We start from the raw sequence: 56,940 nt of genomic DNA, 5'->3' as shown, positions 1-56,940 counted from the left end.
CGCGGGTGCCGACCGCGCAGCGCACTTCGTGCTGTGCCAACCTGCGCTGCTGGCTGTGCCCGGTCGACGCGAAATTCACGGTCAACAACGGACTGATGCATGTCTTTGAGCATCCGGACGTTTCGGTCTGCCTCGGTGCCGAAGTGCGGCGGCTCGATCATGTCGGCGGAACGGTCCGTTCGGTCACTTTCGTTCATGGCGGCAAGGAATACCAGGTCAGCGGCGACCTCTTCCTTCTCGGCGCCAATGCCATCCAGAGCGCGGCCATCATGCTGCGATCCGGTCTGGGCGACGAATTCGTCGGGCGCGGCCTGCACGAATCCTACGGCTGGAATTTCGAGGTCTATCTCGACGGTGTCGACAATTTCGACGGCAGCACCATCACAACGGGGCTGAATTTCGGCCTCTATGACGGTCCGCACCGATCGGAGCATGCGGCCGCACTCGTCTATTTCGAGAACCGCTGGCAGCACGGAATGCGTGCCGAAGAGGGGCGGCTGCGCCAGACACTGCCGCTTGTCGTGGTCACCGAAAACCTGCTCGATCACGAAAACTTCGTCACGCTCGATGAGGATGACAATGCCTTCGTAAGCTTCAAGGCGCCATCGGACTACGCGGTCAAAGGCATGGCCCGGGCGCTGGAGAAATTGCCTGGGCTGCTCGCCCCGCTGCCGGTCGAAAGGCTCTTCGACCGCGGCATCCGGCCGACCGAATCGCATGTCCAGGGCACGCTGAGAATGGGCACCGGACCTGCCGATTCGGTGATCGACAGCGGCATGGTCCATCACCGGCTCAGAAACCTGGTTGTCGTCGGCACCAGCACCTATCCAAGCTGCTCCTGCGCCAACCCGAGCCTGACCGCGGCAGCGCTGTCCTTGCGGGCGGCGAACCGCATGGCGTGAGAGGAGGGTATCCGATGACCAAAATCTCGCGACGCTCGGCTCTGGCCATCGTGGCGGGCGGGGTGATGTCGACGGGCATCGCCTATGCCGCGGTCTCCTCGTTTTCAGACGAGGACCTGGTTCGCGTCACGCTTGAAAAATATCTCGGCAAACTGAACATGCGCATCGAGCATCTGCAGCAGTTCGTGCTGGCGTTCCGCGACAGGAATCCGTGGATATTTCCGAGCGAGAAGCTGAGCGACGCGGTCACTCTGGTGGAGGAGCTCAAATTGGGCGCCGCACGCCGCCTGCTGCCCCAGCAGAAGCGGGAAGATCTGGTGCGTTTCGACCGTTGGGTCATCGCCGAATTCCATATGCTGACGGACTACGCATGGCGCAGTTCGCCTAACGACCCGATCCGGTTTACCGGCTGGCAATCCTGTACCAATCCCTTCGCCAATCTGGAGCCGCCGAAGCTTGCCTGACGTCGAAACCAGGCAGCGGATTTCGCCTGTTGCCTCTGAACGAAGAATACGAGAATGCGACAAGGAGCCGGTCCCATGAAAGTTCTTTTTGCCAGCGGCAATGGCTACCCGCCGGAGTTCGGCGGCGGCGTCCAGTCCAGCACCCATCATCTGGCTGAGCAGCTGATCGAGCATGGCCATGAGGCGTCGGTGCTCGCCGCCCTGTTCGGCGACGGCATGTTCGGCCTCAAGGCACGCGCCAAGATGAAGCTGCTGCGGCAACCAGCGGTCGTCGACAGCCACCCCGGCTATCCCGTGATCCGCGCGTGGTTTCCCTGGGAGGCGGCGGCCTTTGCCGTCGACAGGCAGAAGCCGGATGTGGCCGTGGTCCAGTGTCACAAGTCGGTTCCGATCGGCAAGGCGCTGCAGGCCGAGGGCGTGCCGCTGGTCGTCTATCTCCGCAATGTCGAGTTCCATGAACTGGGTGGCGATCTGCGGGAATTGCGTTCGGCGCTCTACATCGCCAATTCGGAATTCACCGCGCGCACCTACAGGAAAGAGTTCGGCATCGAGGCGGCGGTGATCCCGCCCACCATCAATCCGGCGCATTACAGCACCCCGACGACGGGCCAGTTTGTCACTTTGATCAACCCCTACGAGGAAAAAGGCTTCGAGCTTGCGGTGCGTGTTGCCGGCGCGTGCCCCGAAATCCCGTTCCTGCTCGTCGAAAGCTGGAAGCTGGAGGACGATCATCGGGCACGCATCGAGGAGACGATCACGCCGCTCGGCAATGTCACGCTCGAGAGCCGCACCAGCGACATGAAGACGGTCTATGGCCGCACCAGGATCCTGCTTGCCCCCAGCAAATGGGAAGAGGCCTGGGGCCGCGTCGCGTCGGAGGCCCATTGCAGTGGAATCCCGGTCGTCGGCTCGCGGCGTGGCGGTCTGCCCGAGGCGATCGGCCCCGGCGGCGTGGTGCTGGATTACGATGCTCCGCTTGCCGACTGGGTCGCGGCCGTCAGGCGGCTGTGGAACGACAACCAGGAATATGACCGGCTCTCGGGTCTCGCGCGCGGCTTCGCGGCGCGGCCCGAACTGGATCCGGATCGCCAGTTCGCCACCTTCTTTTCGATACTCGACAGGGCGGTACAGCAGCGCGCGCGGCAAGCGGCGTAAGGATGCTGGCAGTCCGGGTCAGGCCGGGCGCTTGACCCGGTTCTTCAGCGTCTCGTAGCCGCGCGCGCCAAGCAGCGCGCGGGCGATGGTCTTGGCGGCCGCCTTGCGCCCTTCCTGCGACTTGATCTGCCTCAGCCTTGCCGGCAGGTTGCGGGCCGCCTGGCCAAGTGCCGGCAGCGACAGCGCGTCGGGAAAGCTGACCATATGCGTTTCGACGCACAGCACCGGCTTGCCGGACAGTTCGGTGATCTTCAGCGCCTGCTCGTGCTCGCTCTCGATGAACAGGACGGCATTGGATTTGCGGTAGAAATCGGCCTTGAAACTGCCATGCGCGCCAAGCCGCTGCCGTTCCGCCTTGCTCGGCAGATCGAGCATGATCAACTGGTCGTATTTGATCTCGTGCCTGGCGAGCCAAGCCTCGGTGAGCGCGCGGTATTTCTCCAGCCGGCTGGTGACCAGCCAGCCGATCTTGTGGGTCGGCGCATGCAGAGGCCGCGCCTCGCTGAGGAACTTCTCGTAGACCGGTCCATCGTCGTTTTCGGCCTCGGTCGGATCCAGGCACAGCACGCCGTCTATGTCGACGCAGCACTGCGCCAGGAATTTGTGATGCATGAAGTTCCACTGGAACATGCGTGGATGCGGCACGACCTCGAAGACGAAGTCGGTCTCCTGGTGTTCAGGCTGCAGGCCGAACACCGCGGCAAAGGCGAAGTCCGCCTCGATACCGGCCGCCGCGATGCGGGCGCGCGCGTCGCGCATGGCATTGCCACCGGCGACGCTGTCGTCGATCACCAGCACCTTGCGCATTTCGGAGGCCTTGCGATCGAGCGCGGCGCGACGCTTGGTGACGCCCGAGGTGTAGATCCGTCCGGTCAGGAAGCTATCCAGGTCGGTCATCGGAATGTTGGCCGTCAGGCTCACCAGCGTCGCCGCCAGTATGCCGCTTCGGGGAACGCCGACGACAAGGTCGATGTCGCGGGGCAGCCGGTGAAGGTTCCTGACGATCGCGTCGTTCATGTCGGATATTGATCGATAGTGCATGAATCAGACCTGGAACTGGAGTGGATGTCCGTAGCTGTCGAAGGCGTCCAAATTATTGCGCCTCGCGAGGCGTCGCCGCGGGCGGTCTTGCGGGCAGCATTTTTAGCGCCTCGCGCAGGGCTTCGCGGCCGGAAGCGAATGCCAGCGCGATGACGATGGTGATGAGGTAGGCGAGGACGGCGCCGCTGGCCAAGGCAACGACATGCTGCTGCGGCAACAGCGGCTTGATGAACCAGATGCCGGCCAGTGCGAGATGGGCGCCAAGCACGAAAGGCGTTGCGGCGCGCAGCACATGGTGGGCCTGCAGCGGACCGCTCTTGCCGATATAGAGCCACAGGAAAGGCGTCCGCAGATACTCGCTGATCGCATAGGCGATCGCCACGCCCAGCGCGCCATAAGGCAGGCCGAGCATGAAGGCGAGTACCGAGGTCACGGTCGTTACGATGCCCCAGCGCATGAAGTCGCCGGAGCGGCCCTGGCTGACGAAAAGCCATCCCGCCGGGTTGTTGAGCGGCTGCAGCAGCCCGGCAAAGCCAAGTGCCAGGAAGATCGAGGCGCTTTCGCGCCATTGCTCGCCGAGCACGAACGGGATCAGCACGTCCGACATCGCGGTGGCGAAGGCGACACCGGGAAGCGCCACCAGCAGGATCAGCGGCATGACGCGCAGATAGGCGCTACGGTAGCGGTCCGGCTCGTCCTTCAGCCTGGAGAGCGCCGGCACCATCACCTTCGACAATGGATTGGTGATCTGGCTCAGCGGAAACAGCAGCAGCTTGTAGGCGCGGTCATAGAGGCCGAGCTGGGCCTCGCCCCAGTATTTTCCGATCAGCACATTGTCGAGATTTCGGGCAAAGAAATTGGCGAAATTGAAGCCTGTGATCCCGGCGCCGAAATTGATCAGCTCGCTGATTCCGGCGACCTTGCGCGGCAGGCTCGGACGCCAGCGCGAACTTGCCCAGTAGCAGAGCGTCGGCAGCACCGCGCCGGTCAGCGTGCCGGCAAACAGCGCCCAGTAGGAGCGGTCGATGAAGGTCCAGGCGATCGACACGGCGAGACCGGCCACAGCGCTGGCGACATCGATGATCGCGAGACGGCCGAACTGCATGCGGCGCGTCAAAAGCGCCAGATGCTGGGCGCCAAGCCCATAGGCCATGATCTGCAGCCCGAACGCGGCCACGAGGCCGGCCACGCGCGGCTCGCCGTAGAAGGCGGCGACCAGCGGAGCGGCGCCCGCGAGCACGCAGGCCAGGATCGCGCTGACGGCGACATTGATCCAGAAGAGGTAGTTTACCTCCTCATGCCTGATGCCGTTTTTCTGGATCGTTGCCTGGGTCAGGCCGAAATCCTGGAACAGCGCGATGAAGGCCAGCACTGGCGCGCACATCGCCACGACGCCGAAATCCTGCGGCGACAAGAGCCGCGACAGCACGATGACCGATAGGATCTGTGTCGCGACCCGCACAGACTGCGCCATGGCCGTGACAACGGCGCCGCGCCCGACCGATTTGCGGAGCGAGCCTTCTGGCGGATCGAATGCATTGGCTTCCAAATTCAGGATTCCTGATCTTTGCGCGGATTTCCGACCCTGAAAATCCACAACCGCCGCCAAGGACAAACTAGGGCATTAATTTTGCAGTGCAACAGAAAACGTGGATCGTCGCAGCAAAAATGTTGCGATGCAGCAAGAGCTGTACTAGCATTCCCGTGGGTGGGCCAACAGCGGTCGAGTTTTCATGCTGCATGTCTTGTACCTTGTGCACGACGTTTCCGACCCGGCCGTGCGCCGGCGGATCACGATGCTCAGGGCAGGCGGTGCCCGGGTCACGCTGGCCGGTTTCCGTCGCACTGCGAACCCGATCGCGGATATCGAGGGATTGCGGCCGATCGACCTTGGCGCGACGCGTGACGGCCGGTTCGGCCAGCGCCTCGCTGCGGTCGCCAAGGCGGCGGTTTCGATCGGCTCGAGGCTTGGCGGCATGCCGAGGCCCGATCTTATCATCGCGCGCAATCTGGAAATGCTGGCGCTGGCGCGGCGTGCGAAGTCGGCATTCGGTGCGCCGGTTCCGATCGTCTACGAATGCCTCGACATTCATCGCTTGGTGCTTCGCAACGATCTTCTCGGCAAGGCGCTGCGCGCCACCGAACGTTTTCTGGCCAGGGACGTGAAGCTGCTGGTGACCAGCTCGCCCGCCTTCATCGCCAATTACTTCAAGCCGTTCGGCCAGGTCGCGGCACCGATCGAGCTGGTCGAGAACAAATATTTCGAGGCCGCGGCGATTTTGCCCGGCGACTCCGAGCCGGCGCACGGCCCGGCCGGCCCGCCATGGCGTATCGGCTGGTTCGGCGCCCTGCGCTGCCGCCGCTCGCTCGAACTCCTTGCCGATTTCTCCCGCCGGATGAATGGGCGCTTCGAAATCGTGCTGCGCGGCCGTCCGGCGCTGTCCGAGTTTCCGGATTTCCATGGCTTTGTCGAATCCGAGCCGTGGCTGTCGTTTCGCGGGCCCTATCGCAATCCAGAAGACATGGCGGCGATCTACAGGGAAGTCCATTTTTCCTGGGCGATCGATTTCTTCGAAGCAGGGCAGAACTCCGAATGGCTGCTGCCCAACCGGCTCTATGAGGGTTGCCGCTTCGGCGCGGTGCCGATCTCGATGGGCAACACCGAAACCGGGCGTTTCCTCAACCAGCAGGATATCGGCGTCCTGCTCTCCCAGGCCACGCCCGAGGGTCTCGAGGCCGCGCTCGGCAAGATGGAGGAGTACCGCTTCGGCAAACTGAAGGCGCGTGTCCTTGCCCGCAACCCGAGGACGTGGAGTTATGATCGCAGTGATTGTCGGGCGCTCGTCGAGCGGTTGCGCAGCCTGACCACCGTGCCCGGTTCCTTCGCAGCAGAAGCGTTGGCATAGGATGGCCAGAGATGGACGTGGGTTGATGACGCAAACTGGAAAGCCATCATCCAGCCTGATCGTTGTTCCGTGCCTGAACGAAGCCGCCCACATCGGTGCGCTGCTCGATCAATTGCGCCCTTCGGCCGCAAGGCTTGGCGCCAGGATCATCGTCGCCGACGGCGGCAGCACCGATGGCACGCTGGCCATCGTCGAGGATGTCATTGCGAAGGATTCGCGCGTTATCCTGCTTCACAACAAGCGGCGCATACAGAGCGCGGCGATCAACCTCGCCGTCGGCACATTCGGCGAAGGCACGGACTATCTCATCCGCATCGACGCGCATGGCGGCTATCCCGACGATTATTGCGACCGCCTGGTCGAGGAAGCGCAGGCCACCGGTGCCGATTCGGTCGTTGTTTCGATGCTGACCAGTGGCAGCGGCGCCGTGCAGAAAGCGGCCGCCGCGGCACAGAACTCCAGGCTCGGCACCGGCGGCTCCAAGCACCGGCACCTTTCCGCGGGAGAGTGGATCGATCACGGCCATCACGCGTTGATGCGGATATCGGCGTTCGGGGCCGTGGGCGGTTATGACGAGACGTTCAGCCACAACGAGGACGCCGAGCTCGACTATCGGCTGCGACAGGCCGGCTACAAGATCTGGATGAGCGGCAAAACGCAGATGGTCTACTATCCACGCGCCTCGTTGAGCGGGCTTTATTTCCAGTATCTCGGCTATGGCCGCGGTCGCGCCAAGAATGTGCTGAAGCACCGGGTGATCCCGAAGGTCCGGCAGATGGTGCCGCTGCTGGTGTTTCCGGTCGTCCTGCTGGCGGCGTTCTCTTTCGTGCACTGGCTGGCGGCGGTGCCGCTTCTGCTGTGGGCGTCGGTGTGCCTGGGTTATGGCTTGTGGACGGCCATTCGCCAGCGCAATGCCGATATCGCGCTTGCCGGCGTCTCGGCAATGGTCATGCATCTTGGCTGGTCCGTCGGCTTCTGGCTGCAGCTTCTCGGCCTCGGCGCGCGGCGCGGGGTGGCGTGATGGCGGTGCCTGTCAACAACCGCAGCATCGACATCGGTGTCTGCACGTTCCGGCGACCGGAGCTGGCCGAAACGCTGCGCTCGCTGGCTGCCATGGACATGCCTTCAGGATTCGATGTCAGCGTTATCATCGCCGACAACGACGACACGCCAAGCGCCCGTGACCTGGTTACGGCGCTGTCGCGGGAACTGACGCTGCCGATCCACTATCGCCATGCCCCGGCGCGCAACATTTCGATCGCCCGCAACGCTTGCCTCGACGCCAGCACGGCGGATTTCGTTGCTTTCATCGACGACGACGAGACGGCTTCGTCGCGCTGGCTCGCCGAGCTGGTCGCGACGGCCGAATCGAGCGGTGCGGCCGCCGTGCTCGGTCCGGTGCGGGCGCGCTATCGCCCGGATGCGCCGGACTGGATGCGGCGCGGCGACTTCCATTCAACCTTGCCCGTCTGGGTGCGCGGCGAGATCCACACCGGCTACACCTGCAATGTGCTGCTGCGGGCCGGCGCCGACAGCCTGCGTGGCCGCCGCTTCAGCCTGGCGCGTGGTCAGACCGGCGGCGAGGATACCGAGTTCTTTGACCAGATGCACAAGGCCGGCGGCCGGATCGCCTTTTCGCCCGAGGCCTGGGTGGATGAGGTGGTGCCGCGCGCCAGGGCCGCGTTCGACTGGCTCGGCCGCCGTCGCTTCCGCGTCGGCCAGACGCATGGCCACCTTCTGGGAGGTAAAGCCAGCGGCATCGGCCTGGTCAAGCAGGTCGGCCTGGCGTCGGCAAAGGCCATATATTGCTTCGCCTCGGCTATCCCGGTTGTCGTCAGCCCGGTTCGCAGGAACCGCAGCGTGCTGCGCGGCATCATGCATGTCGGCGTCGTCAGCGGCCTCGTCGGCATCCGTGAAATCCGCCTCTACGGCCAGCCTTCGCCAAAGGAAGGAGGCAAGCGTGCAGCCTGACGTCTCCTTTGTCATCGCCGCCTACAACGCCGAGGCAACCCTCGACCGGGCGATCGCCAGCGCCATTGCCCAGAAAAACGTCAGCGTCGAGATCATCGTCGTCGACGACAAGTCGCGCGACGCGACGCTCGATGTGGCAAGGGCCTATCCGCGGGATATCGTTCGTGTCGTCGCCCTGGCCAGCAATCGCGGTCCCGGCGGCGCCAGGAATGCCGGCCTCGACCTCGCCCGTGGCAGATGGATCGCGGTTCTCGATTCCGACGATGCGGTCTTTCCGGACCGTATCGCCACCATGATCGCCCGCGCCGAAAGGGCGGATGCCCAGATCGCCGTCGACAACCTCCAGGTCATTCGCGAGGACGGTGTCGTTGAAGACGCTATGTTTCCGACGCGCTATCTGGAGAGTTTGAGTGAAATCTCGCTGGCCAGCTACATCGCCGGCAACATCGTTTTCGAATCGAAGTTCAATCTCGGTTATCTCAAGCCGATCTTCCAGCGCCGGTTCCTGGATGAAAACGGACTTCGCTATGATGAAGAACTGATCATCGGCGAAGACTACATCCTGCTTGCCGACGCCTTGGCCAACGGTGGCAAATGCGTGGTCGAGCCGACGATCGGCTATGCCTACCATATCCGCAGCGGCTCCATCTCGCGCGTGCTCGAGCTTCATCACGTCGAGGCGATGCGCAAGGCCGATGCCGTGTTCGCACAGACCCATTCCATGGATCCAGCCGCGCTGGCCGCGTTCGCCCGGCGCGGCCGCAGCCTGCGCAAGGCCGCATCGTTCCTGTCAATGGTTCAGCACATCAAGGCGCGGTCCCCGCTCAAGGCGATCCGGACGGCGCTCAGCGACCCGGCGGCGGTCAGGCATATGGGCATGCCGATCGCCGTGCGGTTGCGAAGAGTAGCGGCACAGTTTGCCGTGGGGGCGGGGAGGTGAAGATGCAGGCACATGGAGGGATTTTTCGTGGCCTGTGAATGGACTGAAGTCGATCTCCTCAGAAGGAATTTGCAATGAAGAAAATCAGGAAGGCCGTGATACCGGTGGCGGGGCTTGGAACACGGTTCCTGCCGGCGACCAAGTCGATGCCGAAGGAAATGCTTCCCGTCGTCGATCGGCCCGTCGTGCAATATGCGGTGGACGAGGCCTTCGAGGCCGGCATCGAGCACATCGTGTTCGTGACCGGTCGCAACAAGGCGGTCATCGAGGACTATTTCGACCTGCATCCGGAACTGATCGGAACCCTGGAGCAGACCGGGAAGAAGACCCAGTTGGAGGCACTCGAAAGCATGCTGCCGGTGGCCGGCGCCACCAGCTTCATTCGCCAGCAGTCGCCGCAAGGCCTCGGCCACGCCGTCTGGTGCGCGCGCGAGGTTATCGGCAACGAGCCCTTCGCCCTGCTTTTGCCGGACATGGTTTCGTTCGGCGGGCCCGGATGCCTGGCCGAGATCACCGACCTCTATGCCCAAACCGGCGGCAATGTGATCGCCGTCGAGCGCTGCGATCCGACCGAGACCAACAAATACGGAATCGTCGGCCGTGGCGCCGATGTCGGCGGTGGTTTCGAGGTGACGGCGATGGTCGAAAAGCCGGCGCCAGCCAACGCGCCGTCGAACTTCTACATCAACGGCCGCTACATCCTGCAGCCCGAGATCTTCGCGTTGCTGGGCAATCAGCAGCGTGGCGCCGGCAACGAGATCCAGCTCACGGACGCCATGGTCCGCCTGTCGCAGGACCAGCCGTTCTTCGCCCAGCCTTTCAAGGGCCGAATGTTCGACTGCGGTTCCAAGGAAGGGTTCATCCAGGCCAACATCGCCTTCGCTTTGGCGCGCGACGATATGAAGGGCCCGGTTTTCGAGATGCTTCAGGAGTTCGTCCGGTCGCATGAACGCCAGGAAGAAGCCGCATAATGCCCATCTTTCGGGAGTATTTTCAGATGGCTGATGGCGCGAGGCGATAGCCCGCGCTGTCTGGCATGAAGCTTGCGTTGCTTTACGCATGCTCCCGATCTTCGCGGCGCCTGCAAGCCAAAGCATGATCCCGGAAAGTGGGTACCGGTTTTCGGAAAAGATCATGCTCAAACAAACAGATAGAGCCCCATCCCGACCATCGGGATGGGACAGGCTCTGGAATTGGACCGAAGATGAATTATGCCAACTTTCCTCTCGACAAGAGGATGCCATTGCCGAATTCAGACGCAGGAGACGGCGAAGACTTCATCGATATCGAGCGGCTGCTTGGCATGGCCGCACGGCAGGCCAAGGTGGTTGCCGTGTGCGCCATCATCGGTCTTTTCCTGGGCCTGCTCTATCTGCAGACCACGCCGCCCAAATATGTATCGATCAGCAGCGTGCTGATCGACGAGGGATTGAACAAGATCGTCGATGACATCTCGGCGACGTCGACGAGCATGCAGACCGACTCGGCCATTCTGAGCCAGATCGAAATTCTGACGTCGTCGCGGCTCGCCGCCGTGGTCGTCGACAAGCTGAAGCTCGACCAGAACGATGCCTTCATGAACCCTCCCGTGTCGGCGCTGGCGAAGGGCATCGGCTTTGTCAGGAGCATAGTCCAGTATGTGCATCCCAGCTCTCCCGTCGGGGCCATGGGCGACATTACCAAGGTCGACGCGGCCACGCGTGAGGCGATGATCGCCACGGCCCGCCGCGACTATGCGATTCTCAAATTGCAGAGCGAGGTTCGGGCGGAGCGTGTCGGGCGGAGTTTCGTGATCGCCCTCGGCTACCAGGCGACCGACCCGGGACTGGCAAACGCGGTCACCAAGGCCTATGCCGATGCCTATCTCGCCGATCAGCTCGATGCCAGCTTCGACGCTACCGAGCGGGCGGCTGTCTGGCTGCAGGGCCGGTTGACGGAATTGCGCGAGAGTTCCCAGGCGGCCTCGCTGGCGGTCGAAAAATTCAGGGCCGACCACGGACTGGCCGCCAACAGCGATGGCCAGCTGATGAGCGACAAGCAGCTCTCGGACCTGAACGCCCAGCTCATCGTGGCGCAGGCCGATACCGCACGCGCCAGTGCCCGCTACCAGCAATACAAGGCGATTATCGATAGCGGTTCGGAGAATGCCTTCAAGGATGCCGCCATATCGAGCGACCAGCCGAGCAGCTCGGTCATCGCGGCGCTCAAGACCCGCTATCTCGCTGTCTCCAAGCGGCTGCAGGACGTCGAGGCGAATTTCGGCCCCCAGCATCCGCAGGCGCAGGCACTCACCAAGGAGAAGGCCGACATCTCGACGCAGATTTTCGGCGAGCTCAAGCAGCTGACCGAAAGCTATCGCAACGAGTATGAAGTGGCGCTGGCGCGCGAGACCGCGCTCAGGGCCAATGTCGCGGCGGCGCAAGGCAAAAGCTCCATCGACAACCAGTCGCAAGTCCAATTGCGTGACCTGGACCAGAAGGCGACGGCGCTCACCACGCTCTACCAGACATTCCTCGGCCGTTACGAGGAAGCCGCGCAGCAGCAATCCTTCCCGGTCGGCAAGATCCGCATCATCTCGGACGCCTCGATGCCGCTCGCCGCGTCAAGCCCGCGTACGATCGTCGTGCTGGGACTTTCGCTGGTGCTCGGCATGCTGATGGGCGCCGGCTTCGGCGGCCTGAATGAGTTCAACGAACGCTTCTTCAGGACCGGCGATGATGTGCGCGACCGGGTCGGTCTGAAATTCCTCGGCTATCTGCCGACGATCGGCGGCAAGCTCGGCAAGGAAGACCAGCCGGGCGAAACCCAGCTGGATGCCAAGACCGCCAAGTCGCTGTCGGCCGCCGAAAGGCGGGCGCGCATGCGGGTCAGCATCGATTCGCCCGCGTCGATGTTCTCCGAAACCTTGCGCAGCGCCAAGATCGCCTTCGACGTCGTGATGGAAGGGCAAGGCAGCCGCGTCATCGGCGTCATCTCGGTCCTTCCCGGCGAGGGCAAGTCGACGGTCGCGGCAAATCTCGCCGGATTGCTTGCCGCCAACGGCGCCAGGACGCTGCTGATCGACGGCGATCTGCGCAACCCCGGCCTCAGCCGCGGTCTTGGCATGGAGGCCGAGCAAGGCTTGATGGAAGCGGTGGTGAGCGGCCAGACCTGGCAGTCCGTCGGCAAGATCGACCGGCAGACGAAGCTGGCGATTGTCCCCGCCGTATTGCGCGGTCACTTCTCCCACACGAGCGAGCTTCTCTCCTCGGCCGGGATGCGGCGCTTCATCGAGAACGCCAAGGAGACGTTCGAATACATCGTCGTCGATCTGCCGCCGCTCGGACCGGTGGTCGACGCCAAGGCCTTCGCGCCGCTGGTCGACGGTTTCGTGCTTGTCACCGAGTGGGGTCGTACGCCGCGCGCGATGGTTCAGTCGCTGCTCAACGCGGAGCCCTATATCGCCAACAAGATCATCGGGGCGGTGTTGAACAAGGTCGATCTGAAGAAACTGGCCAAATACGGAACGTTCGGAGGTTCGGAGAAGTTCTTCGATAGATATTCGACCTACTATCTGGAAAAATCCGAAGTGCGCAGCAAGGCGGCCGTCTAGTGCATGCCGCTCAAAAGCGGCCCCCGGTTTGGGACAGCGACATGCATGGCAACAAAGACTTGAAGCGCGCCGCATGAAATCCGCTGCGATGCGGCGCGCGTTGATCAGGAGAAGATCAGCCTGCCCTGCTTGTCGGCGATCCTGACGGCCGTCAGACGTCCGCTCTGGAAGGCGGCGGTGTCGATGCCGAGCCGTCGCCCCTCGAGTTTCGGGATGTCCACCGGCGTATGTCCGTGCACCACCCAGCGGTCGAGCAGGTGCGTTGCCTCGAAGAAATCCGAACGAATGTGAAGCAGGTCCTGGTCGGCTTGTGCCGCGAGGTCGACGCCCGGTCTGATGCCGGCGTGGACGAACACGAACTTCCTGGAACGGACCATGATCGGCAGCCCGCGCAGGAAGCTGACATGTTCGGCGGGAATGACCTCCCTTATGCGCTGGTCGATCCGCGCGTTGCCCTCGTAGAGCCTGGCAAGGCGCGCCGGGTCGATGCCGTAGGAAAACAGGGTTTGCAGGCCGCCGGTCGCCAGCCAGGATTCACGGGACAGGTGTCCGTCGAGATAGTTCAGCATCGCGACTTCGTGGTTGCCCGCAAGGCAGATGCGCTGGAACCCCTTCGGCGGCGGCGCCAGAAGGTGACCGAGCACCCGCGCCTACTGTAGCCCCCGGTCGATATAGTCGCCCAGCATGATGATGATCTTGCGGCCCTGGAAACGTAGCGAATCGAGCAGGATCTTCTGCTCCAGCGAGCGGAGTTCCTTGTAGCAGCCATGCACGTCGCCGACCGCGTAGACGACGGTGTCCTGCATATCGATGTCGAGGCGCGCTCGCTGCGCGATACGGGGTTTTCGCTGGAACAAGGTCACGGGAGGAGCGTCTCGATGTCGAAGGTGCGCGGTCATGCGCAGGGCATGAATGCCTGTATCATGCCTGAAGCGAAAAACTCCGCAATGGCGGCAAATGCGGTCCCGCCGAACCGCTTGAGCGGCCGCGTCGGCGCGCGGCCCGACCTGCCAGCCGATGGCTATCAGGCTGCCTTGAGACGATAGCGAAAAACGATGTGGTCGAGCAGCTGCCGGATGCGCGGCTCGGCCTCTGTCGCCACCAGCCAGCTTGCCGCGATCATCGTCGCGCCGATCGCGGCCATCGACAAGAGATGCGGCAGCCCGGCGCGGACCAGGACGCCGAGCATGGCGGCGCCGACGACGTCATGCAGCAGGTAGAGCGGATAGGTCATCAGGCCGATGCGGCGCCAGCCGCTCCAGGACAGATCGAGCCGCAGCGACCACGCCATCAGCGCGATCGCGGCGAGGAAGATGAGGATTGGTGGCGCCAAGGGCATCTGCTGCCCGACCTTCAGCATATGAACGTCGACCGAACTGGCGATCTGCAGGACGCCGCCGCCCAGGAACAGGGCACAGAAGGCAAGGCGAGCGGCCGTCACCGCCTTGAACCGCATCAGCCACAGCATGACGCCGGTTGCGAAGAAAACCCCGTGATGCACCAAAAGCAGGTCGAGCGAGCGTGTCTCGGCGAGGCCGAACCAGTCCAGCGGATAATAGAGGCACCAGAAAAGCGTGCTGATCAGCCCGATCGCGATGGCCACCACTTCCATCAGATGGAAGCGGCCAAGCAGCAGCAGGATCCAGACGACAGCATAGAAGGCGATCTCGATACCGAGCGTCCAGTAGACGCTGTCGACCCATGGGCCGTAGGGGACAAACAGGCCAGTGCGAACCAGCCTGGTGACCGCATCGGTCGGCCAGCTCAGGCCGACGATCAACAGCACCATTGCGGTGATCGGCGCACAGATCCAGACCGCCGGCGCCAGCCGCTTCACCCTTGCTTCGAAAAAGCGCAGGGGCGTCGACTTCTCGGCGCTGAAGGCGATGACGAAGCCGCTGATGACGAAGAATATCTGGACGCCCACCCAGCCGGATTCGACCCACGCGCCTATTTCCGGATGCGCGGCAATGCCGCCCGTGGCCCGCGCCGAAACGCCGTCCGGGAAGGCCCACACCCAGAAGCCATAGTGGTAGACCATGACCAGTACGGCGGCGAGAAACCGCAGGATGTCGACGCCGCCAAATGTGATCTTCTGCTGAGCCATGCGAACCTTGTCGATGGCCCCCCGCCATGAACCCTAGGGCGCATTGCTGCATTGCACAATAGAAGTATTGCTTACCGATGCCGGCCACGCCTTCCGCGAGGCGGCGCATGCACGCAGGTCCGCCGCCAACCGCGCCGGCTGTTCAAAGCCCGATGCCGCGCTCCTTCAGGGCGGCGGTGATCTCGTCGAGAATGACAGGGTCGTCGATGGTCGCCGGCATCGCCCATTCCTCCTTGTCGGCGATCTTCTGCATCGTGCCGCGCAGGATTTTGCCGGAACGCGTCTTCGGCAGGCGCTTGATCGTCACCACCGTCTTGAAGGCGGCGACCGGGCCGATCCGCTCGCGCACCAGCCTCACCACCTCGCTTTCGATGGCGCCGGTATCGCGCGCGACGCCGGCATTGAGCACGACGAAGCCGAGGGGGATTTGGCCTTTCATCTGGTCGGCGATGCCGATGACGGCGCATTCGGCGACGTCCGGATGCGCCGACAGCACCTCCTCCATGGCGCCGGTCGACAGCCGGTGGCCGGCCACATTGATGATGTCGTCGGTGCGGGCCATGACGAACAGATAGCCGTCCTCGTCCATCATGCCGGCGTCGGCCGTCTTGTAGAAGCCGGGGAACTCGTCGAGATAGGCTTGGTGAAAACGCTCATCCGCATTCCACAACGTTGGCAGGCAGCCGGCCGGCAGCGGCAGCTTGACCACCACATTGCCCAGCGTGCCGCGCGGCACTTCGTGACCGGCATCGTCGAGCACGCGGATGTCGTAGCCCGGCATCGGCACGCCGGGCGAGCCGTATTTCACCGGCAGCAGGCCGAGGCCGGCCGGATTGATGGTCATCGGCGAACCGGTCTCGGTCTGCCACCAATGGTCGATCACCGGCACGTTCAGCTTCTGCTCCGCCCATTTGATGGTTTCGGGGTCGGCGCGCTCGCCGGCGAGGAACAGCGTACGGAACGTCGAAAGGTCATATCTGGGAATGAATTCGCCCTTCGGGTCCTGCCCCTTGATGGCCCGAAACGCCGTCGGCGCGGTGAACAACGCGACGACGCCGTGTTCGGCGATCACCCGCCAGTAGGTGCCGGCATCGGGGGTGCCGATCGGCTTGCCTTCGAACAGGATGCTGGTGCAGCCATGCAGCAGCGGCCCGTAGACGATGTAGGAATGGCCAACCACCCAGCCGACGTCGGAGGCCGCCCAGAACACCTCGCCCGGCTTGACGCCGAACTCGTTTTCCATCGTCCACTTCAGCGCGACCATGTGGCCGGCATTGTCGCGCACGATGCCCTTGGGCTGGCCGGTCGTGCCCGATGTGTAGATGATGTAGAGCGGATCGGTGGCCAGCACCGGCACGCAGTCGACATTGGCGCCGGCGGCGCGCTCGCGGGCGACAGCGTCGGCATAGTCGATGTCGAAATGGTCCTTCAACTCGCAGCGCAGCTGGTCGCGCTGCAGGATCAGGCAGGCGTCCGGCTTGTGCCTGGAGATATCGATCGCCTTGTCGAGCAGCGGCTTGTAGGCCACCACACGGCCCGGCTCCAGGCCGCACGAGGCCGAAATGATCAGCTTCGGCTTGGCGTCGTCGATGCGGGTGGCAAGCTCATGCGAGGCAAAGCCGCCGAAGACGACCGAATGCACGGCGCCGATGCGGGCGCAGGCAAGCATGGCGAAGGCCGCCTCCGGCACCATCGGCATGTAGATGATGACGCGGTCGCCCTTGCCGATGCCGCGGTTCTTCAGCACCGAGGTCAGCGCGACCACCTCGCGCTTCAACTCGGCATAGGTGAACTTCCTGACCGTTCCGGCGATGGCGCTGTCATGGATCAGCGCGATCTGGTCGGCGCGCCCGCCCGCGACGTGGCGGTCGACGGCGTTGAAGCAGGTGTTGCAGGTCGCACCGGTAAACCAGCGTCCATAGACGCCTGCCGTGGCGTCGAACACCTTGTCATAGGGCGAGTACCAGTCGATGGCGACAGCCGCATCCGCCCAGAACTTCTCCGGATCGCGTTTCCAGCCGTCATAGACCTCGTGATAGCGTGAAGCCATCCGTACCCTCCCCAGGAACGATTTGCCGTCCTTGTGAATAGCCTATGCTGTTTTTTCCGGCGATGTCTCCTGCATTTTCGTCTGAGCCGGTCTCGTCTTCACCTCGGATGCGTGGTGTCGTGAACCGTGGCCGTGACGGGGAGGACGAGAACGAACGCGCCATCCGTGGTCGGCCAGGCGCCGAAGGCCGCGCCGACCAGTCCTTGAAACGCACCCAACAGGACGCTGCCCAGCAGCGTCCTGTTGGGTGCGTGAAGGTCGATTGGACGTGAAGCGGCTCATCGTTTCACGGAAACGCGAACCGCCCGATCTCCTTGATCCGACGCAATTCGAGACGGAAAACGGTTTCACGCTTTCCCGGGATTGCTCTACAGCGGCAGAGCCATAAGCATCAGGCCAACACCGCCGGCGATCAAAATCGCTGCCGCCAGGGCTTTTCGATGACGTTCGAAGCTCGTCGGAGCCCGCTCCCAATTGTAACGCATACTCTATCTCCCCAAGACCCGCGGCTTCCTTACCTTACTTAGGGGAAGAAAAGCAACGGCCCTGCCCGGACTGCTCGCGGGTAAGCCACTGCTGCCGCGACTATTTCTGGGACGATTCCCATCGAGATCCGGCAGCGGCGCGATATCGATCCGCGGCAGCGGGCATCAAGCTGGGCGATGCCAGGGAAGGTGGAACTGGCCAGCCAATGGACAGCGCCCCACCACCGCGCTATCTGATTTCGGGGTTTTGCATGGCTTGGTGGGTTCGTGATGGAAATTGCCTCTGGAACTGTTCTGCGGCTGGCGGACGACGCCTCGGTTCAGCATGCCGGCGATGGTGCCGTCGTGCTCTTGGCGCGCAGCGGCCAGCTCTATACGTGCAACGGCACCACCGAGGCCTTCCTCGACAAGGTCGATGGCGCGCGCAGTCTCGACCAGATCGTCGACCTGCTTTGCGAGGAGTTCGAGGTCGACAAGGGCACGCTTGATCAGGACATGGCGGCGCTGGCCACGGATCTGGTCTCGGAAGGTATCCTCGCCGCCCCAGGCGCTTGATGGCTAAGGACACCCGCGTGATGGCTAAAGGTGCCGCATGATGGCTGACGGTCCCCTCCTGCGCGCCCTGTTTCGCTGCCATCTCTGGGCGAGCGCGCGGCTGCTGCCGGTCCTGGTTGGCAACCGCAGCTTCGAGGACGTGCTCAAATGGGCGCCGCTCGCCTCGTCGACGCCCTACCGCGGCTTGCCGTCCGCCTACGTCGTCGCCAGCGTCAACCGCACCGTGCGCCATCCCTGGCTGATGCGCGACCGCAGATGCCTGAGGGAGGGTCTGCTTGGCCATCGGTTCCTGCGCCTCGCCGGCTTCGATCCGGACCTGCGCTTCGGGGTTGACCCGAAATCGATGCAGGCGCAGCGCATGTCGGCGCATTGCTGGGTCTGTCTCGACGGCAGGCCGGTGGTCAGCGACAGCCTTCCCGGCATGGTCGAGATCTATCGCCACCATGCCGATGCCACAAAGGTGCGTCCCGCTTGACCAGACCTTCAGCCTGCTATGGCCTCAACGGCCAGATCCTCGGCATATCAGCCGAGGGTCCCGAACTATGGCGGGACTTCGACCGGATGCTGGCCAGCCTGCGGATCGCAGGTCCGATCGAGCCGGATTTTCGCCTTGATATCATCGAGACCGAGGCCCTGGACGAGGCGCCGGATGGCTCCCCCGTCTTCGACGGCGAAATCCCGGAGGATGGCTACTGCCGGATGATCGAGGACGGTGGCACCGTCCATCTCGTCTTTCCCGAACGCCAGACCGTGGCGATCAATGGTGAGGAAGGTTGGGCCCAAATCCGCATCCGCCCCAATGCGAAAGCCGCCTGGACGCCATCGATGCTGGTGCTCGACGCCGCGCTCGACGCCGGCGGCCAGCATATGCTGCACACCGCGGGCCTGACACTGCCGGAACACGACGACGTCGTGCTGATCCACGCCCCGAGCGGCACCGGCAAGACCACGACGTCGCTGGCGCTGGCAACGCATGGCTTCGGCCTGTGCTCCGACGATGCCATGATCCTGGACGCGGCAGCCACAAGGCCCGTTGCCTGGGGACTGCCGCGCCACGTCAAGATCCACCAGAAAACCGCGCGGATGATCCCGCAGGTGTCGCCATGCCTCGGTCCGTCATGGGACCGCAACGGCGAACAGGCCGTCTCGCTCGAGCGGTTGAGCGAGATTGTACGAATCGAAAGCCCAGCCGCCAGACCGGTGGCGGCACTTCTCCACCTCGCGCGGTCCGTCGACAGCCAGACCCGGCTTGTGCCCATGGCCCGGACCGACGCGATGGTGGCGCTGGCGATGGACAATGTCCGCACGGGCATGACCGGCCTGCTACCGCTGCAGAAACGCCGGCTGGCAACGATCGCCGGGCTGGTCTCTTCGGTGCCGACCTTCAGGCTGGAAGTTGGCGCGCGTCCGGCCGACGCCGCGGCGCTGATCAGCGATACCCTGAGGGCACGGGACTGATCAGGCCCGTCAGGCGGCGTACGGTCTGGCCTTGGCCAGCCGCTGGATCCATCGGAAGGCATCGCGGCGCAGCCGCGAGCCGATCTTCTCCCTGGAATTGACGCCGAGCAGCGTGTTCGTGGTGATCAGCCGTCTGGCCAGTCGTATCGACAGGTCGGGCTTGATCCGGCCCGCGAGTTCAAGCGCGCGCTGTTCGTCGAACAACTGGCCGGTCACATTGAGCACAATCGCCAGTTCAAGCTCGATGCCGGTCATACGGGCAGCGTCGAGCAGGCGGGCTTCCGAATCCGGCGACCGCAGCGCCCGCACGCCTTGCAGCACGTCGACGCAAAGCTGCAGCCGGTGGAATTTGTGCCCTCCGGCGGCGTGCACGATGGCGATCGTCAAAAGCGCGGCCGGTGTGTCTGATGCGTCGCCGTCGATGACGCGCAGTTCCTTGAACCCCAGTGACAGGCGCCGCCGCATGCCAGTATCATGCACCAGGTCGCCATGCAGTTCGATCAGCAGGCTCGAATTCTCCTTTTCGAGCCATTTGAATTCCTGCAGCGAATAAGATTCGGCCTCGTTGCTGCCAAGCTCGAAGCCGCAGGATGCGATCACCTGGTTTGCCAGCGACAGGTTGGCGGGTTCGACGAGGATGTCGATATCGGTGAATGGCCTGTCGGAAATGTTGCGGTAGAGCTTGCGCGCGAAGACCGGTCCCTTGACGATCCGCGCTGGAATGTTTTCCGCGGCGAGGCCCTTCATGATGCGGTCGCCATGGTATTGCAGCAGCATCGACTGGCCGGTGGTGATCGTCGCCTTCTGGCGCAGGTCGTCAAGCTTGTCCCGCAAGCCGGGGTCCGGTGGCAGATGCGCGTCTCCACGCTCCTGGAGCTTGCGCAGCATGATCGGCAGGACGCCATGGAATTCGGCGTTGTCGAGCAGCGCCGTCAGCGTCCTTGCCGACAAATCTTCCCCGACTGTCGCGGCCTCCGGATCGGCGTAGCGCAGCATCAGCTTTTCTTCGGCAGAGGTGAGAGATGGCAGCATCAACCGGACAATGTTACGGATAAGGGGATTGTCGAGGATGGTTGCAGAAAAGCACGGCGGAAGCCAGCGCCCTGGTCATTTGCTTTACGCAATTCCGGACGGAAAACCGCTGCACGCTTTTCCTGGAATTGCTCTACATGCCCCAGCGCAGTGCCGACGTGTGGACGGGCGCATCCCACCAGCCGGTCGTCTCGTCATCGAGCATGGTCAGCGTGATCGAGCAGCCGGCCATGTCGAGTGAAGTGACATAGGTGCCGACCAGCGAGCGGGTTATCGTCACGCCGTGCTTCTCGAAAATCCGGCGGGCGCTGTTGTACATCAGGTAGAGTTCCATCTGCGGCGTGCCGCCGAAGCCGTTGACGAACAGCAGCGCCGGGCCCTTCGCCCTGGCGCCCAGATCGCCCAGGATCGCGGCACAAATCTCCTGCGCGATCACGTCGGCGCTTTTCAACGTGTCGCGCCGCCTTCCGGGCTCGCCGTGGATGCCGACGCCGAATTCCATTTCGCCGTCGCCGATGTCGAAGGTTGGCTTGCCGGCGGCCGGCACCGTGCAACTGGTCAGCGCCACGCCCATCGAGCGGGTCACGCCGTTGACGCGATCGCCCAACGCCTTCAGCCGTGGCAAGGCCATGCCATGCTCGGCGGCGGCGCCGACGATCTTCTCGACCACCAGCGTGCCGGCGACGCCGCGCCGGCCGGTCGTATAGGACGAGTTCTCGACGGCGACATCGTCATTGGTGACCACCTGCAGGACGCCTTCCGACATTTCGGCCGCCATGTCGAAATTCATCACGTCGCCTTCGTAGTTCTTGACGATGAACAGGCAGCCGGCGCCGGTATCGACGGCCTCCGCCGCCGCCATCATCTGGTCCGGCGTCGGCGAGGTGAACACCTGGCCGGGGCAGGCGGCGTCCAGCATGCCGTGGCCGACAAAGCCGCCATGCAACGGCTCGTGGCCGGAGCCGCCACCGGAGATCAGCGCCACCTTGCCCGGCCGCAAGGTCTTGCGGCGGACGAATTTGTGCCCGTCGCCGAGCACGAGGATGTCGGCGTGGGCGGCAACGAAACCGTCGAGGCTCTCGGTCAGCACCGTGTCCACCGAATTGATAAACTTCTTCACGGCCGTCTCCTCCCGAAATAGGCGATCAGCTGCCTTTGCCGGTGATGCTGGTGATCTTCTGGATGAAATCATTGACCGCCCTGTCGAGCGCGGCGTTCTGCTTGTCGTCGCCGAAATCCGGCACGATCAGCGAAACATGCCGCGTCTTGCGCATGCCCGCCGCGACAGACATCTTGCCCGGATGCGCCTGGTGATAGGCGGCGAGAAACTGATCACGCTCGGCCGGGCTGAAATGGCAGACCGAGAAGATGGAAGGCAGATGTTTCGATGGAATCGGGATCGAATAGGCCGGGCTGGAAATCTGCGTGACGAAACTGCGGTGCTTGCCAAGCGCGTCGGCAAGGCGCTGGCGCATGCCGGACGGCCGCTGGTCGATGACCTGGGACAGGATCGTCTTGTAGGCGCGGATCGCCTCTTCGGAACCGGGTTCAGGTGTCTTGTCGATCATGCCAGCCGAGCCTAGACTGAAACGTCCGCGATGGCCGCCTTGGCCATGGCGAGTTGAGCCGGAGCGACGGAAAGATCACGCAGGCCGGCCTCGAGCAGTGACGGGATCGAGGCGGGATCGCCGCCAGCGTCACCGCACAGGCTGACCGGGATTCCTTGGCGCTGGCCAAACGCGGCCACGGCAGCGACAAGCCGCAGCACCGCCGGATGGCGGACCGAATTGAGGTGCGCCACGGCAGCGTTGTCGCGGGCGGCCGCCATGACATACTGGGTGAGGTCATTGGAGCCGATCGAGAAGAAGGCGGCCTCGGTAAAGGCCTCCGGCACGATCGCCACGGACGGCACCTCGACCATGATGCCAAGCGGCGGCATTTCATGCGCGATGCCACGCGCGGCGAGCGTTGCCTGCTCCTCGGCGAACATTGCCGCGGCCTGCCTGTATTCCTCCACAATGGCGATCATCGGGAACATCACCTTCAGGCTGCCGTGGACAGCGGCGCGCAGCAGCGCACGGATTTGTACACGAAACACCTGAGGCCGCGCCAGCGACAGCCTGATCCCGCGCAGGCCGAGGAACGGATTGCCTTCCTCGACTGTGAAGCCAGGCACCGGCTTGTCGCCGCCGGCATCGACGGTGCGGATCGTCACCGGCTTCTCGCCGGCCCACTCCAGCACCTTGCGATAGGCGCGATACTGCGTCTCCTCGTCCGGCAGCGTCCTGCCGAACAGGAATTCGGTGCGCATCAGCCCGACACCGTCGCAGGTTGCGATGTCGATGCCATCGACATCGGACGGGTCGGCGATGTTGACTTGCACGCGCACCGCCGTGCCGGTCCTGGTCATCGCCGGCCGGGCCAGGAAAGTCCCGGCCAGGTCGCGGCGCGCCGCGAATGACGAGGACGATTGGCGGAAGGCGTCGATCTCGGCCCTGGAGGGCGACAGCACGATCCCGCCGTGCTCGGCGTCGAGCAGCGCTGTGCCGGCAAGTTTGGCTGCCGAAGCACCAAGCCCGACAACCATGGGCACCCCACGCGACCGCGCCAGCATGGCGACGTGGCTGGCGGTGCTGCCTGCCTTCAATGCGATGCCGCCACCACGACTCCAGTCGGTTTCGAGAAAACGTGTCGGCGCGATGTCATCGCCGTAGAGAATGGCGCCGGCCGGTGCCAGGACGTCGCCATCCTCGGTCAGCGCCTGCAGCACCTGGTCCCTGATGTCTCGGATGTCGGCCGCCCGCGCCCGGAAATAATCCTGGTCGGAAGCATCGTAGCCGGCGATTTCGGCGTCGAGCGCCTGCCGCCAGGCCCTGTCGGCAGGTTGGCCGGCGTGAATCGCGGCAAAGGCCGGCCTGCCCAACGCATCATCCCCCAGCATGGCGATCTGGAATTCGAGAATGTCGGCGGCGGCGCCGTCAGCCGTCTCGATCAATGCGGCGAGACGAGCCGTCGCGGCATCGATTGCGGCTTCGAGCGCAGCCTTTTCATCCGCGGCGGTGGCCCTGGCAGTGTAGTGGGCGGCAGTCCGGTCGAGGTCGAACAGCGGACCTTCGGCATAACCGGCCGACGCCGAAATACCCTGCAGCCTATGCGGTCCGGACATGGTCCGCGCCTTCGTCGAAATCGCGCCGCACCAGCTCGGCCAGCGCGTCGACGGCATCATTGGCGCCATCGCCGCTGGCCCTGATATGCAGCACCGTGCCCTTCGGCGCCTTGGCCGCCATCACCTTGACGATGCTCTTGGCGTCGAACCATGGCCCGTTGGCGGCCAGCGCTATTTCCACGTCGGCGGCGAAGGTCTTGGCAAGCTTGGTGAACTTCACCGAAGGACGCGCGTGCAGACCCACCTCGTGGGTGATCAGGACGCTCGCTTCGGCGGATGCGGACATGTCTTCAAAATTCCCGTTCGCTCATGACGGCGACAATTCATGCGCCGTCGCCACCACTTCCTTCAGCGAGGCGCCGCCGGAAGCCTCGGTCGCGGCCATCACCGCGCCTTCGACGATCGGCGCGTTGCAGACGATGATCTTCTGCGAACGCGGCTCGCCGATCATCTCCACCGCCATTTCGCTGTTGGTCTCCGCACCGCCGAGATCGACCAGGATGGCGACCCCGGCTTCAGACCAGGCCTTGTCGATGGCACCCATGATCGCCTCGACATTGGTGCCGAGCCCGCCATGGCCGTTTCCGCCGCACCATGCAAGCGGCACTTCGTCGCCCACCATCTGCCGCACCATGTCGGCCGTGCCCTCGGCGACCAGTGGCGAATGCGAGACGATGACGATGCCGACATTGCTCATGCGCTTTCCCCGATGGTTTTCGCCACTGTCCGCACCAGCAGCGCGGTTGAGCGCGCGCCGGCGTCCATATGACCGATCGAACGGTCGCCGAGGAACGAGGCGCGGCCACGCAGGGCCTTCATAGGCACGGTTGCCTCGGCGGCCGCGTCGGCGATATCGGCGATTTCAGAGGGGGTTTTTCCCTGCAGCAAAGCGTCATGTACGGGCTGCAGCACGTCGAGCATTGTCTTCTGTCCGACTTGCGACTTGCCCCGCGCCGCCACTGCTTCGATCGCCTTGCCAAAAGCCGCCGTCAGATTGGCGCGATCGGGCGCACTGGAAATTTCCTTGCCGAGCGCCATGAAAAGGGTGCCGAACAAGGGACCTGAAGCGCCGCCGACCGTCATCACCAGCTTGGTGCCAATCGCTTTCAGGGCCTCGGGCAGCGGCTTGGCCGAAAACGCTTCCGCCTCGCTACGCACGGCCTCGAAGCCACGCTTCATGTTCAGCCCATGGTCGCCGTCGCCGATCGCCTGGTCGAGCGCCGTCAACTCCTCGGCATGAGCGGCAATCGTGTCCGCGGCTGCCGTGATCAGCCTGGAAAGGTTCAACCTCGCCATGTCGCCCCAATTCCCGGTTTCCATCCCGCCGGCAGTATCGAAAGAACTGTCACTCGACAACTGAAGCATGCGTCAGGCCGCTGCATGCAGTGCGGCCACAGCCGCGAAGACCTCGGCCACGGCATGAGCACCGGGGTCGGCCACGCCCTGCAGCTTGCCGCCGACATAGGCTGACCGCCCGGCCTTCGCCCTGTCCATGGCGGCGGTGGCCTCGGCACCGCGGCGGGCCGCCGTTGCCGCTTCCTCCAGCCCCTTGGCGTGGAGCGCTTTGAGCGCTGGCTCCAGGGCATCGACCATGGTGCGATCGCCAATTCTCGCGCCGCCGTAGAAGGTCATCCGTTCGAGGCCAGCGAGCAGCGCCTTGGCCAGACCGGCACCGCCGTCCAGAGCCTGCGCCGCCGCCGTGAAGAAGATCGAAAGCAGCACCCCGCTGGAGCCGCCCATGGATGCGCTCAGAATGTCGCCGATCGCGCCAAGGGTTGCCGCAGGGTCGGCAAGCGGCAGCGTATCCAGCCGGTCGAGGACACTGCGTGCGCCGGTCGCCACCGTCGAGCCGGTGTCGCCGTCGCCAGCCTTGGCGTCCAGCCCGTTCAAAATGGCTTCGAGCGATATCAGCCTGTCGCAGACGGTGACCACAAGGCGCCTGCTGCGTGCATCCTGGCTGGGCTTGCGCGCCGCGCTTTCGGTTGCGGGTTTCGCCAGCGGCATGACGGAAGGCGCGACAACGGGCTTTGCCGGCATCCAGGCGTGCGGGCCGACCGGCGCGCGCAGCGCCGCCTCGCGCGCTGCATCGAGCCGGATCAGCGACAGTGAGAAGCCGTTCATGTTGAGCGCCGTCATCAGCGGTCCGGGGCCGATCGTCAGCTTGACCGTCCGAGCGAGCGGCGAGGCAAGCACGGCATTGGCGACAAGCGACATTTCGAGCGGTGGTACGGAACCGAGATTGTTGATCAGCAAGGCATAGCCGGCTTTCGGGTCGAGCCCTGCCGCGAGGCGCTCCGCCATGATCGCGACCAGCCTGTCGACGCTTTGCACGGCGATGCGCTCGACACCCGGTTCGCCGTGGATGCCGAGACCGAGCTCGCCATCGTCCGCGCCAAACCTGTCTTCATGCGGCTGGCCCGGGATCGAACAGGACGACAGCGACATGCCGAGTGAAACGATGTCCGTTGCCGCCGCCCGCGCCGCCGCCGCGATGTCGGCCAGAGCGTGGCCGGCTTCCGACAGGTGGCCTGATATCTTGTGCACGAACAAGGTGCCGGCAACGCCGCGCGGCTGGTTGATATCCGGCAAAGCTATGTCGTCCGCGACAATCACCATCTCGACACGAAAACCCTCGGCGCGCGCCTTCTCGGCGGCCAGGCCGAAATTGAGGCGGTCGCCGGTGTAGTTCTTGACGATCAGCAGGCAACCGGCCGGGCCGGTGACCGCGCGAATGGCCGCCAGCACCGCCTCCACGCTGGGCGAAGCAAAGATCTCGCCCGAGACCGCCGCCGTCAGCATGCCCTTGCCGACGAAGCCGGCATGCGACGGCTCATGCCCGGCGCCGCCGCCGGAAACGACGCTGACTCTCGTCCTGTCCCAATCGGCGCGCAGGATGACCTTGATCTCGGGATAGCCGTCCAGGCGCGCGAGGTCGCCGGCGCCAATTGTCCTCAGGAGGCCATCCAGCGCCTCCGTGACGATCGTTTCCCTGCGATTGAAAAAGTGCTTCATCGAATTCGTCCAGTCTATCCGCAATCGTCGATCAGAGCCGGCGTTGACCCTTGGCAGGGAAACACCGAAAACCATTCACATCAGCCGTTGTCCGTCGGCGCCAAAATAGAGCGGCGACCGGTAGCGGATCATCACTCTGTCACCCTGTTCCAGATCCGTGTCGGGATCGGTCAGCGTCACCAGCTTCTTGGAACCCACCGTCACATGCAGGTGGTTCTGGTCGCCGAGATGCTCGACCCAGTCGACAACGCCGTCGGCATGGCCGTTCATCGCCTTGTCGATCGACAGATGTTCTGTGCGCGCGCCGATTGTCTTCGTTCCTGCCGGCGCGCCGCCGTCAGGAAGCAGACCGGCCGGCAGCAGATTGATCGCCGGCTGGCCGAGTCTCGCCGCGACATGCAGGTTTGCCGGCTCGGAATAGATCGTCCGCGGCGTGCCGATCTGCACCAGCACGCCATCGGCGAGGATGCCGATGCGATCGGCCATGGTCATCGCCTCGATCTGGTCGTGCGTGACATAGAGCATGGTGGCGCCGAGTTCGGACTGGATGCGCTTCAGTTCGAGCCGCAGATCAGCGCGCAGCTTGGCATCGAGCGACGACAGCGGCTCGTCCATCAGATAGATGGCCGGCTTGCGCACCAGCGCGCGGCCGATGGCGACGCGCTGCATTTCGCCACCGGAAAGTTTGGTCGAGCGGTTGGCGAGCTTGTGATGGATGCGCACCATCCTGGCCACATCCTCGACCCGGCGGCGAATCTGGTCTTCCGGCATCTTCCGCGCCGGCGAGCGCAGCGGGAAGGCAAGATTGTCGAACACCGACAGATGCGGATAGAGCGAATATTGCTGGAACACGAAAGCGGTGTCGCGCTCGGCGGGCGACAGCGTCGTGGCATCGTGGCCGCCAATGCGAATCGTGCCGGCATCCGGCCGCTCCAGTCCGGCGATCAGCCGCAGCGTCGTCGTCTTGCCCGCCCCGGTCGGCCCAAGCAGCACGACGAATTCACCGTCGGCGATATGCAGGTCGAGATCGTTGACGGCGACATGGTCGCCGAAACTCTTGGTCACGTTTCTGATGTGCACGTCAGCCATGCTGTGCTCTCCGCTCCGATGCCACATCGTGGATCGCGGTCCTCACCGCGCGGCCGGACCCCTTTTCGAACAGCGACAGGCGCGCGCTGCTCAGCGCCAGGCCGACGTGATCGCCGGTGGCGAGGCGGATCTCGGCCGGCACGCGTGCCTTGATGATGCCGTCCGCAGTCTCCACCGCGACGATCTGGGTGGTGCCGAGATATTCGGTGCCGTAGATGGCGCCGCGCAGCTTGGAGGCATCGTCGAAGCGGATGTGTTCCGGCCTTATGCCGAGCGCCATGTCGCCGGGTGCGATATCCTCGCGCACCTCCGGCACCGCGACTTTCGCGCCCTGGACGACGATTTCCCTGGCGCCCTTTGCCAATCCGCCGCCAAATCTCAGGAAATTCATCGGCGGCGAGCCGATGAAGTCGGCGACGAACATGGTTGCCGGACGATCGTAGATCTCGCGCGGTGTGCCGAACTGTTCGATGACGCCATGGTTCATCACCGCGATCTTGTCGGCCATCGACATCGCTTCCATCTGGTCATGCGTGACATAGACGGTGGTGGCGTGGATGCGGTTGTGCAACTCGCGCAACTCATGGACCATCAAATCGCGGAATTCGGTATCAAGGGTCCCCAGCGGTTCATCCATCAGGAAGCATTTTGGCCGCCGCACGATGGCGCGGCCGAGCGCCACCCGCTGGCGGTCGCCGCCGGCAAGGCCGGAGACGGATTTGTTGAGCAGATGGTCGATGCGCAACAGCTTCGCCGTCTCCTCGACCCGGGTGCGGATCTCGGCCGAAGGCATGCCTTGCGCCAGCAAGGGGAAGCCGATGTTCTTGCGCACGTTCATGTGCGGATAGAGCGCGAACAGCTGGAAGACGAAAGCGATGTCGCGCTCGCGGGCGCGGCGCATGGTAACGTCCTCGCCGCCGAGCAGGATCTCGCCGCCGGTCGGCAGCTCGAGCCCGGCGATCATGCGCAGCGTCGTCGTCTTGCCGCAGCCCGACGGCCCGAGCATGACGAAGAACTCGCCATCCTCGACGACGAAGTTGGAATCCTGCACGGCTACGAAATCGCCGAAGGCCTTTCTCAGATGCTGAACGCGGATCTCGGCCATCACCTACTCCGGAAATTTCGAGACGATGATGAACATCACGGTGCCGGCGAGCATGGTGATGAAGGAATAGGTGTAGAGCGACAGCGCGAAGGGCTGGAACAGCATCAGGAAGCCGATGGCGATCAGCGCCGTGGCGATGTTTTCCATCAGGCCGCGCCGGGCCCAGACCGGCCAGCGCGATTTGCGTTTTGCGGGATTGGTCATGCTCATTTGCGCACCGCGCCGAAGGTGATGCCGCGCAGCAGCTGCTTGCGAAGCAGGATGGTGAAGACCAGGATCGGCACCAGGAAGATCGTCGTTCCGGCAGCCACGGCAGGCCAGTCCTGGCCGCCTTCGCCGATGATGGTCGGGATGAACGGTGGCGCGGTCTGCGCCGTGCCGGAGGTCAAAAGGGCGGCGAAGGCATATTCGTTCCAGGCGAAGATCAGGCAGAAGATGGCGGTCGCGGCAATGCCGGTCGTCGCCTGCGGCAGCACGGTGCGCCAGAAGGCCTGCAGTCGCGTATAGCCGTCGATCATCGCCGCTTCCTCATATTCGCGCGGGATCTCGTCGATGAAGCCTTTGAGCAGCCAGACCGCGAGCGAGACATTGACCGCCGTGTAGAGCAGGATCATGCCAAGCGCGGTGTCGGACAGGCCGAGCTCGCGGTACATCAGGTAGATCGGAATGGCGACGGCGATCGGCGGCATCATGCGCGTCGACAGGATGAAGAACAGAAGGTCGTCGGCCAGCGGCACCTTGAAGCGCGAGAAGCCGTAGGCCGACAGCGTACCGAGGAAGACGGCGCAGAAGGTCGAGCCGAAGGCGATGATCAGCGAATTGACGAAGCGCGGCACGAAGTTGGACGGGCCGGCGATGACCATGTTGCGCTTGCGCGTGGTCTCGTCGCAGAAGCTCGTCGCCGGGCCTAGCGAGTTGATGTATTCCGGCGTCTGCCGCGTCCGCGTCGTGAACAAATTGCAGTAGCCTTCGAGGCTCGGCTGGAACAGGATCTTGGGCGGATAGGCGATCGAGTCCGGCGGCGTCTTGAAGCTGGTGGCGAAGATCCACAGCAGCGGCACGATCGAGATCAGCGCATAGGCGATGATGATCGCGCCGGCGATCCGCTTCGAGGCGCCCGAGGGGGCGACGACCGAGTGGGCAGTGGTCAGGCTCATCTCTGCTTCACCTTGTTGAGCGCCTTGACGTAGATGTTGGCCAGCCCAAACACGGCGACGAACAGGATGATGGCGAAGGCCGAGGAATAGCCGGTGCGCCAGCTCTCGAAAGCCTGCCGCTTCAGCGTGATCGAGGCGACCTCGGTGGTCGAGCCCGGCCCACCGCCGGTCAACAGATTGACCATGTCGAACATCTTGAAATTCTCTATGCCGCGAAACAGCACCGCCAGCATGATGAAGGGCAGCGCCATCGGCAGGGTGATCGACCAGAACTGCCGCCAGTTGGAGGCGCGGTCGACCTCGGCCGCCTCGTAGATGTATTCGGGGATCGAGCGTAAGCCCGCGAGGCAGATCAGCATCACGTAAGGCGTCCACATCCAGGTGTCGACGATGATGATCGACCACGGCGCCAGCGAGACGTTGGAGAGCATCTGGATGTTCGTCGGCGGAATGCCTGACACGAAGGAGATGGCATAGGCGAACAGGCCGATCTGCGGTTCGTAAAGGAAACGCCAGAAATTGCCGACCACCGCCGGCGACAGCATCATCGGCACCAGGATCAGCGTCGTCCAGAAGGCATGGCTACGGAATTTCCTGTCGATCAGCCAGGCCAGCGTAAAGCCGATCAGCGTCTGCAAGAGGATGGTCCAGAACACGAAATGCGCCGTCGTCTGCATGGCGATCCAGATGTCCTGGTCGCCGAGGATGCGCTGATAATTGGCGAAGCCGAGATTCTTCACCACCTCGTTGGGCCGGTTGGCGCGGTAGTTGGTGAACGACAGATAGATCGCCCAGAACAGCGGAAAGATGTTGATGGCGAGCAGCAACAGGATCGTCGGCGAGATGAACAGCCAGGCGAGGCCCTTGTCGCTGATGCCCCGGACCTTGCGGGCCAACGGCTCCGGGGTCGCCCGGGCAACGTTCTCCGCGGTCCGATTGAGCATGGTCAGTCCTGCTTCGGTCACTTGGGTCGTCTCTGTCATGAATTTATCTGAACTGCGTCCCGTGCCAAGGGCGGCACGGGACGCTTCGGCCAAGCTCGGGAGGAGCCGGTTACATCTTGCCCCGGTTACATCTTGCCATCGTCCTGGAAGACCTGGGTCCAGTCCTTGACCAGGCCGTCGAGCGCATCCTTGGCCGAACCCTGGCCGGCGACGACATAGTCATGGAAGCGCTTCTGCGAGGCCTGCAGCAGCGGCGCGTAGCTCGGTTCGGCCCAGAAGTCCTTCACGATGGCCATCGAGTCGAGGAAGGTCTGCGCGTAGGGCTGGCTTGCCGGGAACTTCGGGTCCTTCACCACCGCGTTGAGGCAGGAATACCCGCCGAGCGACCACCACTTGGCCTGGACGTCCTTGTTGGCGAACCACTTGATGTATTTCAGCGCCGATTCCTGCTTGTCGGAATAGGACACCACCGAGATACCCTGGCCGCCGAGCTGGGCGAACTGGTCGCCGTCAGGCCCCTTGGGGTTGACGAAGTAACCGATCTTGTCGCCGCCGACATTCTCGTCCTTCTGCAGGCCCGGCCACGTGAAGGCGAAGTTCATGTGCATCGCCACCTGGCCGGATTTGAAGGCATCGACGCCTTCGCCCATGTAGCTGTTCGAGGCGCCCGGCGGGGTGCAGCAATCATAGAGCGCCTTGTAGAACTCGAGGCCCTTCACCGACTTGTCGGAGTTGACGTAGCCTTCCATCTCGTAGGGCTTCTTGGGGTTCTCGTACTGGAAGCCGTAGCTGTAGAGCACGTCCATGGCGCCCATGGTGATGCCTTCCGAGCCGCGCTCGGTATAGATCGAGGCGCCATAGACGGTCTTGCCGTCGATCTGCCGCTTCTGGAAGAATTCGGCGATCTGCTTCAACTGGTCGAAGGTTGCCGGCGGGCCGAGATCCCAGCCGTATTTCTCCTTGAATTCCTTCTGCAGCTCCGGCTTGGAGAACCAGTCCTTGCGATAGGTCCAGCCGACGACGTCGCCCATCGCCGGCAGCGCCCAGTAGTTCGGCGTGTTCTTCGGCCATTCCGAATAGCCAACGACCGTTGCCGGCACGAAGTCGTCCATGCTGATCTTCTCCTTGTCGAAGAAGTCGTTCAGCTTGACATAGTGGCCGTTCTCGGCCGCGCCGCCGATCCACTGGCTGTCGCCGATGATCAGGTCGCACAGCTTGCCATGCGAGTTCAGCTCGTTGAGGAAACGATCGGCATAGTTGGTCCACGGCACGAATTCGAATTTCATGCCGATGCCGGTTTCCTTGGTGAAGTCCTTGGACAGTTCGACAAGCGCGTTGGCCGGGTCCCAGGCGGCCCAGCACAGCGTCAGGTCTTCAGCGTGCGCGACGTTCGAGACCGCTGTCGACGCAACCATCGCCGAGGCCAGACCCAACGCCATTTTCAAGCTCGATTTCATGCCTTCCTCCCATTTGCGAAACGCGTCCGGATGACGGTTTCAAGAGCCCTCAACCCCTCTCCTCAGGGGCCTAAACATGGCGGCGCCGGAGCGCGGCGGATGTTTAGTAATTTGTTTAGTGATGCAATTTTTACTAAACAAGGCAAGCGAATTCGTTGCTGCGTCGCAGCATGCCGGCGCCGGTGTCTGAAAACGTTGGGAAAAGTTCGGATCGCTGGGCGGTTTCCTGTGGAACAGGAGAGCATGCCAGGCTGATCCCGAGCAGACCTGAAGGTCGTTTGGCTTTCTGTCCTGACGCAATTCCGGACGGAAAACCGTTTCACACTTTTCCTGGGATTGCTCAGTCGACCCGTCCGGTGCTGACCATCACCGTCCGGATCGGCGGCGCCGGCGGCAGCAGGGCGCGGATGTCGGCGAAGGGGAACGTCGGTTCGAAGCGGAACGCTTCGGCCAGCGCGTCTTGCGCGCCGTTGCACTGGCCGGAACGAAAGGCGTTCTGCGTCCGCGCCGCGTCGACGAAGCGCTCCGGGTCCTGCGACTGATGCATGCGGATCGCCTTGGCCTTGACGGCGGCATGCGCGGAAATATCGACATAGTGCGTCGGCGAAAAACCGGTGCCGCCGAGCGTGTCGGCATGCAGCACCGGGACGGCGAACGAGGCGGCGATGCGCACGCCATCCGACAGCGCGCGGTGGTCGCCGTGATAGTCGTTCGGCGCGTGCGTGATCGCGAGATCCGGGCCGATCTCGCCGATCAGCGTCTTCAGCGCCGCGATGAGTGCCGCGTCGGCCACCAGCGCGCCGTCCGGGAAGTCGAGGAAGCGTGGCACGGCACCAAGCAGGGTCGCTGCCTGGGCCGCCTCCCGCCGGCGCGCCCGGGCAAGCGCGCCGGGATCACCCTTGCCGCCCTTGGCGCCATCCGTGGCTATGGCAAAAGTGAGCTCTGCGCCTTGCGCGGCATAGGCGGCCATCGTACCGAACATGAAGATCTCGATGTCGTCCGGATGCGCGCCGAGAGCCAGTATTTTCACGCTACTCTCTCCCCGGAAATGGAAAAACGTGCCGAACGGAATCCTGCTCGCCCTGATCGCCTACGCAAGCTATTCGGGCAGCGATGCCGTTGTCAAAAGCCTGGGGGGACAATTCACGGTCTTCGAGATCGGCTTCTTCTCGACCTTGTTTGCCGGCTGTTTTCTCTTCTTCGCGCGGCCGGCGCACGAGCGCTGGCGTGATTTCTGGCGCACCAGCCGTCCCTGGGCGGTGCAGGCCCGCGCCTGGGCGGGCATCGCCTCCGGCGTGCTCAGCGTCTACGCCTTCACCACCATTCCGCTGGCGGAGGTCTATGCGCTGGTGTTCCTGGCGCCGCTCTGCGTCACCATCCTCTCCACGGTCATCCTCAAGGAGAAGGTCGGCCCATGGCGATGGCTGGCGGTGGTCGCCGGCTTCGCCGGCGTCATGCTGGTGGTGCGCCCGGGCTTTCGCGAGCTTAATCTCGGCCACCTTGCCGCCTTCGGCGTTGCCTTCCTCGCCGCCACCAGCGTCATCCTGATGCGCTCGCTGGCGCAGCAGGAAAAGCGCACGACCATGCTGGGCGTGCTGATCGGCTATGGGCTGCTGTTCAACGGCATCGGTGCCGCCGCCACGTCCTTCACGGTTCCCGACGGAAAACAGCTTATGTGGCTGGTGATGGCAGGCGCCTTCACCGCCTGTGGACAATTGCTGCAGTTGCTGGCCGTCAAATACGCGCCCGCCAACCGGGTCGCGCCGACGCACTACTCGCAGATCGTCTGGGCGGTGATCCTCGGTGCGCTGTTCTTCCGGGAGTATCCTGACTGGCTGTCCCTGGTCGGTCTCGCGGTCGTTGGCGGCTCCGGCCTGCTGACCATGGTGCGCGAGGAAGCGCGGCTGGGCACGGTGCGCTGGAATCCGTTTTCCCGGACCCGGCTTTGAACTGGCCACGATCCCATGAGTTGCACGGCCACCGCGACCGCTGATATGCGGGCGAGGCGGGCCTGCCGCGATTGGATGAACGCATTCCTGGACCGATGACGACAAACCCCTTGCCGGAGCTTCCGGTATCCGCCGTGCTGCCGGCGCTGAGTGAAGCGCTTGGCCGTGGCAACAGCGCCGTGCTGGTGGCGCCGCCGGGCGCCGGCAAGACGACGCTGGTGCCGCTGGCGCTGCTCGACGCGCCGTGGCTGGGTGTCGGCAAGATCGTTCTGCTCGAACCGCGCCGGCTCGCCGCCCGCGCCGCCGCCCGCCGCATGGCCGAACTTATCGGCGAGGAACCCGGCGCCACCGTCGGCTACGCCATGCGCATGGAAAACCGCACCTCGGCCCGGACAAGAATTCTCGTCGTCACCGAAGGCGTGCTGGCGCGCATGATCCTCGATGATCCCGAACTGCCCGGCGTCTCGGCGGTGATCTTCGACGAATTCCACGAGCGTTCGCTCGATGGCGATTTCGGCCTCGCTTTGGCGCTCGACGTGCAGGGGGCGCTGCGGCCGGATCTGCGGCTTTTGGTGATGTCGGCGACGCTTGACGGCGCGCGTGTCGCGAAACTGCTGTCGGGCGCGCCGGTGATCGAGAGCGAGGGCCGCGCCTTCCCTGTCGATGTCCGCTACGACGAACGGCCTGCCGGCGCCACCATAGAGGACGCCATGGCCAAGGCGATCCGCTCGGCGCTCGTCGACGAGCGCGGCAGCGTGCTCGCGTTCCTGCCCGGCCAGCGCGAGATCGAGCGCACCGCAGAGCGGCTGGCGGGCAAGGTCGGGGCCGGCACCGACATCGTGCCGCTCTACGGCATGCTCGACGGCAAGGCGCAGGACGCGGCGATCAAGCCGGCGCCGACGGGTCGCCGCAAGGTGGTGCTGGCCACCTCGATCGCCGAGACGTCGATCACCATCGACGGCGTGCGCGTCGTCATCGATTCCGGCCTGTCGCGGCTGCCGCGCTACGAGCCGGCCAGCGGCCTCACCCGGCTGGAAACCGTGCGCGTCAGCAAGGCGTCGGCCGACCAGCGCGCCGGCCGTGCCGGGCGCACGCAGGCTGGCGTCGCCATCCGGCTGTGGCGCGCCGAGCAGACGGCTGCACTCCCCGCCTTCACGCCGCCGGAGATCCTCGAGGCGGACCTCTCCGGCCTGCTGCTCGACTGCGCCGCCTTCGGCGTCGCCGATCCGACAACGCTCGCCTTCCTCGATCCGCCGCCAGCTCCGGCGCTGAACGAGGCAAGGACGCTGCTGCGCGCGCTGGATGCCGTCGACAAAGCAGGACGCCTGACGGAAGCGGGCATGGCGATGCGCAAACTCGCTTTGCCCGTGCGGCTGGCGCATATGGTTGCCGAGGCAGCCCGGAGCGGCCATGCCGACGAGGCGGCCATGCTTGCCGTGCTGCTCACCGAGCGTGGGCTTGGCGGCGAAGGTGCCGATCTCGAGCGGCGGCTGATGCGGTTTCGGTCTGAACGATCGCCGCGGGCGACCGCCGCGCGGCAGCTCGCCGAGCGCCTGGCGAGGCAGGCAGCCTCTTCTTCACCCTCCCCCTTGTGGGGAGGGTCGATCCGCGAAGCGGAGCGGGGTGGGGGCAGGCTGAGCGCGGCACCCCCACCCCGTCTCCCTCGCCTTGCTGTGCAAGGCTCGCTCGCCGACCCTCCCCACAAGGGGGAGGGTGCCGGCGCCCTGCTGATCCACGCCTGGCCGGACCGTCTCGCCAAGGCACGTGGCGAGCGTGGCCGCTTCGTGCTGGCCAACGGTTCCGGCGCCATGCTCGACGCCGCCGACCCGTTGGCGGGCGAGCCGTTTCTGGTCGTCGCCGATTTGCAGGGCAAGGCGCAGAATGCCCGTATCACGGCAGCCGCGGTAATCAGCGAGGACGATATCCGCGCCACGCTGGCGGACAGGATCGAGACCCGCAGGCAAACGAGCTTCGACCGCGACCGCCGCGCCGTGCGCGTGCGCGAAACGGTGCGCCTCGGAGCCATTGCGCTCGCCGAGCGGACGCTGCCGCCACCAACCGGCGCAGACGCCGATCGTGCCATTCTCGACGCCTTGCGCGAGCATGGGCTTTCGCTTTTGACCTGGAGCAAGGAGGCGCAGACGCTGCGCCAGCGATTGTCCTGGTTGCATCGCGGTCTTGGCGCGCCCTGGCCCGATATGGCGGATGCAGCCCTGCTCGATCGCCTTGACGACTGGCTGCTGCCGTTCCTGTCCGGCACGGCATCCTTTGCCGCCATCGATCCGGGCATTGTCTCGGCGGGGCTCGCCGCGCTCGTGCCGCACGACTTGCAGCGCAGGATCGACACGCTGGCGCCCACCCATTTCGATGTCCCGTCGGGCAGCCATGTGCCGATCCGTTATGAAGGCGAATGGCCCGTGCTGGCGGTTCGCGTGCAGGAGCTGTTCGGTCTCGATAGCCATCCTTCGATCGCCAATGGCACCGTGCCGCTGACGCTCGAACTCCTGTCGCCGGCGCACCGGCCGATCCAGACGACACGCGACCTGCCCGGTTTCTGGCGCGGCTCCTGGGCCGATGTGCGCGCCGACATGCGCGGCCGCTACCCCCGGCATGTCTGGCCGGAAAACCCGTTGCTCGCCGCCGCCACCAGCCGCGCCAAGCCGCGGGGCACCTAGCGCTTGCCGTCCCAGGGCTGTAATCCATGGCCATGATCAACGTTTTGCGTTCGCCCGATTTCCAGCAGAGCCAGAGACTGCGCCTCAACACGCTGATCCGGCTGCGCTGGCTTGCCATCGTCGGCCAGAGCCTGACCGTGCTCGTCGTCGCCTATGGCCTGAAATTCCCGCTGCCGGTCAGCCTCTGCTTTGCCTTGATCGCCTGTTCGGCCTGGATGAACCTGTTTCTGGCTTTCCGGTTTCCGGCCGCGCACCGGCTCACCCCGCTCGCGGCCTTCGGCATCCTCGTCTTCGACAGCCTGCAGCTTGCCGGCCTGCTCTACATGACCGGCGGCCTCACCAATCCGTTCTCGCTGTTGATGACCGTGCCTGTGGTCATTTCGGCGACATCGCTGCCGCTGCGTCTGACCGCCATCCTCGGCGGGCTGGTGATGTCGGCGGCGACCTTCCTGGTTTTCATCCATCTGCCGTTGCCCTGGTATGAAGGCGCGCCGCTGGCGATGCCCTTCATCTATGTCGCGGGCATGTGGATGGCGGTGCTGTCCTCGATCGCCTTCACCGCCATGTACGCCTTCCGGGTGGCCGCCGAAGCGCGGCTTCTGGCCAACGCGCTTGCCGCCACCGAACTGGTGCTGCAGCGCGAGCAGCACCTTTCTGCGCTCGACGGGCTGGCCGCGGCGGCCGCGCACGAGCTCGGCACGCCGCTTGCCACCATCACGCTTGTTGTCAAGGAGATGGAAAAGGCGCTCGGCAACGATCCGAAATACGGGGAAGACGTGAAGCTGCTTCGCTCGCAGAGCGAGCGCTGCCGCGAAATCCTCAAGCGCCTGACCAGCCTGTCGTCCGAGGGCGAGGCGCATCTTTCCCGGCTGCCGCTGACCTCTTTGGTAGAGGAGGTCACCGCCCCGCATCGCGACTTCGGCATCTCGATCAAGCTTCGGCCCGGCGAACGCATAGGCCCCGAACCGGTCGGACGCCGCAATCCGGGCGTCATCTATGGTCTCGGCAACCTGGTCGAGAACGCCGTCGATTTTGCCCGCAAGAGCGTCACCGTGAGCTGGAGCTGGGACGAGGCCACCGTCACCTTCTCGATCATCGATGATGGGCCCGGGTTCCCGGCCGAGATCATCGACCGTATCGGCGAACCCTACATGTCGACGCGGCAGGGCAACGAAGCCGGCGGCGGCCTGGGGCTGGGGCTGTTCATCGCCAAGACGCTGCTCGAACGCTCGGGGGCGACGCTCGATTTTCGCAATTCGAGCGGCCTGGGCGAGGGCGCTGTGGTACAGATATCATGGCCGCGCAGCGTGTTCCTCAATCCGGAAGTCACCTCGGCCAGTATGTTCGACACCGCCTGAGAGCCCTTCGGGGGGCTCTAAGAATTGGACAATGGGGCTCAGGAACTATATCTGCGTAAAATTGAGGCAGCAGGAATTTTGAGACTATGACAGGCGACGAAAATATTGGCGCAATGGTTGAAGGCGAGGACACCTCGCTGCTCATCGTCGATGACGACAAGCCGTTCCTTACGCGTCTGGCTCGCGCCATGGAAACCAGGGGCTTCGTGGTCGAGACCGCCGAGAGTGTCGAGGAAGCGGTCGCCAAGGCGCGCGCCAATCCGCCCGCCTATGCCGTGGTCGACATGCGTCTCGGTGACGGCAACGGCCTCGACGTCGTCGCGGCCATCCGCGAGAAGCGCGACGATTCCCGCACCATCATCCTGACCGGCTATGGCAACATCGCCACGGCGGTGACGGCGGTGAAGCTTGGCGCCGTAGACTATCTGTCGAAGCCGGCCGACGCCGACGACATCTTTGCGGCACTGACCCGCACCGCCGGCGAGCGCGCGGCGCCGCCAGAAAACCCGATGTCGGCCGACCGCGTCCGCTGGGAGCATATCCAACGTGTCTATGAGATGTGCGAGCGCAATGTCTCCGAGACCGCGCGCCGGCTCAACATGCATCGCCGCACCTTGCAGCGGATCCTGGCCAAGCGCGCGCCGCGTTAGGATCGCCAAACACGCGGGGCAATTGCTTCACACCGATGACCATTTCCACCTTGGCGGGAGACCACCAGTCGCCGAAGCCGGCGCCGCCCCTCATCGCCCTGCCGGGCACTTCTCCCCGTATAGTGACGGGGAGAAGGGGCTGGCCGCAACGCTGGCGCCCTACTTGCAACGACGGTGATTGGCGAAGCCGGCGATGACAGCGCCCCTCTCCCCGTGAGGGGCGGCGCCAACGCTTGGATAATGAAATCCGCCGAAATAGGCGGCATGACGGAGGCGACATGCGGGACTTGAAGCAGCGGCCGGTTTCCGTCTTCCGCGAATTTCTCGATGGCGAGGCGGCTGGCGGCATCGTCCTGATGGCGGCCGCTGCCCTTGCCCTGATCGTCGCCAATTCGCCGCTCTCGCAAACCTATTTCGCCGTTCTCCACGCCTATCTCGGTCCGCTCAGCGTCTCGCACTGGGTCAATGACGGGCTGATGGCGGTGTTCTTCCTGCTCGTCGGGCTGGAGATCAAGCGCGAGATGCTGGACGGGCAGCTTTCGACCTGGCCCAGGCGCGCGCTGCCCGGCATCGCCGCCGCCGGCGGCATGCTGGTTCCGGCGCTCGTCTATGTCGCCGTCAACCGCGACAATGCGGCGGCGCTCTCCGGCTGGGCGATTCCGACCGCCACCGACATCGCTTTCGCGCTCGGCGTGCTGTCGCTGCTCGGCAGCCGCGTGCCGGCCTCGCTGAAGGTCTTCCTCACCGCGCTCGCCATCATCGATGACCTCGGCGCCGTCATCATCATCGCCATATTCTACACCAGCGGCCTGTCATCAGCCTATCTCGCCGCGGCCTTCGCCGTCATTGCCGTGCTCGTCGTGCTCAATCGCATGCGGGTGATGACGCTGGTGCCCTATCTCGTGCTCGGCCTCATCCTGTGGGTGCTGGTGCTGAAATCGGGCGTCCATGCGACGCTTGCCGGCGTGGCGCTGGCATTGACCATTCCGCTCGAACGCTCCGCCGGAGTCGGCCATGATCTCGACCATTCGCCGCTGCATCGGCTCGAGCATGGCCTGCACAAGATAGTGCCTTTCGTCGTCATCCCGATCTTCGGTTTTGCCAATGCCGGCGTTTCGCTGGCCGGCCTGAGCCTTGGCGCGCTGATCCAGCCGTTGACGCTGGGTGTCGCCGCCGGCCTCGTGGTCGGCAAGCTGGTCGGCGTGCTGGGCTCCTCCGCGCTTGCCATAAGGCTAGGCCTTGCCGACCTGCCGGCCCATGCCGGCTGGTCGCACATGATCGGCATTTCGCTGCTGTGCGGCATCGGCTTCACCATGAGCCTGTTCATCGGCCTGCTCGCCTTCGCCAGCGATGTGGCGCTGCAGGACGCGGTCAAGGTCGGTATCCTCGCCGGCTCCTTCATCGCCGCCATCCTCGGCGCCGCCGTGCTTTTGCTGGCGCCGGCGCCGGGTGGGGTGGAAGAGGGCGAGGGGTAGGCAACTCCTGGCCACCTCTCCCCCACCTCGTGGGACGAGGAACCCAGCTTCGCCAAAGTTACTCGCTCTCACCCTCAAGCGCCGGCACCGAAACGCCGGCCAGTTCGGCCGCCAGCAGGCGTGCCGCACCGGCCCGCGCGATCCGCAGCATCAGCGCCTTGCGCGTTGCCGCCGCCATGCGGTGCTCGGGCGCATCGCGCAGGATCTCGGCGCCATAGCCGTCGGAGAGGATGAAGCCGCACTCCTGGGGAAAGATTTCCGCGGGCACGCCGGGATGGGTGGCGAAGAAGAAGCGGTCGGAGTGCAGCCGGTAGTCGGGCCACTTGCGGTCGACCCGGAAATCCTCGATCGACGATTTGATCTCGATGATCCAGATGTCACCCTGCCGGGTCAGCGCCACGAGGTCGGCGCGGCGGCCGGTGGCCAGCGACAGTTCGGGCAGCACATGCGCGCCCATTTCCCTCAACAGCCGCTGCACGCCGCGCCGCACCAGCATCGCGCGTTCGGATTGGCGACCGTCGATGAGCGGGTTGATGGCTATGGGCGAGATGATTGGCATGGCGGGCACCATGCCAGATTTTGTTCACGGTTTGAACCTGTTTTATGCAGGCGATTGTATGTTTGACAAACCCGCCAACGCGGATGCCATCCTTCAACTACTGTCTGGGTAGATGGGCGATGATGAAGTTCAAGGCGTCGTCATAGCTGGCAAAGTCATCGGTATTCGCGGCCAGCGGCTTCTGTTTGCCACTCACCGCCCAGACCTGCTTGTCTCCCAATGAACGGAGAAGGTAGAAAAACGCAACGCAGTTTTCTTCAGCGAAGACGAAGTACAGTTCTTCGTCGCGCAACGGCTTTTTCACGATGATCATTGATTGCGCGCGGCTACAGCGCGATGCACTTGGTCTGAGGAGGGCTGACTAGCCCAAAATGATGCCGCGAGTCCAGTGGCCCCGCCCTTGGCCGTTGCTTCCGCCTGATCGACGACAAAGGCCCCGGCGGATGCCGGGGCCTTCGCGTTTACCGGCTCTCGTCAGAAGTAAACCCAGACGGGCCTGCGGACACATCGCCGGTGCCAGCGGCCACGACGCCTGTAGCGATAGCAAACCCGTCTCCACACGCGGCGGCGCCTCCCGCGATGCCAGCGCACGGGCTCGATGCCGTTCTGGGTATCGGGACCATCCGGCTCGAAAAGGTCGTCGGAAGGCTTGTCGAGTTCATCGAGAATGCCGGGTCCCGTATTCGGGATGCCAGCCAACGCGGTACCAGGGCGCGCGACGGCGGTCACGGCCGCGGCCCCCGCCAGTCCAAGCATTCCAGTCAGAAACAATCGCCGATCCATGCCAACCTCCATCGTTGATCAACGCGACAATGGAAAAGTAGCGCAGTCGGCCGGCGTGGCCAGAGGCGGAAGGAATTGATTCAATCGAACGAACGTTCCGCGTTCGTTTCGATACTGACCGGCACGCCCCGCCGCAGCGAATTGCTGACCGTGGAAATCGCTCCAGCCCCTGCAATGATTTGTGCCGGATCGGAGCCGTCCAATGTCTCACAGGCAACCACCATGGTTGCCGTGGTCGCCAGCAAGGGCTGGCCCTCGAGAGTGAGCGTCACGGTCACGGCGATTTTTCCAAGTCTCGCGCCCATCTCCTCGGCGACATAGCGAAGGTCGTTGCAGAAGCAGCCGCCGATCGCGAGGGCGAGAAGCTGGCCGCCATTGAAGCCGAGGCCCATCCCGCCGGCCTTGCCTTCCGGCCTGTCAACGATGATCGTGTGGCCGCCCGCCCAGCCCATGGCGGCTTGTGTGCCCTCGACATTGCGCAATTCGACGGTCATCGAGACCATTGGCGGATATCCTCCCTACCGGCGCCGATAAGGTACCGCGCGGTACCTATGCCGACGCCGAAGCGGCCTTGTCGCCGAGCGCGCCCGCCATGTCATCCAGGATCGGGCAGTCCGGCCTCGCATCGCCATGGCAGGCGTGGATGAGCTTCTGCAAGGTCGAGCGCATCGACTGCAGCTCGCGCACCTTCTCCTCGATCGCCGTGACATGCGCGGCCGCAATCTCGCGCACATCGTGGCTGGCGCGGCCGCGATCCTGGTAGAGCGCCATCAGCTGCCGGCAATCGTCAATGGAAAAGCCGAGGTTGCGCGCGCGGCGCAGAAAGGCAAGCCGGTGGATGTCGTCGCCGGAATAGTCGCGGTAGCCATTGCTGGCGCGCGCCGGCGCGATCAGGCCGATCTCTTCGTAGTAGCGGATGGTCTTGGCCGGCAGGCCTGAACGGTGGGCGGCGTCACCGACATTCATGACGATTTTCCTCGGTTTTTAACGAGCCCTCGAGCTTGGCCCCTTGAATTTCCTTCACAATCCTGTGAAGGCTGTTGCCGAAATGCCATAGTGATACAGTTACCGGCGCGTAAGCCCCACCATATAGGCATCGCGTGCTTGGCAAGCAAAGCAAATGCCAGCATGAATGATGGTGAGAAAGCGGCCGACTCGTGCCGCTTGGGGCGGGGCACCGGATCACCTGATGCGCATGAAGTCGTTTGCAATAGTCGCCGCACTGGCGCTTTCCACTGCTATCGCCGGTTGCAGCACCATCGGCTCGCGGATGTTCTCCAACGACTATGGCGCGGTCACCGACGCCGGTTACCAGCTGCCGCGGATCCCGATCGAGAAGGTGCCGATGAAGTACCATCGGCAAGAGGTGAATTACGACACCCAGGAAAAGCCGGGCACGATCATCGTCGATACGCAGAACAAGTTTCTGTACTTCGTCGAGGGCGACGGCCAGGCGATGCGCTACGGCATCGGCGTTGGCCGCGAGGGCTTTGAATGGCACGGCACCGCCCACATCGCGCTGAAGCGCGAGTGGCCGACCTGGACGCCGCCTTCACAGATGATCCAGCGTCAGCCGGAACTGGCCAAGTTTGCCGGCGGTATGGAGCCTGGCCTGAAGAACCCGCTCGGCGCACGCGCCATGTATCTGTTCAACAAGGGCGGCGACATGGGCTATCGCCTGCATGGCAGCCCGGAATGGAACTCTATCGGCAAGGCAATGTCGTCGGGCTGCATCCGCCTGATGAACCAGGATATTATCGACCTCTATGACCGCGCCTCGGTCGGCGCCAAGGTCATTGTTCTTTAGACCATGACCCCGAAAAACCGGTACCGGTTTTCGGGAATCGTGATCAGATAGAGGCAGCTTTCGTACGCGGACCGTCTAGGCAACAACGGACGTCCCAGACAGAAAACCGGGCAATTTGGCCCGGTTTTTTGTTTTCGTCGCTGTGATTGGCCGCCGAACATCCACCCGCCGGCGGTGGAAGCGTTAGGAGACCTGCTCGACCTGCTGCACTTCAGGCACGAAATGCCGCAGCAGGTTCTGGATGCCGTGCTTCAGCGTGGCCGTCGATGACGGGCAGCCGGCGCAGGCGCCCTTCATATGCAGGAAAACCGTGCCGTTCTCGAAGCCGCGGAAGGTGATGTCGCCGCCATCCTGGGCGACCGCCGGGCGGACCCGCGTGTCGAGCAGTTCCTTGATGGTGATGACGAGTTCCTCGTCGGCCTTGTCGTAGAACTCACCGGTCAGGCTGGTTTCGGCGGCAGGGCCGGCCTTGGCCATGACCGGCGCGCCGGACATGAAATGCTCCATGATGGCGCCCAGGATTGCCGGCTTCAGATGCTGCCAGTCGGGGCCGTCCTTGGTCACGGTGATGAAGTCATAGCCGAAGAAGACACCGGTGACGCCCGGAATCTCGAACAGCCGGCCGGCCAGCGGCGAGGCAACGGCTGCACTGTCGGCATCGCGGAAATCGGCGGTGCCTTCAAGAAGCACTTCCTTGCCGGGCAGGAATTTCAGCGTCGCCGGGTTTGGTGTCGATTCGGTCTGGATGAACATGGCCGTCTCCCAGCCCATTTCGGGCAAGTAGTTTGGAATAATTCTAAATAAGCTCTATTGGCGGGACATTCAAGCGAAACGCGTCGCCGGAATGGCGGGCGCGCGGAATGTTTTTGCGCGCCTTGGACAGCTCCAGGGTGTGTCGAGATTCAGCTCAGGCCGGCTGAATGTCATCGCACTCAGGCCAAGCTATCGATTTCCTCGTCCGACAGGTTCTGTGGCACCACGGTCACCGGGATCGGGAATGCGGCACCCTTGCCGGCGACAGCGCCGACCAGCGGTCCTGGCCCTTCCTTGCCGGCGCCGGCGGCCAGCACCAGGATCGCGATGTCCTGGTCTTCCTCGATCAATTTGTGGATCTCGTCCGTCGGCTTGCCTTCGCGCACCACCATCTCCGGCTCGATGCCAAGTTTCTGGCGCACCTTGTTGGCATAGCTGTCGAGTGCTGCGCGCGCCGTGGCGTTTGCTTCCTCGCGCATGATCTTCTCGACGCCCAGCCAGTGCTGGAAATCGTCCGGCTCGATGACGTAGAGCAGCACCAGCGTGCCGTTGGTGCTCTGCGCCCGCTTCGAGGCGTAGGCGACGGCGCGCTCGCATTCCGGCGTATCGTCGATGATCGCCAGGAACTTGCGGCGATGGCCGGTTTCGCGGCTGAGACGTTTGGAGACCATGTCTATCTGCTCGATGTGGTTTCGGCCGCAATCTGCCACCGCGGCCGACCGGCGGCAAGCCGCCGGCCTTGTGCCAGTGTAATGCACCCAAGCGTTGGGATCAGCCCTGCAGCAGCCCGATGATGTCGCGCACCGTCTTCATCGTCGCTTCGGCGAGCACGCCGGCGCGCTCGCCTCCGTCCTTGAGCACCGCGTCGACATAGGCGCGGTCATCGGAAATGCGGCGCATCTCGCTGGCGATCGGCGCCAGCTTTTCCACCGCCAGGTCGGCCAGCGCCGGCTTGAACACCGAAAACTGCTGGCCGGCGAACTCCTTCAGCACGTCCGCCTTCGACATCTCGGCGAGACCGGCATAGATGCCGACCAGGTTTTCCGCCTCGGGCCGGGCGGCCAGGCCATCCAGCTCGCTCGGCAACGCTTCCGGGTCGGTCTTGGCCTTGCGGATCTTCTTCGAGATGGTATCGGCGTCGTCGGTCAGGTTGATGCGCGACAGGTCGGACGGATCCGACTTCGACATCTTCTTCGAGCCATCGCGCAGCGACATGATGCGCGCCGCCGGCCCGCCGATGACCGGCTCGGTCAGCGGGAAATAGCCATTCACCGTCTCTTCGCCAACCTGCATTTCGACACCGACGCCAAGACCGGCGATGCGGTCCGAGAAGTCGTTGTTGAATTTCTGCGCGATGTCGCGGGTCAGTTCCAGATGCTGCTTCTGGTCCTCGCCCACCGGCACGTGCGTGGCGCGGTAGAGCAGGATGTCGGCAGCCATCAGTGAGGGATAGGCGAGCAGGCCGAGCGAGGCGTTCTCGCGGTCCTTGCCGGCCTTGTCCTTGAACTGCGTCATGCGGTTCATCCAGCCGATGCGCGCCACGCAATTGAAGATCCAGGCAAGCTCGGCGTGCTGCATGACCCGCGACTGGTTGAAGACGATGTGCTTCTTCGGGTCGATGCCCGAGGCGAGGAACGCCGCGGTGATCGACCGTGTCTGGTCGGCGAGGTCTTCATAGACGAGCTGGGCCGTCAGCGAATGCAGGTCGACGACGCAGTAGATGCAGTCGGATGTGTCCTGCAGGGCGACGAATTTCTTGATGGCTCCGAGATAGTTGCCGAGGTGCAGGTTGCCGGTCGGCTGGACGCCGGAGAAGACGAGTGGCTTGAAGGCGGTCATTGTTGTTCCCTTGGCTTGTGGAGGGCCGTTTCGCGCGCGGCGAAAGTCTTTCGACGGCGCGCTTATGGACGAACACGGCGCTGCGATCAAGGCCGGCGTCGGCCTCGGTTGCCTGGCCTAATCGTCTGCTTCGGTTTTTGCGGCGGGGGACGGTGCCTTTGCCGTGCCCCGCCTGACGTTGCGCCGGATCATGCCGAAATCGGCGCCGCCGGTGACGAAGGCGGCGATGAAGTAGAGCAGCGCTCCGCCGGCGACGAGCGTTAGGAGCGTCGTCGCCTTGACGACCAGCGGTGAGCCGGGACCGAGCCTGACGGCGAACCAGTGCTCGGCAAAATAGAGCGCGACCGCCATCACGATCGCCGACAGCACCAGCCGCGGAATGCGCTTCATCAGCGGTACGTCGCGGCCCCAATGGCCACGCCGGATCAGGACGCCGAGCAGCATCAGCGCGTTGACCCAGCCGGCAACGGCCGAGGCGACGGCGATGCCGGGCGCGCCCATCGACGGAAACAGCGTCAGCGCCGTGGTGACGTTGACCGCCACCGAGATGGCGGCAAAGATCATCGGCGTGCGCGTATCCTCGCGGGCGAAATAGCCGGGGGTGAATGCCTTGATCAGCACGAAGGCCGGCAGGCCGAGGCCGAAGATCGCCAGGATCGCTGCCACCGAAGGCGTCGAATGGTTGGCCGCGAACGCGCCTCGCTCATAGACCAGCCGCACGATCGGCTCAGACATGATCCAGAGCGCGGCGGCCGCCGGCAGGGTCAGGAACAGCGTGAACTCGACCGAGCGGTTCTGCAGGTTGGCGGCCTCGATCAGATTGCCCGACTTCAGCGCCCGCGACAGTTCGGGCAACAGCACGATCGCGACCGCGACGCCGACGACGCCGAGCGGCAGCTGGTAGATGCGGTCGGCATAGGCGAGCGAGGACACCGCGCTGTTCTGCGCCGAGGCGATCGCCGTGCCGATCAGCTGGTTGATCTGGGTGATGCCGCCGGTGATCGCCGCCGGCAGCGCCAGGATCAGCAGGCGCTTGACCGAGGGCGTCATTTTCGGGCGGCGGAAGCCGATCGAGATGCCGGCATGGCGCACCGCCACCCAGACGATCGCCAGTTGCACCAGTCCGGCCGCCAGTACGCCCCAGGCCAGCCCGAAGCCGACGGTACGCGCGTCGGCCCCCTTGTACCAGGCGTAGGCAAGCACGCCGATCAGGATGATGTTGAGGAACACCGGCGCCACCGCGGCGGCGAAGTAGCGGCGCAGCGAATTCAGCATGCCCGCCATCATGGCGCCCAGCGACATGCAGATCAGGTAGGGGAACATGATCGTCGCCAGCGTCACCGTGGTGTCGAATTTCCCCGGCGTGCTGGCAAAACCCGGCGCCACCAGGTAGCGCACGATCAGCGGCATCGCCAGTTCCATGACGATGGTCAGCGCCAGCAGCGCCGTGAACAGCACGCCGAACACCTCCTCGGAGAAGCGCTTGGCGCCGTCGGTGCCGTGGGTCTCGATCTCCTTGGCGAACAACGGCACGAAGGCGGCGTTGAAGGCGCCCTCGGCGAACAGCCGGCGGAAGGTGTTGGGAAACTGGAAGGCGGCGTTGAAGGCGTCGGCGACCGGCCCGGTGCCGAGCGCCGCCGCCATCAGCATCTCGCGGCCGAAGCCGAGCGCGCGGCTCATCAGCGTGCCGGAAGCGACCGTTGCGAATTTCTTGACGAGGCTCATAAGTCTGGGAACTGCCTGCGGGAAGGGGACAAGTAGATTGTGGTCGTCACTCGGCGGCCGCCTTGGCCTTGCCGCCGCGCTCGGGCGCGACGCCTTCGAGCGTCGTCATCAACCGGTTGCGGATGGTGGCGACGCGCGCCGGGCTGTCGATCTTCTGGCCGGTGAGATCGGTGACATAGAAGGTGTCGATGACCTTCTCGCCGAAGGTGGTGATGTGGGCGGAGGCGATGTCGAGCGACAGGTCGGACAGCGTTCCGGTGATCTCCGACAGCAGCCCCGGCCGGTCCAGCCCCTCGACTTCGACGACCGAAAAACGGTTCGACAGCGTGTTGCGGATTTCGGCGCGCGGCGGGATCTTGAACACCTTGGCGCCGCGCCGTGGCTTGGTGCGCTTCTCGATCATCTCCGGCAGCCAGCTCTTGCCCGACAGCACGTCCTCGATCAGCCGGCCGACGCGCTCGGCGCGCCGGCGCTCGTCCTCGTCGCGGTCGAACTCGCGGGAGATCAGGATGGTGTCCAGGGCGCGGCCATCCGAAGTGGTGAAGATCTGCGCGTCGACGATGTTGCCGCCGGCTCCGGCGCAGGCCCCGGCGACAACCGAGAGCAGGCGGGGATGGTCCTGCGCCAGCACGGTGATCTCGGTCACCGCCTCGAACTGGTGGGTCTTGACCATGGTGGCCAGCTTGTTGCCCGCCACGTCGGCTTCGCGGATGAACTCGGCATGGCGCAACTGGTCGGCGAGATCGACGGTCAGCAGGTAATTCTCATAGTGCAGGCCGACATAGCGCTTGCGCGCCTTGTCCGGCCAGTCGGCGAGCGCCTCGGCCAGACGCTCGCGCGCCGCCGCCGTCCGCTGGGCGCGCGACACTTCCGAAAAGCCGCCGGTCAAGAGCAGTTCGGTCTCGTAGTAGAGGGTGCGCAGCAACTGGCCCTTCCAGCCGTTCCAGACGCCCGGTCCGACGCCCCTGATGTCGCAGACGGTCAGGATCAAAAGCAGCTTCAGCCGCTCCACCGACTGCACGATCGAGGCGAAATCCTCGATCGTCTTGCGGTCGTTGAGGTCGCGGGTCTGCGCCGTCATCGACATCACCAGATGATGCTCGACCAGCCAGGCGACCGTTTCGGTGTCGGCGGCCGAGAGCCCCATATGCGGGCAGATACGGCGCGCGATCCTGGCCCCGGCCTCGGAATGATCCTCCGGCCTGCCCTTGGCGATGTCGTGCAGGAGCACGGCGACATAGAGCGCCTCGCGGCTCTTCCTGAGCCCCGGCATCAGTGTGTGCGACAGAGGATGGATCTTCTCGCCGTCGCCGCGCTCGATCTCGGCAAGCACGCCGATGCAGCGGATCAGGTGCTCGTCCACCGTATAGTGGTGGTACATCGAGAACTGCATCATGGCGACGATCTTGCCGAAATCCGGGATCAGCCTGCCCAGCAGCCCGGCCTCGTTCATGCGCCGCAGGTTGAGTTCGGCGTTGCGGTCCGAGGTCAGGATGTCGAGGAACAGCCGGTTGGCCTCCGCGTCGCGCCGCAACGACTTGTTGACCAGGCCCAGCGAGCGGGTCAACAGCTTCAGCGCATCGGGATGGAATTCCAGGCCGTGCTTGTCGGCGAACCAGAACAGTCTCAGCAGATTGACCGGATCGCGCTCGAAAACCTGATCGTCGGCGATGTTGATGCGGTGGTTGTCGACAATGAAGTCCGACGTGCCGGCAAGCTTGCGCTTGCGCCGTGAGAAGGTGAGGAAGATGCGGTTGAAGCCCGGCACATGCTTGGCCTGCTCTTCCTCGAGCGCGGCGCAGAAGATGCGGGTCAGGTCGCCGACATCCTTGGCCACGAGGAAGTAGTGCTTCATGAAACGTTCGACCGCCGACAGCCCGGGGTGGCTGGTATAGCCCAGCCGCTCGGCGATCTCGCGCTGGATATCGAAATGCAGCCGTTCCTCGGCCTTGCCGGTGAGGAAATGCATGTGGCAGCGCACCGCCCACAGGAAATCCTCGGCCTTCTGGAACTCCCGGTATTCGCCTTCGGTGAAGACGCCCTTGTCGACCAGCTCCTCGCCGGTGCGCACCCGGTAGAAATACTTGCCGATCCAGAACAGCGTCTGCAGGTCACGCAGGCCGCCTTTTCCGTCCTTGACGTTGGGTTCGACGAGATAACGGCTTTCACCAGCCTTGGCATGGCGGTCGTCGCGTTCGGCAAGCTTGGCCTGGACATATTCGGGGCCAGTCGTGCGCACCACCTCATGGTCGAAGCGCAGCATCAGTTCGTCATAGAGCTTGAGCTCGCCCCACAGGAAACGCGCTTCGAGGATAGAGGTCCGGATGGTGATGTCGGTGCGCGACAGGCGCAGGCATTCGTCGATGTTGCGGGTGGCGTGGCCGACCTTGAGCCCGAGATCCCACAGCATGTAGAGCATGTATTCGACGGTCTGCTCGCCCCACGGCGTCTGCTTGTAGGGCAGCAGGAACAACAGGTCGATGTCGGACCCGGGCGCCAGCGTGCCGCGGCCATAGCCGCCGACCGCGACGACGGCCATGCGCTCCGCCGAAGACGGGTTCTTGACACGGTAGACATGCGTTACGGCGAAATCGTAAAGCGCCCGGATGATCTCGTCCATGAGATGCGACAGCCGCGCCGAGCAGGCGCTGCCGCTGCCGTCGTCCCTCAGCATGCGTTCGGCAATGGCGCGCCCGTCCGCCAGCCGCCCCTTGAGAAGCTGGAGCACACCGCTGCGCGCGGCCTGTCCCGAGCCGTCCCCGGCCGTGGCCCGGGTCAGCGCGGTCATCTCGCGGCGCAAGGCTTCGCCGTCGATCAGTTCATCGAGCTTCAGGGAGATTTTCGCCATAGGTACCGGTTGGCCTTGCCTTTTGGGCGGCGTCTATAGCGCGTTTTCACGGCGCTGGGTATGGGGCCTGCCGGCAGGCCCGGCAAGCCGCCTATTCCTCCGCCTCGGGCGGATCGAACGGGATAACCCGATATTGCCGCAGCCTGCAGAAATCGATGATCCACTCGGCGATCCGCCTGGTCTCCACCCTTATTTTCTCGGCGATCGGCTTTTTACGCTTTACGGTCAGCCCGCTTGCGACCCATGCGGCGTCCCGTTCCTCGGAAAGCAGGCTTGGCAGCCTGTCGTCCACGAACTGGTCCTGCGCGCAGAGCGCGGGAACGAGCTGGTAGATCGTCTTGCCGCCCGATGTCGGGAACGCCGGATTGAAGACGAGATCGTCGGCCGCGGCGTTGGTCTGCGCGGTTGCTTCCAGGAGATCGCGTGCCATCTGCCTTGAGAGGACGTAGCCGCCGGTTCCCATGTGGCTCCTGCGCAGCCTGAACACGGAAAAACCGTGACCAACGGAAGTCTTTTTCCGCTGGATCATGGTTTTGCTGAAGAATGTTTCGAGCTTGATGGCATCGGCATCCGCTGGAATCCAGCGCGCATCGGCAAGCAAGGCACCGGCTTTCGCGGAAAAGACCATGTCATCCTCGAACACGGCGCCGTAGGGGGCGTCGTCCCGCGCGATGATCGACCAACAGGCACGATGGCTGTGCATGCAGGCGATCTCGCTGCGGGACAGGTGCCGGATGGCGTACATCGCATGCTGTGGCTGCAGCACCAGGTCGGGATGGTCACGGGCATCGATTGCGACGATTCGCTCAAAGGCGACGCCGATGCGGGCAAACTCCGCCGTGATATGGGCAAGCCGGTCTGGAGACCGATCGAGATTGATGACCAGACACTTCATTATCTAACGAAATCTTTACCATGCAAGGACCAGGCGGCGCTTCTTAGCATAGGCGCTGCTGCCGTGTGCGAGCTTTTTTTGGGGGACGCCGCGGTCGGCACCAATGGGAAAAATCAAAAACAGCCCTTGACCTTCCAGTTACTGGAAGCACTACCTCCTGCCTTGAAGCAGAGGCATCGAGGCACTTCCAAATGACGCATTCAGATCACGATCATCATGCGCATGGCGCACATGGCGGCTGTTGCGCGGCGAAAACCGCGGCTGGCGACACGAGCGTGGTGCGCGATCCTGTCTGTGGCATGACCATCGATCCGGCCGCCGGCAAGCCGACGTCAGAACACGCCGGCCGCCTCTATCATTTCTGCAGCGAGCGCTGCCGTTCGAAGTTCGAGGCCGAGCCGGAAAGCTTCCTGACGTCCACCGACCCGGTCTGCGGCATGACTGTCGACCGCGCCACGGCGAAGCATTTTGTCCGTCACGAAGGCCAGGGCTTCTATTTCTGCTCCGCTGGCTGCAAGGCGAAATTCGAGGCCGAGCCGCAGAAATATCTCGGCGACAGACCGGCGCCGGAGCCGATGCCCAAGGGCACGCAATACACCTGCCCGATGCACCCCGAGATCATTCGCGACAAGCCCGGCTCCTGCCCGATCTGTGGCATGGCCCTGGAGCCGATGGGCGTGCCGACAGGCGATGAGGGGCCAAATCCCGAACTGGTCGATTTCACCAGGCGGTTCTGGGTCAGCGCGGCCCTGTCGGTCCCCCTTCTGGTCATGGCCATGGCGCCCATGGTCGGCCTGACGTTTGGCGGCCTGGTCGAAGATCGGACAAAGGTCTGGATCGAGCTGGCCCTGGCAAGTCCGGTGGTGCTTTGGGCCGCCTTCCCCTTCTTTCATCGCGGCTGGGATTCGATCCTCAACCGCAGCCCCAACATGTGGACGCTGATCTCGCTCGGGGTCGGCGCGGCCTATCTCTACAGCGTCGTCGCCACGTTGTTTCCGGATATCTTCCCACATCAGTTTCGTGGCCATGGTGGTGCGGTGCCGGTCTATTTCGAGGCCGCCGCGGTCATCGTCGCGCTGGTCTTCCTTGGCCAGGTCCTGGAGTTGCGCGCCCGCGAAATGACCGGCTCGGCGATCCGTGCCTTGCTCGATCTCGCGCCGAAGACCGCGCGGCTGATCGTCGCCGACGGTTCGGAAAGCGACGTGCCGCTCGACGCGGTCAAGGCCGGCGACCGCTTGCGCATTCGCCCCGGCGACGCCGTGCCGGTCGACGGCACCGTTCTGGACGGCCGTTCTTCAGTCGATGAATCGATGATCACAGGCGAGCCGTTGCCGGTCGAAAAGGCTGAAGGCGATGCGCTGACCGGCGGCACGCTCAACAAGAACGGCTCGCTGATCATGCGCGCCGACCGGATCGGCGCCGAAACAACGCTGGCGCGCATCGTCGAACTCGTCGCCAAGGCGCAGCGTTCGCGTGCACCGATCCAGGGATTGGCCGATCGCGTGTCGTTCTACTTTGTCCCGGCCGTCGTTCTTGTCGCGCTCGTGGCTTTCGCCGCCTGGGCGATGTTCGGACCGGAGCCCAGCCTGATCTTCGCCATTGTTTCGGCGGTGTCGGTGCTGATCATCGCCTGTCCTTGCGCGCTCGGTCTCGCCACGCCGATGTCGATCATGACCGCCACCGGGCGCGGGGCGCACGCCGGCGTGCTGATCAAGGAAGCCGCGGCGCTCGAACGCTTTGCCTCGGTCGACACGCTGATCGTCGACAAGACCGGCACCTTGACCGAAGGCCGGCCGCGACTGACCGATGTCGTCGCCGTCGAGGGCATGGCCGAGGATGAATTGCTGGCGCTTGCCGCCGCCCTGGAAAAAGGCTCGGAGCATCCGCTTGCCGAGGCGATCGTCGAGGGGGCTGTCGCCCGTGGCCTGAAGATCACCGAGGCCAGCGATTTCGAGGCGGTCACCGGCAAGGGCGTTTCCGGCGCCGTGTCGGGACAGAAGGTCGCGCTCGGCAACGCGGCGATGATGGCCGATCTCGGCATCGACACCGCATCCGTCTCGGCCAGGGCCGAGACGCTGCAGGCCGAGAGCAAGACCGTGATGTTTGTCGCCGTCGGCAAGAGGCTGGCCGGCATCGTCGTCGTCGCCGATCCGGTCAAGTCAACCACGGCCGAGGCGATCAAGGCACTGCATGACAGCGGATTGAGGATCATCATGGCAACCGGCGACAATGAGCGCACGGCCAACGCGATCGCCAGAAGCCTCGGCATCGACGAGGTCCGCGCCGGCCTGTTGCCCGAACAGAAGTCAGCGCTCGTCGAGGAACTGCGCGCCAGGGGCGCCGGCGTCGCCATGGCGGGCGACGGCGTCAACGATGCACCGGCGCTTGCCGCCGCCGATGTCGGCATCGCCATGGGCACCGGCGCCGATGTCGCTGTCGAGAGCGCCGGCATCACTTTGGTCAAGGGCGACCTCAACGGCATCGTGCGGGCACGCACGCTGGCGCGGGCGACGATCGGCAACATCCGCCAGAACCTGTTCTTCGCCTTCCTCTACAACGTGCTTGGCGTGCCGGTCGCCGCCGGCGTGCTCTACCCGCTCACCGGCACGCTTTTGTCGCCGATGCTGGCGGCGGCGGCGATGAGCCTGTCCTCGGTGTCGGTGATATCAAATGCATTGCGGCTGAGAACGTTGAAACTCTGAGCAAAGCCCCCAAATACGAAATCCACCCAACAGGAGACCATGAATGACCTTGGCTAAAAAACTCGTGCTGTTGCTGATGGCGGCCGGAATGCTGCTTGCCGTCTTCCTCGAAAGTGTTCCGGCGCAGAGCGAGGAAATGAAACACGACATGGCCGGCATGGCGATGGGCGCGGACAGTCCCTCGACCGACGCCTACAAGGCGGCGATGGACAAGATGCATGGCGACATGATGATCGAATATTCCGGCAATGCCGATGTCGACTTTGTCAGGGGCATGATCCCGCATCACCAGGGTGCCATCGACATGGCCAAGGTCGAGCTTGCCAACGGCAAGGACCCGGAAATCCGCAAACTGGCCGAGGCGGTCATCACCGCGCAGGAAGCCGAGATCAAGCAGATGCAGGACTGGCTTGCCGCTCATCCCGTAAAGTGAGCCTTCTGCCGATGGCGAAGAAGATCCGGAGAGAACTCTCTCTGGATTTCTCGCCGGGGCTGTGATGCGATCAGGCCCCAACCGGAGCCCCGCCATGCCATCGATCATCAGAGCCACCACGCTGCCCTCCGGCGAAGCCGTCCCCATTCTCGGTCAGGGCACCTGGAAGATGGGCGAGGACGCCCGCCGTCGCGCCGATGAGGTCAACGCCCTGAGGCTCGGCCTCGACCTTGGCGTCACGCTGATCGACACCGCCGAAATGTATGCCAGCGGCGGCGCCGAGGAGGTGGTGGCCGAGGCCATTGCCGGGCGCCGCGCCGAGACCTTCCTGGTCTCGAAGGTGCTGCCGTCCAACGCCTCGCGCACCGGCGTCCAGCGCGCCTGCGAGAACAGCCTGAAGCGCCTGCGCACCGACCGCATCGATCTTTACCTGCTGCATTGGCCGGGCAGCGTGCCATTGACGGAAACCGTCGCGGCATTTGAAGCCTTGAAGAAGGCCGGCAAGATCCGCCATTGGGGCGTCAGCAACTTCGATACCGACGAGATGCGGGACCTGGCATTGCTGCCGTCCGGCGCCAACGTCCAGACCAGCCAGGTGCTCTACAATCTGGTCCGGCGTGGCGTCGAGTTCGATCTGGCGCCCTGGAGCCGCCAGCGTGGCATTCCGCTGATGGCCTATTCGCCGGTCGAACAGGGCGCGCTGGCGCGCAATGCCCGGCTCGACGCCGTTGCCGCCCGCCACAATGCGACGCCGGCACAAATCGCGCTTGCCTGGGTGATGCAGCAGGACGGCGTCATCGCCATCCCCAAGGCCAGCAGCCAGGAGCATGTCCGCCAGAATGTCGCCGCGCTCGACATCGAGCTTGCGCCGCAGGACATTGCCGATCTCGACCGTGCCTTCCCACCGCCGACCCGCAAGCGCGGGCTGGAGATGATCTAGAGGATGATCCCGAGAGGGTGGGACCGGTTCTCGGAAGAGATATTCCGCTCAATGAGACGTAAAGGTCTCGCTCGTGGCCCGAGTTTCCGCGTTTAGACCATGCAGCTACTGAACCATGTTTTGCTACGTCAAATGCAAAATTGCGAAGATAACCTGTGGAGCGTATCGATTATTAAGAACGACAGAAATACTTAAATAATACATAACAGTAATCAAAATTTGTAAGTTTCGATGGAATCTAGAAATGCGCTTTCTGCATCGGGCAATTCATCAAGCATATGAAAGTTCATCGGCTGCGGTGCGTCCACAATCAATAGGCCTTTGACTTCAGGGGGCTTCGGCAGCTTTAAACTCTTCGCAACAGCGGCTGCGCGGTCCCGCAGATATTTTACCCTGCGGATGTGACGCAGCATCTTGTCCGGCTTCGTACCTCCTTTGGAGGTGGGAACGGTGCGACCACGATATTCCGACATTCTTGCCGCCACCTCGGTTTCAGTCCGGCAAAGCCGCAAATTTTTTGCCTCGATTACAAAAACTCGCTCTCGATCGGCAGAGATCGCAAAAACGTCGACATCACCAAATTCTGGTGCAACCTTCTGATTGAGTATCGCGGACAATTTGCGTCGAGGCTGTGCGTCTAGCCCAAGTTCGCGCAGCCGTTGCGCTACAGACTCCTCAAAAATTTCTCCTGCAACACGCCCTTGCTCACCTGCGTAGCTTCGAGCCTGATCTGAATCCCAGAACGCATTGTTGAGGTTTCCCTCCATCAATCCAGAAATTGAGAACATAGCGGAATCCGAAATTAGTACTGGCGACATGAGTACCAGAGGGTCCGTCCGATTATCGTCCAACATCAGAAGCGGACGATTGATCAGTGAGAACGGTCGATCGAAACGTCCAAGGTCAATATGAGCATCTGGCAATCCGGCAGTCCAAGAGGTTCGCCTTTGCAGGGTAAGAC

General features: G+C 64.1%; 54 protein-coding genes (1 of these 54 only partly in view). 22 read left to right on the top strand and 32 right to left on the bottom strand.

Annotation, left to right across the window (positions count from 1 at the left end; genetic code table 11):
• From OOJ09_RS26465 to OOJ09_RS26455, 3 genes are all read left to right on the top strand, one after another.
• Positions 1-902 carry the 3' portion of a GMC oxidoreductase gene (locus OOJ09_RS26465; RefSeq protein ID WP_269908019.1) on the top strand. It extends 541 nt beyond the left edge of the window, so the window shows 902 of its 1,443 coding nt (coding positions 542-1,443); its start codon lies off the left edge, out of view; the stop codon is at positions 900-902.
• Positions 903-916: 14 nt separating this feature from the next.
• On the top strand, positions 917-1,366 hold the full coding sequence (locus OOJ09_RS26460; protein ID WP_269908018.1) for a hypothetical protein: 450 nt from the start codon (positions 917-919) through the stop codon (positions 1,364-1,366).
• A gap of 75 nt (positions 1,367-1,441) precedes the next feature.
• Entirely contained in the window at positions 1,442-2,521 is a 1,080-nt protein-coding gene (locus OOJ09_RS26455) for a glycosyltransferase (protein ID WP_269908017.1), read from the top strand.
• 18 nt (positions 2,522-2,539) lie between these two features.
• Here OOJ09_RS26455 and OOJ09_RS26450 read toward each other — a convergent pair whose 3' ends face one another.
• Complete coding sequence (locus tag OOJ09_RS26450; protein ID WP_269908016.1) at positions 2,540-3,562, bottom strand: phosphoribosyltransferase family protein; 1,023 nt, start codon at positions 3,560-3,562, stop codon at positions 2,540-2,542.
• A gap of 52 nt (positions 3,563-3,614) precedes the next feature.
• Positions 3,615-5,111, bottom strand: a complete 1,497-nt coding sequence (locus OOJ09_RS26445; protein WP_269908015.1) for a lipopolysaccharide biosynthesis protein — start codon at positions 5,109-5,111, stop codon at positions 3,615-3,617.
• A gap of 184 nt (positions 5,112-5,295) precedes the next feature.
• Here OOJ09_RS26445 and OOJ09_RS26440 point away from each other — a divergent pair, with 184 nt between their 5' ends.
• From OOJ09_RS26440 to OOJ09_RS26415, 6 genes are all read left to right on the top strand, one after another.
• Positions 5,296-6,468, top strand: coding sequence for a glycosyltransferase (locus OOJ09_RS26440; protein WP_269908014.1), 1,173 nt, complete (start codon positions 5,296-5,298; stop codon positions 6,466-6,468).
• A gap of 25 nt (positions 6,469-6,493) precedes the next feature.
• Positions 6,494-7,489, top strand: coding sequence for a glycosyltransferase family 2 protein (locus tag OOJ09_RS26435; protein WP_269908013.1), 996 nt, complete (start codon positions 6,494-6,496; stop codon positions 7,487-7,489).
• Positions 7,489-8,439, top strand: coding sequence for a glycosyltransferase (locus OOJ09_RS26430; protein ID WP_269908012.1), 951 nt, complete (start codon positions 7,489-7,491; stop codon positions 8,437-8,439). The genes OOJ09_RS26435 and OOJ09_RS26430 overlap by 1 nt, the downstream gene beginning before the upstream one ends.
• A complete protein-coding gene (locus OOJ09_RS26425; RefSeq protein ID WP_269908011.1) occupies positions 8,429-9,379 on the top strand; it encodes a glycosyltransferase family 2 protein in 951 nt (316 codons plus the stop codon). The genes OOJ09_RS26430 and OOJ09_RS26425 overlap by 11 nt, the downstream gene beginning before the upstream one ends.
• 74 nt (positions 9,380-9,453) lie before the next feature.
• Positions 9,454-10,350 (top strand): UTP--glucose-1-phosphate uridylyltransferase, encoded by an 897-nt coding sequence (locus OOJ09_RS26420; protein WP_269908010.1) that lies wholly within the window; start codon positions 9,454-9,456, stop codon positions 10,348-10,350.
• Between the two features lie 233 nt (positions 10,351-10,583).
• The gene (locus OOJ09_RS26415; protein WP_269908009.1) at positions 10,584-12,971 is read left to right on the top strand and encodes a polysaccharide biosynthesis tyrosine autokinase; all 2,388 of its coding nucleotides are present in this window, start codon (positions 10,584-10,586) and stop codon (positions 12,969-12,971) included.
• Positions 12,972-13,075: 104 nt separating this feature from the next.
• On the opposite strand, the gene OOJ09_RS26410 is transcribed toward OOJ09_RS26415, so the two are convergent.
• A complete protein-coding gene (locus OOJ09_RS26410; protein ID WP_333474486.1) occupies positions 13,076-13,615 on the bottom strand; it encodes a serine/threonine protein phosphatase in 540 nt (179 codons plus the stop codon).
• A gap of 6 nt (positions 13,616-13,621) precedes the next feature.
• Positions 13,622-13,834: a metallophosphoesterase gene (locus OOJ09_RS32010; protein WP_333474485.1), complete on the bottom strand. Its 213-nt coding sequence runs from the start codon at positions 13,832-13,834 to the stop codon at positions 13,622-13,624.
• A gap of 15 nt (positions 13,835-13,849) precedes the next feature.
• Here OOJ09_RS32010 and OOJ09_RS26405 point away from each other — a divergent pair, with 15 nt between their 5' ends.
• Positions 13,850-14,017: a hypothetical protein gene (locus tag OOJ09_RS26405; protein WP_269908008.1), complete on the top strand. Its 168-nt coding sequence runs from the start codon at positions 13,850-13,852 to the stop codon at positions 14,015-14,017.
• On the opposite strand, the gene OOJ09_RS26400 is transcribed toward OOJ09_RS26405, so the two are convergent.
• Positions 13,996-15,078, bottom strand: a complete 1,083-nt coding sequence (locus OOJ09_RS26400; protein WP_269908007.1) for an acyltransferase family protein — start codon at positions 15,076-15,078, stop codon at positions 13,996-13,998. The genes OOJ09_RS26405 and OOJ09_RS26400 overlap by 22 nt on opposite strands.
• A 142-nt stretch (positions 15,079-15,220) precedes the next feature.
• Entirely contained in the window at positions 15,221-17,128 is a 1,908-nt protein-coding gene (locus OOJ09_RS26395) for a propionyl-CoA synthetase (RefSeq protein WP_269908006.1), read from the bottom strand.
• A 755-nt stretch (positions 17,129-17,883) separates the two neighbouring features.
• Between OOJ09_RS26395 and OOJ09_RS26390 the strand changes: the two genes are divergently transcribed.
• From OOJ09_RS26390 to OOJ09_RS26380, 3 genes are read left to right on the top strand one after another with little or no spacing between them, the layout of a single operon-like run.
• The gene (locus OOJ09_RS26390) at positions 17,884-18,168 is read left to right on the top strand and encodes a PqqD family protein (RefSeq protein WP_269908005.1); all 285 of its coding nucleotides are present in this window, start codon (positions 17,884-17,886) and stop codon (positions 18,166-18,168) included.
• Positions 18,169-18,208: 40 nt separating this feature from the next.
• Entirely contained in the window at positions 18,209-18,643 is a 435-nt protein-coding gene (locus OOJ09_RS26385; RefSeq protein ID WP_269908004.1) for a lasso peptide biosynthesis B2 protein, read from the top strand.
• Positions 18,640-19,626, top strand: coding sequence for a serine kinase (locus OOJ09_RS26380; RefSeq protein ID WP_269908003.1), 987 nt, complete (start codon positions 18,640-18,642; stop codon positions 19,624-19,626). The genes OOJ09_RS26385 and OOJ09_RS26380 overlap by 4 nt, the downstream gene beginning before the upstream one ends.
• 9 nt (positions 19,627-19,635) lie before the next feature.
• Here the strand turns inward: OOJ09_RS26380 and OOJ09_RS26375 are convergent, their stop codons facing one another.
• The 15 genes from OOJ09_RS26375 to OOJ09_RS26305 form a co-directional block, all read right to left on the bottom strand.
• Complete coding sequence (locus OOJ09_RS26375) at positions 19,636-20,658, bottom strand: nucleotidyltransferase family protein (RefSeq protein ID WP_269908002.1); 1,023 nt, start codon at positions 20,656-20,658, stop codon at positions 19,636-19,638.
• A gap of 133 nt (positions 20,659-20,791) precedes the next feature.
• Positions 20,792-21,778 (bottom strand): dihydroxyacetone kinase subunit DhaK, encoded by a 987-nt coding sequence (gene dhaK, locus OOJ09_RS26370; protein ID WP_269908001.1) that lies wholly within the window; start codon positions 21,776-21,778, stop codon positions 20,792-20,794.
• 25 nt (positions 21,779-21,803) lie between these two features.
• Positions 21,804-22,226, bottom strand: coding sequence for a hypothetical protein (locus OOJ09_RS26365; protein ID WP_269908000.1), 423 nt, complete (start codon positions 22,224-22,226; stop codon positions 21,804-21,806).
• Between the two features lie 11 nt (positions 22,227-22,237).
• Complete coding sequence (gene ptsP, locus OOJ09_RS26360) at positions 22,238-23,824, bottom strand: phosphoenolpyruvate--protein phosphotransferase (protein WP_269907999.1); 1,587 nt, start codon at positions 23,822-23,824, stop codon at positions 22,238-22,240.
• Complete coding sequence (locus OOJ09_RS26355; RefSeq protein ID WP_269907998.1) at positions 23,808-24,110, bottom strand: HPr family phosphocarrier protein; 303 nt, start codon at positions 24,108-24,110, stop codon at positions 23,808-23,810. The genes ptsP and OOJ09_RS26355 overlap by 17 nt, the downstream gene beginning before the upstream one ends.
• 21 nt (positions 24,111-24,131) lie before the next feature.
• On the bottom strand, positions 24,132-24,521 hold the full coding sequence (gene dhaM / locus OOJ09_RS26350; protein WP_027040441.1) for a dihydroxyacetone kinase phosphoryl donor subunit DhaM: 390 nt from the start codon (positions 24,519-24,521) through the stop codon (positions 24,132-24,134).
• The gene (gene dhaL, locus OOJ09_RS26345; protein ID WP_269907997.1) at positions 24,518-25,120 is read right to left on the bottom strand and encodes a dihydroxyacetone kinase subunit DhaL; all 603 of its coding nucleotides are present in this window, start codon (positions 25,118-25,120) and stop codon (positions 24,518-24,520) included. The genes dhaM and dhaL overlap by 4 nt, the downstream gene beginning before the upstream one ends.
• A 72-nt stretch (positions 25,121-25,192) precedes the next feature.
• Positions 25,193-26,836: a dihydroxyacetone kinase subunit DhaK gene (locus OOJ09_RS26340; RefSeq protein ID WP_269907996.1), complete on the bottom strand. Its 1,644-nt coding sequence runs from the start codon at positions 26,834-26,836 to the stop codon at positions 25,193-25,195.
• A 75-nt stretch (positions 26,837-26,911) separates the two neighbouring features.
• Positions 26,912-27,925: an ABC transporter ATP-binding protein gene (locus tag OOJ09_RS26335; protein WP_269907995.1), complete on the bottom strand. Its 1,014-nt coding sequence runs from the start codon at positions 27,923-27,925 to the stop codon at positions 26,912-26,914.
• On the bottom strand, positions 27,918-29,030 hold the full coding sequence (locus tag OOJ09_RS26330; protein ID WP_269907994.1) for an ABC transporter ATP-binding protein: 1,113 nt from the start codon (positions 29,028-29,030) through the stop codon (positions 27,918-27,920). Before OOJ09_RS26330 ends, OOJ09_RS26335 begins: the two co-directional genes overlap by 8 nt.
• A 3-nt stretch (positions 29,031-29,033) precedes the next feature.
• Positions 29,034-29,240, bottom strand: a complete 207-nt coding sequence (locus OOJ09_RS26325) for a hypothetical protein (RefSeq protein WP_269907993.1) — start codon at positions 29,238-29,240, stop codon at positions 29,034-29,036.
• Entirely contained in the window at positions 29,237-30,187 is a 951-nt protein-coding gene (locus OOJ09_RS26320) for a carbohydrate ABC transporter permease (RefSeq protein ID WP_269907992.1), read from the bottom strand. The genes OOJ09_RS26325 and OOJ09_RS26320 overlap by 4 nt, the downstream gene beginning before the upstream one ends.
• Positions 30,184-31,131 carry a carbohydrate ABC transporter permease gene (locus tag OOJ09_RS26315; protein WP_269908070.1) on the bottom strand — a complete coding sequence of 316 codons (948 nt, stop codon included), beginning with the start codon at positions 31,129-31,131 and terminating at the stop codon, positions 30,184-30,186. The genes OOJ09_RS26320 and OOJ09_RS26315 overlap by 4 nt, the downstream gene beginning before the upstream one ends.
• Positions 31,132-31,256: 125 nt before the next feature.
• Positions 31,257-32,588 carry an ABC transporter substrate-binding protein gene (locus tag OOJ09_RS26310; protein WP_091580678.1) on the bottom strand — a complete coding sequence of 444 codons (1,332 nt, stop codon included), beginning with the start codon at positions 32,586-32,588 and terminating at the stop codon, positions 31,257-31,259.
• Positions 32,589-32,928: 340 nt separating this feature from the next.
• Complete coding sequence (locus tag OOJ09_RS26305) at positions 32,929-33,618, bottom strand: PIG-L deacetylase family protein (RefSeq protein WP_269907991.1); 690 nt, start codon at positions 33,616-33,618, stop codon at positions 32,929-32,931.
• A 28-nt stretch (positions 33,619-33,646) separates the two neighbouring features.
• Here OOJ09_RS26305 and OOJ09_RS26300 point away from each other — a divergent pair, with 28 nt between their 5' ends.
• The 5 genes from OOJ09_RS26300 (at position 33,647) to nhaA (ending at position 40,695) form a co-directional block, all read left to right on the top strand.
• Positions 33,647-34,537, top strand: a complete 891-nt coding sequence (locus tag OOJ09_RS26300) for a DMT family transporter (RefSeq protein ID WP_269907990.1) — start codon at positions 33,647-33,649, stop codon at positions 34,535-34,537.
• A gap of 95 nt (positions 34,538-34,632) precedes the next feature.
• The gene (hrpB, locus tag OOJ09_RS26295) at positions 34,633-37,212 is read left to right on the top strand and encodes an ATP-dependent helicase HrpB (protein WP_269907989.1); all 2,580 of its coding nucleotides are present in this window, start codon (positions 34,633-34,635) and stop codon (positions 37,210-37,212) included.
• Between the two features lie 26 nt (positions 37,213-37,238).
• The gene (locus OOJ09_RS26290; RefSeq protein WP_269907988.1) at positions 37,239-38,570 is read left to right on the top strand and encodes an ActS/PrrB/RegB family redox-sensitive histidine kinase; all 1,332 of its coding nucleotides are present in this window, start codon (positions 37,239-37,241) and stop codon (positions 38,568-38,570) included.
• An 86-nt stretch (positions 38,571-38,656) separates the two neighbouring features.
• Positions 38,657-39,220, top strand: a complete 564-nt coding sequence (locus OOJ09_RS26285; RefSeq protein ID WP_111544836.1) for an ActR/PrrA/RegA family redox response regulator transcription factor — start codon at positions 38,657-38,659, stop codon at positions 39,218-39,220.
• A gap of 278 nt (positions 39,221-39,498) precedes the next feature.
• The gene (gene nhaA, locus OOJ09_RS26280; protein WP_269907987.1) at positions 39,499-40,695 is read left to right on the top strand and encodes a Na+/H+ antiporter NhaA; all 1,197 of its coding nucleotides are present in this window, start codon (positions 39,499-39,501) and stop codon (positions 40,693-40,695) included.
• A gap of 58 nt (positions 40,696-40,753) precedes the next feature.
• Here the strand turns inward: nhaA and OOJ09_RS26275 are convergent, their stop codons facing one another.
• The 4 genes from OOJ09_RS26275 to cueR form a co-directional block, all read right to left on the bottom strand.
• Complete coding sequence (locus OOJ09_RS26275) at positions 40,754-41,254, bottom strand: MmcB family DNA repair protein (protein WP_269907986.1); 501 nt, start codon at positions 41,252-41,254, stop codon at positions 40,754-40,756.
• A gap of 97 nt (positions 41,255-41,351) precedes the next feature.
• Positions 41,352-41,567, bottom strand: a complete 216-nt coding sequence (locus OOJ09_RS26270) for a hypothetical protein (protein ID WP_269907985.1) — start codon at positions 41,565-41,567, stop codon at positions 41,352-41,354.
• Between the two features lie 550 nt (positions 41,568-42,117).
• Positions 42,118-42,540 (bottom strand): OsmC family protein, encoded by a 423-nt coding sequence (locus tag OOJ09_RS26265; protein WP_269907984.1) that lies wholly within the window; start codon positions 42,538-42,540, stop codon positions 42,118-42,120.
• 46 nt (positions 42,541-42,586) lie between these two features.
• Positions 42,587-43,003, bottom strand: coding sequence for a Cu(I)-responsive transcriptional regulator (gene cueR, locus OOJ09_RS26260; RefSeq protein WP_269907983.1), 417 nt, complete (start codon positions 43,001-43,003; stop codon positions 42,587-42,589).
• A gap of 223 nt (positions 43,004-43,226) precedes the next feature.
• On the opposite strand from cueR, the gene OOJ09_RS26255 reads away from it, so the two are divergent.
• Positions 43,227-43,844, top strand: coding sequence for a L,D-transpeptidase (locus OOJ09_RS26255; protein WP_269907982.1), 618 nt, complete (start codon positions 43,227-43,229; stop codon positions 43,842-43,844).
• A 183-nt stretch (positions 43,845-44,027) separates the two neighbouring features.
• On the opposite strand, the gene OOJ09_RS26250 is transcribed toward OOJ09_RS26255, so the two are convergent.
• The 6 genes from OOJ09_RS26250 to OOJ09_RS26225 all read right to left on the bottom strand — a co-directional run bounded on the left by OOJ09_RS26250 (position 44,028) and on the right by OOJ09_RS26225 (position 51,904).
• Positions 44,028-44,597: a NifU family protein gene (locus tag OOJ09_RS26250; protein WP_091581039.1), complete on the bottom strand. Its 570-nt coding sequence runs from the start codon at positions 44,595-44,597 to the stop codon at positions 44,028-44,030.
• Between the two features lie 179 nt (positions 44,598-44,776).
• On the bottom strand, positions 44,777-45,268 hold the full coding sequence (locus OOJ09_RS26245) for a universal stress protein (RefSeq protein WP_269907981.1): 492 nt from the start codon (positions 45,266-45,268) through the stop codon (positions 44,777-44,779).
• 100 nt (positions 45,269-45,368) lie between these two features.
• Positions 45,369-46,436 carry a tryptophan--tRNA ligase gene (gene trpS, locus OOJ09_RS26240; RefSeq protein WP_269907980.1) on the bottom strand — a complete coding sequence of 356 codons (1,068 nt, stop codon included), beginning with the start codon at positions 46,434-46,436 and terminating at the stop codon, positions 45,369-45,371.
• A 117-nt stretch (positions 46,437-46,553) separates the two neighbouring features.
• Entirely contained in the window at positions 46,554-48,161 is a 1,608-nt protein-coding gene (gene murJ, locus OOJ09_RS26235) for a murein biosynthesis integral membrane protein MurJ (protein WP_269907979.1), read from the bottom strand.
• A gap of 46 nt (positions 48,162-48,207) precedes the next feature.
• On the bottom strand, positions 48,208-51,009 hold the full coding sequence (locus OOJ09_RS26230) for a [protein-PII] uridylyltransferase (RefSeq protein ID WP_269907978.1): 2,802 nt from the start codon (positions 51,007-51,009) through the stop codon (positions 48,208-48,210).
• Positions 51,010-51,100: 91 nt separating this feature from the next.
• Positions 51,101-51,904, bottom strand: a complete 804-nt coding sequence (locus OOJ09_RS26225) for a glycosyltransferase family 25 protein (RefSeq protein ID WP_269907977.1) — start codon at positions 51,902-51,904, stop codon at positions 51,101-51,103.
• A 191-nt stretch (positions 51,905-52,095) separates the two neighbouring features.
• Here OOJ09_RS26225 and OOJ09_RS26220 point away from each other — a divergent pair, with 191 nt between their 5' ends.
• The 3 genes from OOJ09_RS26220 to OOJ09_RS26210 all read left to right on the top strand — a co-directional run bounded on the left by OOJ09_RS26220 (position 52,096) and on the right by OOJ09_RS26210 (position 55,979).
• Positions 52,096-54,606: a heavy metal translocating P-type ATPase gene (locus OOJ09_RS26220; RefSeq protein WP_269907976.1), complete on the top strand. Its 2,511-nt coding sequence runs from the start codon at positions 52,096-52,098 to the stop codon at positions 54,604-54,606.
• 43 nt (positions 54,607-54,649) lie between these two features.
• Positions 54,650-55,039, top strand: a complete 390-nt coding sequence (locus OOJ09_RS26215; protein WP_269907975.1) for a DUF305 domain-containing protein — start codon at positions 54,650-54,652, stop codon at positions 55,037-55,039.
• Between the two features lie 94 nt (positions 55,040-55,133).
• Positions 55,134-55,979, top strand: coding sequence for an aldo/keto reductase (locus OOJ09_RS26210; RefSeq protein WP_269907974.1), 846 nt, complete (start codon positions 55,134-55,136; stop codon positions 55,977-55,979).
• A gap of 212 nt (positions 55,980-56,191) precedes the next feature.
• Here the strand turns inward: OOJ09_RS26210 and OOJ09_RS26205 are convergent.
• On the bottom strand, positions 56,192-56,940 hold a 749-nt coding region (locus OOJ09_RS26205; protein ID WP_269907973.1), incomplete at its 5' end, for a hypothetical protein.

Source organism: Mesorhizobium qingshengii (assembly GCF_027563465.1).
GTDB classification, from domain to species: domain Bacteria; phylum Pseudomonadota; class Alphaproteobacteria; order Rhizobiales; family Rhizobiaceae; genus Mesorhizobium; species Mesorhizobium qingshengii_A.
This window is presented reverse-complemented; position numbering and strand designations above follow the sequence as displayed.

Coding starts and splice junctions, on each gene's coding strand:
- OOJ09_RS26460 (WP_269908018.1), top strand. CDS start 917: ATGACCAAAATCTCGCGACGCTCGGCTCTGGCCATCGTGGCGGGCGGG.
- OOJ09_RS26455 (WP_269908017.1), top strand. CDS start 1,442: ATGAAAGTTCTTTTTGCCAGCGGCAATGGCTACCCGCCGGAGTTCGGC.
- OOJ09_RS26450 (WP_269908016.1), bottom strand. CDS start 3,562: ATGCACTATCGATCAATATCCGACATGAACGACGCGATCGTCAGGAAC.
- OOJ09_RS26440 (WP_269908014.1), top strand. CDS start 5,296: ATGCTGCATGTCTTGTACCTTGTGCACGACGTTTCCGACCCGGCCGTG.
- OOJ09_RS26435 (WP_269908013.1), top strand. CDS start 6,494: ATGACGCAAACTGGAAAGCCATCATCCAGCCTGATCGTTGTTCCGTGC.
- OOJ09_RS26430 (WP_269908012.1), top strand. CDS start 7,489: ATGGCGGTGCCTGTCAACAACCGCAGCATCGACATCGGTGTCTGCACG.
- OOJ09_RS26420 (WP_269908010.1), top strand. CDS start 9,454: ATGAAGAAAATCAGGAAGGCCGTGATACCGGTGGCGGGGCTTGGAACA.
- OOJ09_RS26415 (WP_269908009.1), top strand. CDS start 10,584: ATGAATTATGCCAACTTTCCTCTCGACAAGAGGATGCCATTGCCGAAT.
- OOJ09_RS26405 (WP_269908008.1), top strand. CDS start 13,850: ATGTCGAAGGTGCGCGGTCATGCGCAGGGCATGAATGCCTGTATCATG.
- OOJ09_RS26400 (WP_269908007.1), bottom strand. CDS start 15,078: ATGGCTCAGCAGAAGATCACATTTGGCGGCGTCGACATCCTGCGGTTT.
- OOJ09_RS26395 (WP_269908006.1), bottom strand. CDS start 17,128: ATGGCTTCACGCTATCACGAGGTCTATGACGGCTGGAAACGCGATCCG.
- OOJ09_RS26390 (WP_269908005.1), top strand. CDS start 17,884: ATGGAAATTGCCTCTGGAACTGTTCTGCGGCTGGCGGACGACGCCTCG.
- OOJ09_RS26385 (WP_269908004.1), top strand. CDS start 18,209: ATGGCTGACGGTCCCCTCCTGCGCGCCCTGTTTCGCTGCCATCTCTGG.
- OOJ09_RS26375 (WP_269908002.1), bottom strand. CDS start 20,658: ATGCTGCCATCTCTCACCTCTGCCGAAGAAAAGCTGATGCTGCGCTAC.
- OOJ09_RS26365 (WP_269908000.1), bottom strand. CDS start 22,226: ATGATCGACAAGACACCTGAACCCGGTTCCGAAGAGGCGATCCGCGCC.
- ptsP (WP_269907999.1), bottom strand. CDS start 23,824: ATGTCCGGACCGCATAGGCTGCAGGGTATTTCGGCGTCGGCCGGTTAT.
- OOJ09_RS26355 (WP_269907998.1), bottom strand. CDS start 24,110: ATGTCCGCATCCGCCGAAGCGAGCGTCCTGATCACCCACGAGGTGGGT.
- dhaM (WP_027040441.1), bottom strand. CDS start 24,521: ATGAGCAATGTCGGCATCGTCATCGTCTCGCATTCGCCACTGGTCGCC.
- dhaL (WP_269907997.1), bottom strand. CDS start 25,120: ATGGCGAGGTTGAACCTTTCCAGGCTGATCACGGCAGCCGCGGACACG.
- OOJ09_RS26340 (WP_269907996.1), bottom strand. CDS start 26,836: ATGAAGCACTTTTTCAATCGCAGGGAAACGATCGTCACGGAGGCGCTG.
- OOJ09_RS26335 (WP_269907995.1), bottom strand. CDS start 27,925: ATGGCTGACGTGCACATCAGAAACGTGACCAAGAGTTTCGGCGACCAT.
- OOJ09_RS26330 (WP_269907994.1), bottom strand. CDS start 29,030: ATGGCCGAGATCCGCGTTCAGCATCTGAGAAAGGCCTTCGGCGATTTC.
- OOJ09_RS26325 (WP_269907993.1), bottom strand. CDS start 29,240: ATGAGCATGACCAATCCCGCAAAACGCAAATCGCGCTGGCCGGTCTGG.
- OOJ09_RS26320 (WP_269907992.1), bottom strand. CDS start 30,187: ATGAGCCTGACCACTGCCCACTCGGTCGTCGCCCCCTCGGGCGCCTCG.
- OOJ09_RS26315 (WP_269908070.1), bottom strand. CDS start 31,131: ATGCTCAATCGGACCGCGGAGAACGTTGCCCGGGCGACCCCGGAGCCG.
- OOJ09_RS26310 (WP_091580678.1), bottom strand. CDS start 32,588: ATGAAATCGAGCTTGAAAATGGCGTTGGGTCTGGCCTCGGCGATGGTT.
- hrpB (WP_269907989.1), top strand. CDS start 34,633: ATGACGACAAACCCCTTGCCGGAGCTTCCGGTATCCGCCGTGCTGCCG.
- OOJ09_RS26290 (WP_269907988.1), top strand. CDS start 37,239: ATGGCCATGATCAACGTTTTGCGTTCGCCCGATTTCCAGCAGAGCCAG.
- OOJ09_RS26285 (WP_111544836.1), top strand. CDS start 38,657: ATGACAGGCGACGAAAATATTGGCGCAATGGTTGAAGGCGAGGACACC.
- nhaA (WP_269907987.1), top strand. CDS start 39,499: ATGCGGGACTTGAAGCAGCGGCCGGTTTCCGTCTTCCGCGAATTTCTC.
- OOJ09_RS26275 (WP_269907986.1), bottom strand. CDS start 41,254: ATGCCAATCATCTCGCCCATAGCCATCAACCCGCTCATCGACGGTCGC.
- OOJ09_RS26270 (WP_269907985.1), bottom strand. CDS start 41,567: ATGATCATCGTGAAAAAGCCGTTGCGCGACGAAGAACTGTACTTCGTC.
- OOJ09_RS26265 (WP_269907984.1), bottom strand. CDS start 42,540: ATGGTCTCGATGACCGTCGAATTGCGCAATGTCGAGGGCACACAAGCC.
- cueR (WP_269907983.1), bottom strand. CDS start 43,003: ATGAATGTCGGTGACGCCGCCCACCGTTCAGGCCTGCCGGCCAAGACC.
- OOJ09_RS26255 (WP_269907982.1), top strand. CDS start 43,227: ATGCGCATGAAGTCGTTTGCAATAGTCGCCGCACTGGCGCTTTCCACT.
- OOJ09_RS26250 (WP_091581039.1), bottom strand. CDS start 44,597: ATGTTCATCCAGACCGAATCGACACCAAACCCGGCGACGCTGAAATTC.
- OOJ09_RS26245 (WP_269907981.1), bottom strand. CDS start 45,268: ATGGTCTCCAAACGTCTCAGCCGCGAAACCGGCCATCGCCGCAAGTTC.
- trpS (WP_269907980.1), bottom strand. CDS start 46,436: ATGACCGCCTTCAAGCCACTCGTCTTCTCCGGCGTCCAGCCGACCGGC.
- murJ (WP_269907979.1), bottom strand. CDS start 48,161: ATGAGCCTCGTCAAGAAATTCGCAACGGTCGCTTCCGGCACGCTGATG.
- OOJ09_RS26230 (WP_269907978.1), bottom strand. CDS start 51,009: ATGGCGAAAATCTCCCTGAAGCTCGATGAACTGATCGACGGCGAAGCC.
- OOJ09_RS26225 (WP_269907977.1), bottom strand. CDS start 51,904: ATGAAGTGTCTGGTCATCAATCTCGATCGGTCTCCAGACCGGCTTGCC.
- OOJ09_RS26220 (WP_269907976.1), top strand. CDS start 52,096: ATGACGCATTCAGATCACGATCATCATGCGCATGGCGCACATGGCGGC.
- OOJ09_RS26215 (WP_269907975.1), top strand. CDS start 54,650: ATGACCTTGGCTAAAAAACTCGTGCTGTTGCTGATGGCGGCCGGAATG.
- OOJ09_RS26210 (WP_269907974.1), top strand. CDS start 55,134: ATGCCATCGATCATCAGAGCCACCACGCTGCCCTCCGGCGAAGCCGTC.